The sequence below is a fragment of the Ancylobacter sp. genome (assembly GCF_965279025.1).
Classification (GTDB): domain Bacteria; phylum Pseudomonadota; class Alphaproteobacteria; order Rhizobiales; family Xanthobacteraceae; genus Ancylobacter.
Map to the genome: position 1 here is coordinate 4252847 of NZ_OZ257132.1, position 56709 is coordinate 4309555.

50 protein-coding genes, 1 tRNA gene and 1 pseudogene (1 of these 52 running past the window's edge) are annotated in these 56709 nt (G+C 67.9%); 20 read left to right on the forward strand and 32 right to left on the reverse strand.

Annotation, left to right across the window (positions count from 1 at the left end; all coding sequences use genetic code 11):
- Positions 1-45: 45 nt before the first annotated feature.
- Positions 46-477, reverse strand: coding sequence for a CBS domain-containing protein (locus tag ACQY76_RS19850; RefSeq protein ID WP_428030410.1), 432 nt, complete (start codon positions 475-477; stop codon positions 46-48).
- Positions 478-625: 148 nt separating this feature from the next.
- On the reverse strand, positions 626-1399 hold the full coding sequence (locus tag ACQY76_RS19855) for a rhomboid family intramembrane serine protease (RefSeq protein ID WP_428030411.1): 774 nt from the start codon (positions 1397-1399) through the stop codon (positions 626-628).
- 251 nt (positions 1400-1650) lie between these two features.
- On the opposite strand from ACQY76_RS19855, the gene ACQY76_RS19860 reads away from it, so the two are divergent.
- On the forward strand, positions 1651-2307 hold the full coding sequence (locus ACQY76_RS19860; RefSeq protein WP_428030412.1) for a transglutaminase-like cysteine peptidase: 657 nt from the start codon (positions 1651-1653) through the stop codon (positions 2305-2307).
- Positions 2308-2404: 97 nt separating this feature from the next.
- Here the strand turns inward: ACQY76_RS19860 and ACQY76_RS19865 are convergent, their stop codons facing one another.
- The 6 genes from ACQY76_RS19865 to ACQY76_RS19890 form a co-directional block, all read right to left on the reverse strand.
- Positions 2405-2935 (reverse strand): gamma carbonic anhydrase family protein, encoded by a 531-nt coding sequence (locus ACQY76_RS19865; RefSeq protein ID WP_428030413.1) that lies wholly within the window; start codon positions 2933-2935, stop codon positions 2405-2407.
- 5 nt (positions 2936-2940) lie between these two features.
- The gene (locus tag ACQY76_RS19870; protein ID WP_018391302.1) at positions 2941-3153 is read right to left on the reverse strand and encodes a DUF3126 family protein; all 213 of its coding nucleotides are present in this window, start codon (positions 3151-3153) and stop codon (positions 2941-2943) included.
- A gap of 99 nt (positions 3154-3252) precedes the next feature.
- Positions 3253-4113 carry a serine O-acetyltransferase gene (gene cysE / locus ACQY76_RS19875; RefSeq protein WP_428030414.1) on the reverse strand — a complete coding sequence of 287 codons (861 nt, stop codon included), beginning with the start codon at positions 4111-4113 and terminating at the stop codon, positions 3253-3255.
- Positions 4114-4391: 278 nt separating this feature from the next.
- Positions 4392-5144, reverse strand: a complete 753-nt coding sequence (locus ACQY76_RS19880; RefSeq protein WP_428030415.1) for an alpha/beta fold hydrolase — start codon at positions 5142-5144, stop codon at positions 4392-4394.
- 68 nt (positions 5145-5212) lie between these two features.
- Complete coding sequence (locus tag ACQY76_RS19885) at positions 5213-5581, reverse strand: DUF4087 domain-containing protein (protein ID WP_428030416.1); 369 nt, start codon at positions 5579-5581, stop codon at positions 5213-5215.
- Positions 5582-5596: 15 nt separating this feature from the next.
- Complete coding sequence (locus ACQY76_RS19890; protein ID WP_428030417.1) at positions 5597-6622, reverse strand: hypothetical protein; 1026 nt, start codon at positions 6620-6622, stop codon at positions 5597-5599.
- A gap of 102 nt (positions 6623-6724) precedes the next feature.
- Here ACQY76_RS19890 and ACQY76_RS19895 point away from each other — a divergent pair, with 102 nt between their 5' ends.
- The 3 genes from ACQY76_RS19895 (at position 6725) to ACQY76_RS19905 (ending at position 9219) form a co-directional block, all read left to right on the forward strand.
- The gene (locus ACQY76_RS19895) at positions 6725-6973 is read left to right on the forward strand and encodes a zinc-finger domain-containing protein (RefSeq protein ID WP_428030418.1); all 249 of its coding nucleotides are present in this window, start codon (positions 6725-6727) and stop codon (positions 6971-6973) included.
- 9 nt (positions 6974-6982) lie between these two features.
- A complete protein-coding gene (locus tag ACQY76_RS19900; RefSeq protein WP_428030419.1) occupies positions 6983-8161 on the forward strand; it encodes an FAD-dependent monooxygenase in 1179 nt (392 codons plus the stop codon).
- Between the two features lie 107 nt (positions 8162-8268).
- Positions 8269-9219, forward strand: a complete 951-nt coding sequence (locus ACQY76_RS19905; RefSeq protein ID WP_428030420.1) for a DMT family transporter — start codon at positions 8269-8271, stop codon at positions 9217-9219.
- Positions 9220-9569: 350 nt separating this feature from the next.
- Here ACQY76_RS19905 and ACQY76_RS19910 read toward each other — a convergent pair whose 3' ends face one another.
- A complete protein-coding gene (locus ACQY76_RS19910) occupies positions 9570-10598 on the reverse strand; it encodes an LLM class flavin-dependent oxidoreductase (protein ID WP_428030421.1) in 1029 nt (342 codons plus the stop codon).
- A 188-nt stretch (positions 10599-10786) separates the two neighbouring features.
- On the opposite strand from ACQY76_RS19910, the gene putA reads away from it, so the two are divergent.
- Positions 10787-14626, forward strand: a complete 3840-nt coding sequence (gene putA, locus ACQY76_RS19915; protein ID WP_428030422.1) for a trifunctional transcriptional regulator/proline dehydrogenase/L-glutamate gamma-semialdehyde dehydrogenase — start codon at positions 10787-10789, stop codon at positions 14624-14626.
- 48 nt (positions 14627-14674) lie between these two features.
- Here the strand turns inward: putA and ACQY76_RS19920 are convergent, their stop codons facing one another.
- The 5 genes from ACQY76_RS19920 to ACQY76_RS19940 all read right to left on the reverse strand — a co-directional run bounded on the left by ACQY76_RS19920 (position 14675) and on the right by ACQY76_RS19940 (position 21089).
- On the reverse strand, positions 14675-16003 hold the full coding sequence (locus ACQY76_RS19920; RefSeq protein ID WP_428033067.1) for a glutamate decarboxylase: 1329 nt from the start codon (positions 16001-16003) through the stop codon (positions 14675-14677).
- Between the two features lie 302 nt (positions 16004-16305).
- Positions 16306-17844 (reverse strand): TolC family protein, encoded by a 1539-nt coding sequence (locus tag ACQY76_RS19925; RefSeq protein ID WP_428030423.1) that lies wholly within the window; start codon positions 17842-17844, stop codon positions 16306-16308.
- A 4-nt stretch (positions 17845-17848) separates the two neighbouring features.
- A complete protein-coding gene (locus ACQY76_RS19930) occupies positions 17849-19726 on the reverse strand; it encodes an FUSC family protein (RefSeq protein ID WP_428030424.1) in 1878 nt (625 codons plus the stop codon).
- Positions 19710-20759, reverse strand: coding sequence for a multidrug transporter subunit MdtN (gene mdtN, locus ACQY76_RS19935; protein WP_428030425.1), 1050 nt, complete (start codon positions 20757-20759; stop codon positions 19710-19712). The genes ACQY76_RS19930 and mdtN overlap by 17 nt, the downstream gene beginning before the upstream one ends.
- Before the next feature lie 3 nt (positions 20760-20762).
- A complete protein-coding gene (locus tag ACQY76_RS19940) occupies positions 20763-21089 on the reverse strand; it encodes a YtcA family lipoprotein (RefSeq protein ID WP_428030426.1) in 327 nt (108 codons plus the stop codon).
- Between the two features lie 252 nt (positions 21090-21341).
- On the opposite strand from ACQY76_RS19940, the gene ACQY76_RS19945 reads away from it, so the two are divergent.
- Positions 21342-22457: a linear amide C-N hydrolase gene (locus tag ACQY76_RS19945; RefSeq protein ID WP_428030427.1), complete on the forward strand. Its 1116-nt coding sequence runs from the start codon at positions 21342-21344 to the stop codon at positions 22455-22457.
- Between the two features lie 7 nt (positions 22458-22464).
- Positions 22465-23325 carry a hypothetical protein gene (locus ACQY76_RS19950; RefSeq protein WP_428030428.1) on the forward strand — a complete coding sequence of 287 codons (861 nt, stop codon included), beginning with the start codon at positions 22465-22467 and terminating at the stop codon, positions 23323-23325.
- A gap of 11 nt (positions 23326-23336) precedes the next feature.
- Here ACQY76_RS19950 and ACQY76_RS19955 read toward each other — a convergent pair whose 3' ends face one another.
- Positions 23337-24197 carry a helix-turn-helix transcriptional regulator gene (locus ACQY76_RS19955; RefSeq protein ID WP_428030429.1) on the reverse strand — a complete coding sequence of 287 codons (861 nt, stop codon included), beginning with the start codon at positions 24195-24197 and terminating at the stop codon, positions 23337-23339.
- A 109-nt stretch (positions 24198-24306) separates the two neighbouring features.
- Here ACQY76_RS19955 and ACQY76_RS19960 point away from each other — a divergent pair, with 109 nt between their 5' ends.
- The 5 genes from ACQY76_RS19960 to ACQY76_RS19980 all read left to right on the forward strand — a co-directional run bounded on the left by ACQY76_RS19960 (position 24307) and on the right by ACQY76_RS19980 (position 29176).
- Positions 24307-25482, forward strand: a complete 1176-nt coding sequence (locus ACQY76_RS19960; protein ID WP_428030430.1) for an ABC transporter ATP-binding protein — start codon at positions 24307-24309, stop codon at positions 25480-25482.
- Complete coding sequence (locus tag ACQY76_RS19965; protein ID WP_428030431.1) at positions 25463-26626, forward strand: ABC transporter substrate-binding protein; 1164 nt, start codon at positions 25463-25465, stop codon at positions 26624-26626. The genes ACQY76_RS19960 and ACQY76_RS19965 overlap by 20 nt, the downstream gene beginning before the upstream one ends.
- A gap of 102 nt (positions 26627-26728) precedes the next feature.
- Positions 26729-27592, forward strand: a complete 864-nt coding sequence (locus ACQY76_RS19970) for an ABC transporter permease (RefSeq protein ID WP_428030432.1) — start codon at positions 26729-26731, stop codon at positions 27590-27592.
- Positions 27592-28407, forward strand: a complete 816-nt coding sequence (locus ACQY76_RS19975; RefSeq protein WP_428033068.1) for an ABC transporter permease — start codon at positions 27592-27594, stop codon at positions 28405-28407. The genes ACQY76_RS19970 and ACQY76_RS19975 overlap by 1 nt, the downstream gene beginning before the upstream one ends.
- Before the next feature lie 7 nt (positions 28408-28414).
- A complete protein-coding gene (locus ACQY76_RS19980) occupies positions 28415-29176 on the forward strand; it encodes an SDR family NAD(P)-dependent oxidoreductase (RefSeq protein ID WP_428030433.1) in 762 nt (253 codons plus the stop codon).
- A gap of 6 nt (positions 29177-29182) precedes the next feature.
- Here the strand turns inward: ACQY76_RS19980 and ACQY76_RS19985 are convergent, their stop codons facing one another.
- From ACQY76_RS19985 to ACQY76_RS20025, 9 genes are all read right to left on the reverse strand, one after another.
- Positions 29183-30265, reverse strand: a complete 1083-nt coding sequence (locus tag ACQY76_RS19985) for an ABC transporter ATP-binding protein (protein ID WP_428030434.1) — start codon at positions 30263-30265, stop codon at positions 29183-29185.
- Positions 30262-31065: an ABC transporter permease gene (locus ACQY76_RS19990; RefSeq protein ID WP_428030435.1), complete on the reverse strand. Its 804-nt coding sequence runs from the start codon at positions 31063-31065 to the stop codon at positions 30262-30264. The genes ACQY76_RS19985 and ACQY76_RS19990 overlap by 4 nt, the downstream gene beginning before the upstream one ends.
- A 4-nt stretch (positions 31066-31069) precedes the next feature.
- A complete protein-coding gene (locus ACQY76_RS19995; protein ID WP_428030436.1) occupies positions 31070-31936 on the reverse strand; it encodes an ABC transporter permease in 867 nt (288 codons plus the stop codon).
- Between the two features lie 135 nt (positions 31937-32071).
- Entirely contained in the window at positions 32072-33112 is a 1041-nt protein-coding gene (locus ACQY76_RS20000; protein ID WP_428030437.1) for an ABC transporter substrate-binding protein, read from the reverse strand.
- A gap of 73 nt (positions 33113-33185) precedes the next feature.
- Positions 33186-33500, reverse strand: a complete 315-nt coding sequence (locus ACQY76_RS20005) for an NIPSNAP family protein (RefSeq protein ID WP_428030438.1) — start codon at positions 33498-33500, stop codon at positions 33186-33188.
- An 11-nt stretch (positions 33501-33511) separates the two neighbouring features.
- A complete protein-coding gene (locus tag ACQY76_RS20010) occupies positions 33512-34999 on the reverse strand; it encodes an aldehyde dehydrogenase (RefSeq protein WP_428030439.1) in 1488 nt (495 codons plus the stop codon).
- Positions 34996-36075 (reverse strand): LLM class flavin-dependent oxidoreductase, encoded by a 1080-nt coding sequence (locus ACQY76_RS20015; RefSeq protein WP_428030440.1) that lies wholly within the window; start codon positions 36073-36075, stop codon positions 34996-34998. Before ACQY76_RS20015 ends, ACQY76_RS20010 begins: the two co-directional genes overlap by 4 nt.
- Before the next feature lie 23 nt (positions 36076-36098).
- Positions 36099-37880: an alpha/beta fold hydrolase gene (locus ACQY76_RS20020; RefSeq protein WP_428030441.1), complete on the reverse strand. Its 1782-nt coding sequence runs from the start codon at positions 37878-37880 to the stop codon at positions 36099-36101.
- Positions 37873-38478, reverse strand: coding sequence for an amino acid synthesis family protein (locus ACQY76_RS20025; protein ID WP_428030442.1), 606 nt, complete (start codon positions 38476-38478; stop codon positions 37873-37875). Before ACQY76_RS20025 ends, ACQY76_RS20020 begins: the two co-directional genes overlap by 8 nt.
- A gap of 128 nt (positions 38479-38606) precedes the next feature.
- On the opposite strand from ACQY76_RS20025, the gene ACQY76_RS20030 reads away from it, so the two are divergent.
- Positions 38607-39317, forward strand: coding sequence for a GntR family transcriptional regulator (locus tag ACQY76_RS20030; RefSeq protein WP_428030443.1), 711 nt, complete (start codon positions 38607-38609; stop codon positions 39315-39317).
- A gap of 49 nt (positions 39318-39366) precedes the next feature.
- Here ACQY76_RS20030 and ACQY76_RS20035 read toward each other — a convergent pair whose 3' ends face one another.
- On the reverse strand, positions 39367-42495 hold the full coding sequence (locus tag ACQY76_RS20035; RefSeq protein ID WP_428030444.1) for a multicopper oxidase family protein: 3129 nt from the start codon (positions 42493-42495) through the stop codon (positions 39367-39369).
- Between the two features lie 323 nt (positions 42496-42818).
- Here ACQY76_RS20035 and ACQY76_RS20040 point away from each other — a divergent pair, with 323 nt between their 5' ends.
- From ACQY76_RS20040 to ACQY76_RS20055, 4 genes are all read left to right on the forward strand, one after another.
- Positions 42819-45566: a xanthine dehydrogenase family protein molybdopterin-binding subunit gene (locus tag ACQY76_RS20040; RefSeq protein WP_428030445.1), complete on the forward strand. Its 2748-nt coding sequence runs from the start codon at positions 42819-42821 to the stop codon at positions 45564-45566.
- Positions 45563-46081 (forward strand): (2Fe-2S)-binding protein, encoded by a 519-nt coding sequence (locus tag ACQY76_RS20045; protein WP_428030446.1) that lies wholly within the window; start codon positions 45563-45565, stop codon positions 46079-46081. The genes ACQY76_RS20040 and ACQY76_RS20045 overlap by 4 nt, the downstream gene beginning before the upstream one ends.
- Positions 46082-46119: 38 nt before the next feature.
- Positions 46120-46758, forward strand: coding sequence for an Isoquinoline 1-oxidoreductase subunit (locus ACQY76_RS20050; RefSeq protein WP_428030447.1), 639 nt, complete (start codon positions 46120-46122; stop codon positions 46756-46758).
- A 254-nt stretch (positions 46759-47012) separates the two neighbouring features.
- Positions 47013-47741: a hypothetical protein gene (locus tag ACQY76_RS20055; RefSeq protein ID WP_428030448.1), complete on the forward strand. Its 729-nt coding sequence runs from the start codon at positions 47013-47015 to the stop codon at positions 47739-47741.
- Here ACQY76_RS20055 and ACQY76_RS20060 read toward each other — a convergent pair.
- Positions 47700-48469: pseudogene (locus tag ACQY76_RS20060) on the reverse strand (IS5 family transposase). The gene ACQY76_RS20055 and the pseudogene ACQY76_RS20060 overlap by 42 nt on opposite strands.
- A gap of 72 nt (positions 48470-48541) precedes the next feature.
- Here ACQY76_RS20060 and ACQY76_RS20065 point away from each other — a divergent pair.
- Entirely contained in the window at positions 48542-49492 is a 951-nt protein-coding gene (locus ACQY76_RS20065; RefSeq protein WP_428030449.1) for a hypothetical protein, read from the forward strand.
- Positions 49493-49759: 267 nt separating this feature from the next.
- The gene (locus tag ACQY76_RS20070) at positions 49760-51871 is read left to right on the forward strand and encodes a catalase (protein ID WP_428030450.1); all 2112 of its coding nucleotides are present in this window, start codon (positions 49760-49762) and stop codon (positions 51869-51871) included.
- 124 nt (positions 51872-51995) lie between these two features.
- Here the strand turns inward: ACQY76_RS20070 and ACQY76_RS20075 are convergent.
- The 6 genes from ACQY76_RS20075 to ACQY76_RS20100 form a co-directional block, all read right to left on the reverse strand.
- A tRNA-Leu gene (locus ACQY76_RS20075) sits at positions 51996-52081 on the reverse strand.
- A 31-nt stretch (positions 52082-52112) separates the two neighbouring features.
- Positions 52113-53807, reverse strand: coding sequence for a formate--tetrahydrofolate ligase (locus ACQY76_RS20080; RefSeq protein WP_428030451.1), 1695 nt, complete (start codon positions 53805-53807; stop codon positions 52113-52115).
- 27 nt (positions 53808-53834) lie between these two features.
- Complete coding sequence (locus ACQY76_RS20085; RefSeq protein WP_428030452.1) at positions 53835-54245, reverse strand: DoxX family protein; 411 nt, start codon at positions 54243-54245, stop codon at positions 53835-53837.
- 89 nt (positions 54246-54334) lie between these two features.
- Positions 54335-54733, reverse strand: coding sequence for a hypothetical protein (locus ACQY76_RS20090; RefSeq protein ID WP_428030453.1), 399 nt, complete (start codon positions 54731-54733; stop codon positions 54335-54337).
- 9 nt (positions 54734-54742) lie between these two features.
- On the reverse strand, positions 54743-55249 hold the full coding sequence (gpt, locus tag ACQY76_RS20095) for a xanthine phosphoribosyltransferase (RefSeq protein ID WP_428030454.1): 507 nt from the start codon (positions 55247-55249) through the stop codon (positions 54743-54745).
- Positions 55250-55387: 138 nt separating this feature from the next.
- Entirely contained in the window at positions 55388-56134 is a 747-nt protein-coding gene (locus ACQY76_RS20100; protein WP_428030455.1) for a competence/damage-inducible protein A, read from the reverse strand.
- Positions 56135-56337: 203 nt separating this feature from the next.
- Here ACQY76_RS20100 and ACQY76_RS20105 point away from each other — a divergent pair, with 203 nt between their 5' ends.
- Positions 56338-56709, forward strand: the 5' portion of a protein-coding gene (locus tag ACQY76_RS20105; protein ID WP_428030456.1) for a circularly permuted type 2 ATP-grasp protein. It continues 1050 nt past the right edge of the window; 372 of the gene's 1422 nt are visible here — the first part of the coding sequence; its start codon is at positions 56338-56340; its stop codon lies beyond the right edge, outside the window.

A 56709-nucleotide genomic window follows, 5' to 3' on the forward strand; every position in this document is an offset into this window, starting at 1 on the left:
ATGACGGACCTTCGCCTTCACGCCGTCATGGCCGGGCGCGCCGGCTCACGCCGTCATGATGTATTCGCGCATGGCGTGGCTCTCGCGCTCCATCTCCGCCAGGCGGTGCTTCACCACGTCGCCGATGGAGATGATGCCGACCAGCCGGCCGCCCTGCACGACGGGCAGATGGCGGAAGCGCCCCGCCGTCATGTGCTCCATGATCTGCTGCACGGTCTCGTGGCCCTCGCAGGTCACCACCCGCGAAGTCATCACCGAGGCGACCGAATCGTCGAACCGGCTCGGGCCGTCTAGCCCGACCACGCGCACGACGTCACGCTCCGAAAGTATGCCGACCACGCGGCGCTCTTCGTCCGTCACCACCACCGCGCCGATGCGCCGGGCGGCCAGAAGCTCCGTCGCCTCGCGCAGCGTCGCCTCGGGGGCGATCGTCTGAACGTCGAAGCCCTTTTCATCGAGAATCGTTCGAACCGTCATGCAAGCCTCCTTCCCGGAACTGAGGGACGGCCGGAACGCGCTGTGTCCGTCGCCCGCTCATTCGGCTTCTTCCCGTCGAAACGGGCGAGCCATCCGGGGGATGATCCGCTTTAACGCAGCGGCAGGCAAGGGGCAGGCGGCGGGCGGCTCAGTGCCGGGTGGGGGTGGAGTAGTAATCGCCGTCCGGGCGGCCGCGCACCGGATCGAACAGCGGGAAGGCCAGAAGGCCGACGAGGAAGCCGCCGACATGCGCCTGCCAGGCCACGCTGCCGTCGACCAGGCCGAGCGGCGCGCCGAGGCCGATGGCCAGGTTGATGACGAACCATACCGCCACGAAGCCGATCACCCGCCGGTCGCGCATCACCACCAGGAGCGGCGGCGCGGGGAAGTGGACGGCGTTCTCCATCATGCCGGGCCGCCAGGCGCCGCGTCCCTCATGGGCGAACATGAAGCGCAGCGCACCCGCCATGCAGCCCGACACCGCCGCCGAGGCGCCGATCATCGGCACAAGTTCGCCCTCATGGGTAATGAGGTGAAGCCCCGCCCCCGCCGCCGCCGTCACGGCAAAGAACAGCAGGAAGCGCATCGTCCCGAAGCGGCGCGCCACAGGCGTGCCAAAAGCCAGCATCCACAGAAGGTTGATGCCGACATGGGTCCAGCCGCCATGCAGGAAGGCATAGGTGACGAAGGTCCACGCATCCGCCGCCAAGCCGCCGGGCAGCACACCCTCGGCCAGCACGGAAGGATCGAAGCGCGCGGGAATGAAGGCGAAGAGCGCGAGGATCTCGATGCCCGTCTCCACATCCACCCAGTCGCGCACCAGCTGGATAAGCAGCATCAACGCCGCGAGCGCGGTAATCACCGGCGGCACGTTGAGGATCGGTTCGCGTCTGTGGGCGGCGAGGCGGGGCGGTTCGAGCACCTCGATCACATAGGCCGCCCGGCGCGCGGCGGCAAGGCATCTCGGCGTGAACGCTTCCGTGGCTGGAGCCGAAACCTGTTGCTGCCGGCTTAAACAGCGTGATGAACAGTTTGCCTATTGGCTTGGTTAACATCAATAAAAAGACATATTAACATTCCCTGTCCAGCGTTGTTACGAATCCTCGACATCGCTTAGACGCGTATAAAAACCTGTCCGCTAAGCTCTCATCAGTGACAGGGATGAGGTGCGCGATGAAAAAGAGGCTCGAATGGGCCCTTCTCGCGGCGGGAAAGGCGGTTCTTGCGGCAGCCGCTGCGGCGGTGCTGACGCATGCCGCGCCCGCCCAGGCGGAAAGGACGATGGCCATGCTGTCGAACTTTGCTGCCAACATGGCCGCCGGCGCGCAGACCAGCGTGCCGATGGGCTATTTCCAGTTCTGCGCGCAAAATCCGGCCGAGTGCGGCACGCGCGGCGGCAATGGCGGCAAGGTTGTGCTCACCGAGGCCAATTTCGCCCAGTTGCGGCAGGTGAATGACGGGATCAACGCCCGCATCGAGCCGATGACCGACCTCGACCATTATGGCGAGATCGAGCGCTGGACCTATCCTGATGACGGCTATGGCGATTGCGAGGACTATGTGCTGCTCAAGCGCCGCACGCTTGTCGGGCTCGGCTGGCCGGCGGACACGCTGCTCGTCACCGTGGTGCGCGACCGCAAGGGCGACGGCCATGCCGTCCTCACCGTCGTCACCGACCGCGGCGACCTCGTCCTCGACAACCAGGAAGCCGCCATCGTGCTCTGGCACGAGACCGGCTATCGCTTCGTCAAGCGCCAGGCGCAGGACGACAATGACGCCTGGGTCTCGCTCGGCGACGTGCTCGCCCCGCTGTCGGTCGGCCGTAACTAGGCGCGGCCGACAGCCGGGCACCTCAGGATGACGTCGATCCGGGAGACCGGATTGCAGATAGACTCAGAGTTCCTGCGGATGAGCCCGTGCGCCCCGCTCAGTCGATCCGGCGGAGCCCCTCGGCGAAGCGCCGCCAGTTGCGCACATAGTGCGCGGCGGTGCCGTGGATGCGCTTTTCCATCGCTTCGTCGAGGGTACGGATCACCTTGCCCGGCGCGCCGACGATCAGGCAGTTGTCGGGATATTCCTTGCCCTCGGTCACCAGCGCGCCGGCGCCGACAAGGCAGTTGCGGCCGATCTTCGCACCGTTGAGGATGGTCGCGCCCATGCCGATCAGGCTGTTGGCGCCGATCGTGCAGCCATGCAGCATCGCCTTGTGGCCGATGGTGCAGTCGTCACCGATCGTCATGGGGAAACCGGGGTCCGTGTGCAGCACGCACAGTTCCTGGATATTCACCCGGGCGCCGAGCGTGATGCGCTCATTGTCGCCGCGAAGGACCGAGCCGAACCACACGCTCGCCTCGTCGCCCACCAGCACATTGCCGATAATCTCGGCGGTGGGGGCGATCCAGCAGCGCCCCAGCGCCGGCAGGTCCGGCGCCACCCCGTCAAGCGCGTAGACGGGCATCGCCCTCAGTCCTCGAGATCGGTGTCGAGGATGGCCATCTGGAAGTTGTAGGAGAGTTCGCCGTCTTCCTTGTCCTCGAACAGGACGCCGATGAATTCGTCGCCGAGATAGACCTCGGCCGAATCCTTCTTCTTCGGACGCGCGACGACGCGCAGCTGCGTGTTGGTGAACAGGCGCCGCATGTAGGTCTGGACGCGCTCGAGGTCCTTCTTTTCCAAGTCCGTGCTCCCAAGAGGGTTGATCGGGCGGCAGGCTTGCCACGGCGCGCCGGCCGGCGCAACCGGCGCCGGCACAATCGGCTGTTCACACAACAGGGCTCAGATCGCCTCGCCGAGGAAGGAGGGCATGTCGGAGAACTGGTCGAACATCTGGTCCATGCTGCGCGAGGGCTCGGCGCAGCCCGCCTCTCCCACCACCTTGGCCGGCACCCCGGCCACCGTCGTGCGGGCCGGCACCGGCTTCAGCACCACCGAGCCGGCGGCGACGCGCGCGCAATGGCCCACTTCGATATTGCCCAGCACCTTGGCGCCGGCGCCCAGCAGCACGCCGTGGCGGATCTTCGGGTGGCGGTCGCCATGCTCCTTGCCGGTGCCGCCCAGCGTCACGCCCTGCAGCACCGAGACATTGTCCTCGATGACCGCCGTCTCGCCCACCACGATGCCGGTGGCATGGTCGAAGAAGATGCCCCGCCCGAACGGCGCGGCCGGGTTGATGTCGACCTGGTTCACCGCCGAGGAGCGGCTCTGCAGGTAGAGCGCGAAATCGGTGCGGCCGTTCTTCCACAGCCAATGCGCCAGACGGTGCGTCTGGATGGCATGGAAGCCCTTGTAATAGAGCAGCGGCTGGATCGCCCGGTCGGTCGCCGGGTCGCGGTCGAGCACAGCGACGATATCGGCGCGGATGGCGACCCCGATGTCGGGATCATCCGTCACCGCCTCCTCGAAGGCCTGCCGGATGATGTCCGCCGGCACGTCGCCATGGTCGAGCCGCTGGGCGATGCGGTGCGCCACCGCCCGCTCCAGCGAGGTGTGGTAGAGCACGGTGGAGAACACGAAGCTGGCGAGCGCCGGCTCGCGCTGGGTGATCGCCTCCGCCTCGGCGCGCACCCGCGCCCAGACCGGATCGACCTTGTCGAGGAGACGCGGCGCCTCGACGCGCTTGAGAGAGTTCACAGCCATTTTTATATCCTCGCCGTTCGCCCTTGGGCGCCGGCCAGATGTCCCGAGTTGCCGGGAGCCTAGCACAGGCACCCGCGCCGGCCTACGCCGTCGCCATTGCACAAATGCACGATCGACGCCCCGGCCGAACCGGGCCCGCCACCGTGAATCAAAACATGAGGCGCGCCTGAATCACTGTGGCAACAACGCCCGCCAAGCGATTCCGACGATTCAGCTTTCCGGCCCTCTTGAATCAAAATGCAAGCTCGCCCACCCCTCACTGCGGCACCGCCCTCCCCTCAGCGCGGTTCAGCGAGGAAGGCCAGCACGGCCTCCTTGAACACCCTGTCGCCCACCGCCCGCATATGGTCGCGGTCGGGGATATCCACCGCCCGCGCGCCGGGGATCAGCGCCGCCAGCGGGCCGGCCGCGCCTGCCACCTCGTCGCGCGTGCCGACGGCAATGAGCGTCGGCACGGCGATGCGCGCCACCTCCTCGCGGCTCAGCGTGCGGCGCGAGCCGATGATGCAGGCCGCCAGCGCCTCGCGGTCGCTGTTGGTCTGGTCGGCAAAGGCGCGGAACATCCGCCCCATCGGGTCGGTCACCTCGTCGAGGCTGGGGGCGCGCAGGGCGTCGGCGATGGTGATCGGCAGGCCGGCGCCGGCGATCAGATGGATGCCGATGCCACCGAGAACAAGCGTGCGCAGCCGCTCCGGCGCGGTCAGCGCCACGCAGGCGCTGATGCGCCCGCCCATGGAATAGCCCATCAGGTCGACACGGCCGAGATCGAGATGGTCGATGAGCCCGATCACGTCGCGGGCCATCAGCCACGGATCGTAGAGTTCGGGCTGGTAGAGCTTTGCGGAGGCGCCATGGCCACGATTATCGAGCGCGATCACCCGCCGCCCGGCGCCGGTCAGCGTCGAGACCCAGCCGGGCCCGACCCAGTTGATCTCCTTGGTCGAGCCGAAGCCGTGAACGAGCACGATCGGCTCTCCCTCCCCCTCGTCGAGATAGGCGAACTCGATTCCGTCATGGCGATATGTCGGCATAAGGCGCTCCGTTCAAGGGACCGGCACGCTAATCACGCGCGCCGCCGCTGCCAAGCCGCGCCCGGGTCTCAGCCCGGCTTCTTCAGCGCCTTGTCATTGCGGCAGCGCGAGAGCGGCAGGATGTTGCCGGAATAGATGCGGGTGATGTTCTTCTCGGCCGTGTCGGTGTCGACGCTGAGACACGCGCAGCCATAGCCATAGCCGTTCGGCTGCAGCTTCACATATTGCTTGGCGTCGAAATCGGGGGCGTTGTCGAAGCCTTCCGCCTCCAGGCCGCCCTGCGAGCGCATCCACCAGTCGCCGTCGCGGTCGGAGAGATACCAGTTGCCCGGCGTCGGGTTCACATACCAGCCGCAGCGATTTTCCGCCGCACCGGCCGGCAGGGCGGTGAGCGTGAGCCCGGCAAGGGAGAGAAGCGTCAGCAGAAAACGGCGCATCCCAGCCCCCATCCCTCACGCCGGCAGAAATCGCGGCCGGCGGCGCTTTTTCTTCCACATCGGACGCAGCATTGCCACCACCATGGCATTGAACGAGGCGATGAGGCCGAACACGTTCAGCACTGCGGCGATGATCCAGTAGGAGAGCTTGGCCAGCGCCTCGGTGAGGAACAGCGCGCCGCGGCCCAGCGTCTTCACCACCGCCAGTGTCTTGCCGCCCTTGGCCTGCGCCAGCACCCGCAGCCGCGCCGCCCCCGCCGCATCATCGACATGGCGCAGCCCGGCGAAGGTGGCGCGGGTGCCCGCCTTGCTACCGGCCGTTCCGAGATCGCCCACCAGCGAGGTGAGCTGCGCCCGCGCGCCGCCACGCAGCGCCGCCGCGATATTGCCGGCAAAGCGCCCGCCCACCACGCCGGCCCGCCGCGCGCCCTTCAGCACCGAAAGGCCCGCCCGCAATGTCAGCGGCGCCCCGAAGGCGGCATAGGTGGCGCCGGTGGCGACGATGCCGATGCCGGCGAGGTTCACCATGAGCTGGTCCACCGGCTCGCCGCGCGCCCAGTTCGCCGCCTCGCGGCCGAGGTCGCGCACATCGCCCCACACGGTGAGATCGCCCGCCGTGGCCCCGGCGAGGCCGGCAAGGTCCTCGCCCTGGCCGGTGAGAAAACCCTGCCCGAAGCTGCCGGCGCCCCGCGCCAAGCTCGCGCCCGGCGCATTGGCCAGCGCGACGCGGGCCCGCTGCTCGGCGGCGACCGCGACGCCGCGCGCATCGGCCAGCTCGACGAAGCTCGCCGCCAGCTCGCCGTCGTTCTCCGCCAGCGCGGCGTCGATCTCCGCCGCCGTGCGCTCGGGCGTCAGCACCCCGTCGAGCTGCAGGTCGGCGAGGCGCGCCGCGTCGTCCTGCGCGCTCACCAGCGCATAGGCCTGCCGTCCCGCCGGCACCACCCAATGGGCGGCACCCGCAAAGGCGAGGAGAAAGCCGAAGGCGGCGAAGAAGCGGTACATGGCATTGATATAGGGAGCGCGCACGCGATTGCCCCTCATGCCCCTTCATTATGGCGAAGCCATGGGTTGCCCCCTTGGACCGGGGCGCGCCAGCGGCTATGTTCGCGCCGAATTCAACACGAGCGCGGACAGGCGGACATCATGGCGGGCCACGTCGTTCCCCATTTCCACAATTCGGCCGGGGCACCGAAAATCCTCATCGCGGCGCGCGAGTTCATGTGCGTGGGCGCCCTGCCGCCTTATGACCACCCGCATGTGTTCCTCGACATGGGCTCGGATGACGAGATCGTCTGCCCCTATTGCTCCACCCTCTACAAGCTCGATTCACACCTGCACGGCACCGAATCGAACCCGCCGGGCGCCCTGCTCGAGATCCCGGCCGCCGCCTGAGCGGCCGGCATGTCCGCGCGCCACATCGCCCTTGCCGGCGCCGGCATAGGCGGGCTCACCGCCGCCCTGGCGCTGGCTAAGGCGGGCTTCGCGGTGACGCTGCTGGAGCGCGCCCCGGTGCTGGAAGAGGCGGGCGCCGGCGTGCAGCTCGCCGCCAATGCCACGCGCGTCCTCAAAACGCTGGGCGTCTATGAGCGCGTCGCTGCGAAGGCGGTGTTTCCCGATGCCTTCGCGGTGCTCGACGGGCGGCGCGGCACCAGGCTGAGCGGCGGCGCCATGGGCGCGGCCGCCGAGGCCCGTTTCGGCGGCCCGTTCCTCGTCATCCACCGCGCCGACCTGCAAGCCGCCCTGCTCGACGCCGTGCGGGAAGTGCCCGCCATCACTTTGAGGCTCGGCCACGCGCTGGAGAGCTTCGCGGCGGTGGATGGCGGCGTCGCCCTGACCGTCCGCCACGACGGCGGCGGCGACACGCTCCACGCCGACGCGCTGGTCGGCGCCGATGGGCTGCGCTCCGTGGTGCGCGGCGCCCTGCACCCGCAGGCGACACCCTCCTTCCGCCACCGCGCCGCCTGGCGCGCCACCGTGCCGGCGCACGCCCTGCCCGCCCGCCTCGCCGACCCGGTGACGCGGCTCTGGCTCGGCCCCGGCGCGCATCTCGTCACCTATCCCGTCAAGGCTGGCCGGGCGATCAACCTCGTCGCCGTCACGCCGGACGCGCGGCAGGCACATGGCTGGAGCGAGGCCGGCACGCGCGAGGAGTTGCTGGCGCATTATCGCGGCTGGTGCGCCGATGCCCGCCTTCTGCTCGAAGCGCCGGAGCGCTGGCTGCGCTGGGCGCTGTTCGATCTCGACCCGCTGCCCCGCTGGGGCGACGGCCCGGTGACGCTGCTGGGCGATGCCGCCCACGCCATGCCGCCCTTCCTCGCCCAGGGCGCGGCGCAGGCGATCGAGGATGCGGCGGTGCTGGCCGGCGAACTGGCCGGCGCCGGCGACATTCCGGCCGCGCTGCGCCGCTACGAGGCCGCGCGCCTGCCCCGCACCACCCGCGTGCAGCGCGCCGCGCGCGGCATGGACAGAATCTACCATCTCGGCGGCCCGACCCGCCTCGCCCGCGACCTCGTCATGCGCGCCCAGCCCGAAAGCGCGGTGCTGGAGCGCTATCGCTGGATCTATGACTGGCGGGCGTGACAGCGCTGCCGGCCATCGGGTTTCCTCATGGAGGCCATGAAAACATCTCGTTTTTCGATCGAACCCGCCTCCCCTAGGGTGCGCGCAACCGAGAACGGAGACGAGCGATGCCCCCCGCATCGAAAACGCATCTGGCGACGTCGGCGCCCGCCGCCGCCCCGCGCACCTTCCTGCCGCTGCCGCTGCTGGTGGGGCTGTTCTGCGTGCTGTGGTCCTCGGCCTTTGCCGCCTCGAAGATGGCGCTGGCCGATTGCCCGCCGCTGATCCTGCTATCGGTCCGCCTGCTGCTGGCAGGCTCGATCATGCTGGCCCTCGCCCCGCTTTGGGACAGCGGCGCCCGCCGGCGCGATCTGCCGCCCATCCGCCGCCGCGACATCCTCGTGCTGATCGGCATCGGCATCCTCAACAACGCGGTCTATCTCGGGCTCAACTGGACCGCGCTCACCTTCACCTCTTCCGCCTATACGGCGGTGCTCACCAGTTGCCTGCCGCTGCTGGTGGCATTGGGCGCCGGGCCGCTGCTCGGCGAGCGGATGAGCCTGCGGAAATGGGCGGGCATCGCGCTCGGCCTGCTGGGGGTCGTCATCGTGCTGCGCTCGCGCCTTGCCGGCGCGCATGAGACGCTGGCCGGCACGCTGCTCATCGGCGGCGGCGTCACCGCGCTGGCTGCCGGCACGCTGGCGTTCAAATATTTCGCGCCGCGCGGCGGGGTGTGGAGCGGCAATGCCGTGCAGTGCCTGGCGGGAGGGCTCGCGCTCATCCCCATCGCCCTCGCCACCGAGAGCACCGGCGATATCCGCCTCACCGCCCAGCTTTTCGGCGGCCTCGCCTTCCTCGTCGTCGGCGTGTCCATAGGCGGCTATGGGCTGTGGTTCTATCTGCTCACCCGCGCCTCGGCGACGGCCGCCTCCAGCCTGCACTTCCTCATGCCGCCGCTCGGCCTGTTCTTCGGCTGGCTGCTGCTTGGGGAGGTCGTGCCGCCGCTCGACATCCTCGGCATCGTGCCGATCGCCCTCGGCATCTGGCTGGTCACCCGCCCGGCAAAGCCGGCGCGATAGCCTCAACAGACGTCATCCCGGCCGAAGCGCAGCGGAGAGCCGGGATCGTCACCCAATATCGGCACACGATCCCGGATCGGCCTGCGGCCGTCCGGGATGACGCTTTTTCAGGGACGCAACATCAAGCCGCCAAGGACACCGCCTGCGGCGAGTCGATCGCGGGGTCCCGGCACGGCGCTCTGCCTTCGGCTCCGCCGGTTCGGGACACGCGCCCAAGCCCGTCAGTGCCGCCCCCCTGGCCAACGTCATGCCCGGCCTTGGGCCGGGCATCCACGCCTTCCCTCGGCGCCAACAAGACGTGACGGCCGGGCCCTGCCCGGCCGTCACGTCTTGCGGTAAGTGCGGGGAACCTACGCCGCCACGGACACCGCCTGCAGCGCCTTGATCAGCGTGTAGGAGCGCTTCTTCGCGGCAAGGTCGGGAATGGCAGTGGTGATCATCAGCTCGTCGGCCAGCGTGGCGTCGAGATGGCGCTCCAGCCCCTGCGCCACCGTGTCCGGCCCGCCCACCAGCACCTTGTCGCGGTTGCGGCGGATGAAGACGCGGTCGGCCTCGGTGTAGGGATAGGCGGCCGCCTCGTCCGGCGTCGGGATCGGGCCGTAATGGCCACGGGCGCGCCTGAGATGCGCGAGGTCGACGCTGCCGGCCAGATATTCCGCTTCCTCATCGGTCGGCGCGCACACCACGGCCAAAGCGAGGACGGCGTGCGGCGCCGCCAGCCGGTCCGAGGGCTGGAAGCCGGAACGGTAGCTCAGCATGGCGTCAAGCACGTCGTGCTGGGCGAAATGATGGGCATAGGCATAGCCCACCCCCATCTGTGCCGACAGCCGGGCGCTGTAGCCGGACGAGCCGAGCAGCCAGATCGGCGGCAGCTTCACGTCGACCGGCATCACCTGGATGTTGCGATAGGGGTGGTCCGCCGGCCACGCGCCCGTGTCCCACAGCATCAATTCCTTCAAACGGTCGAGGAAGTCGTCGCCGGGATCGACATCCTGCCGCCGCCGCAGCGCATGCGAGGTGAGTTGGTCAGTGCCGGGGGCCCGGCCGAGGCCGAGATCGACCCGGTCGGGATAGAGCGCCTCCAGCACCTTGAAACGCTCGGCCACCATCAGCGGCGCGTGGTTGGGCAGCATGACCCCGCCGGAGCCGACGCGGATGCGCTCGGTCACCGCCAGAATCTGCCCCGCCATGATGTCCGGCGCGCCGGAGGCGACGGACGCCAGATTATGATGCTCGGCCACCCAGAAGCGCGTGAAGCCGAGCCCGTCGACATGGCGTGCCAGTTCGAGGGTGCCGCGCAGGGCCTCCGGGCCGCTGCTGCCGGAGCCGACGAAGGAGAGATCGAGGACGGAGAGAGGGGTGTTTGCAAGACGGGTCATAGAGGTCAGGTAGGTATCCCCCCGGCGACTGCCAAGGAGTATCCTGAATGATACCGAACTGCCGCCGTGGGGAGGCTCCGGTCGATACGGTTGCGACCCTCGCTAGGTTGACCGACGAAGAGGTTGCACCTTTTTAGCCGTCGGGTTACACCTCATCTGGATCAGGTCGCAATATAGGGGTTCTCTTCATGTCTCAGACGACCATTGGCGTGAAGATCGACGAAGAGCTGCGTGCCCGGCTGAAGGCCGCCGCCGAGCGCGAGGGTTGCACCCCGCACGCCCTCGTCAAAAGCGCCCTGACGGCTGCCATCGAGCGCACCGAGCGCGGTCTCGGCGCCATTCTGCAGCTTGACATGGCAGCAGTTCCTGCAGCCGGCGCTGGCACCCTTCCGTCGGATAGCCCGTTCCTGCCCTTCGCCCGCGGCATCCAGCCCCAGAGCGTGCTGCGCGCCCGCATCACCTCAAGCTACCGCTTGCCGGAAACCGATGCCGTCCCCGTCCTCATCGGCCCGGCCACATTGCCGGCGGCAAAGGCGGAAGCCGCCAGAGCCCGCGCCCGTTCCCTGGTGGAGGCGCTGCGCGAGAAGGGGCAGAAGGGGCCGGTGGAAGGCCTCATCCACGAATATTCGCTCTCCAGCCAGGAGGGCGTCGCGCTGATGTGCCTCGCCGAGGCCCTCCTGCGCATTCCCGACCGCGCCACCCGCGACGCGCTGATCCGCGACAAGATCGGCCATGGCGACTGGCACGCCCATGTCGGCCACAGCCCCTCGCTGTTCGTCAATGCCGCCACCTGGGGCCTCGTGCTCACCGGCAAATTGACCTCCACGTCCAGTGAGGCTGGTCTCACTGGCGCTCTCACCAGACTCATCGGTCGCGGCGGCGAACCGCTGATCCGGCGCGGCGTCGATGTCGCCATGCGGATGATGGGCGAACAGTTCGTCACCGGCCAGACCATCTCCGAGGCGCTGGCCAATTCCCGCCGCATGGAGGCGAAGGGCTTTCGCTATTCCTTTGATATGCTTGGCGAAGCCGCCACTACCGAGGCCGACGCGCAGCGCTATTTCGCCGATTACGAGCAGGCCATCCACGCCATCGGCAAGGCGTCGGCCGGGCGCGGCATCTATGAAGGGCCGGGCATCTCGATCAAGCTCTCGGCGCTGCACCCGCGCTACAGCCGCGCGCAATATACCCGTGTCATCAACGAGTTGCTGCCGCGCGTGACAGCCCTGGCGAAACTGGCGCGGCACTATGACATCGGCCTCAACATTGATGCGGAGGAGGCCGACCGCCTCGAAATTTCGCTCGACCTGCTTGAATCACTTTGTTTCGATGAGGCGCTAAACGGCTGGAACGGCATCGGTTTCGTCATTCAGGCCTACCAGAAGCGCTGCCCCTATGTGGTCGATTTTCTGATCGACCTCGCCCGCCGCTCCGGCCACCGGCTGATGGTGCGTCTGGTGAAGGGGGCCTATTGGGACAGCGAGATCAAGCGCGCGCAGGTCGACGGGCTGGAAGGCTTCCCGGTCTATACACGCAAGGTCCACACCGACGTCGCCTTCCTCGCCTGCGCCCGCAAGCTGCTGGCCTCACCAGATGCGGTGTTTCCGCAATTCGCCACCCACAACGCCCAGACCCTTGCCACCGTCATGGAAATGGGGGGCGCCAATTTTTATGCCGGGCAGTACGAGTTCCAGTGCCTGCACGGCATGGGCGAGCCGCTTTATGAGGAGGTCGTCGGGCGCGAGAAATTCGGCCGGCCGTGCCGTATTTATGCGCCGGTGGGCACGCATGAGACGCTGCTCGCCTATCTCGTGCGGCGCCTTTTGGAGAATGGCGCCAACACCTCCTTCGTCAACCGCATCGCCGATCCTGCCGTGCCGGTGGACGAGCTGACCGAAAGTCCCGTCGAGGCGGCGCAGCGGATCGAGCCGCTCGGCGCGCCGCATCCCGGCATCGCCGCCCCGGCCGATCTGTTCGGTGACGAGCGACGCAATTCAGCCGGTCTCGATCTCTCCAACGAGCAGCGCCTGGCGTCACTGGCCGCCGCCCTGCTCGCCGGCAGCGCCGCCCCGCTGGCGGCGAAGTCTTTGCTCGCAGAACCCTTGGTGGACAAGGGCGCCGCGCGTGCGGTGCTCAACCCGGCCGACCGCCGCGACCATGTCGGCATGGTCGAGGAGGCGACGCCGGAGATCGTCGCTCGCGCCATGGAATTCGCCCACGCCGCCGCGCCGATCTGGCAATCCACCCCGCCCACGGAGCGCGCCGCCTGCCTGTTCCGCGCCGCCGAGCTGATGGAAGCGCGGATGCCGGCGCTGATCGGCACCATCGTGCGCGAGGCCGGCAAATCCTACGCGAACGCCATCGGCGAGGTGCGCGAGGCGGTGGACTTCCTGCGCTATTATGGCGCCCAAGTGCGGAACGGTTTCTCCGGCGACACGCACCGTCCTCTCGGCCCCGTGGTCTGCATCAGCCCGTGGAATTTTCCGCTCGCCATCTTCGCCGGGCAGGTCGCTGCCGCATTGGCGGCGGGAAATGTCGTGCTTGCCAAGCCCGCCGAGGAAACGCCGCTCATCGCCTTCACCGCTGTGGAGATCCTGCGCGAAGCCGGCGTCCCGGCGGGCGCGGTCCAGCTCCTGCCGGGTGCCGGCGAGGTCGGGGCGGCGCTGGTGGGCGACAGCCGCACGCGCGGCGTCATGTTCACCGGCTCCACCGAGGTGGCGCGGCTGATCCAGCGCCAGCTCGCCACCCGGCTCAATCCAGATGGCAGCGTCATCCCGCTGATCGCCGAAACCGGCGGCCAGAACGCGATGATCGTCGATTCGTCGGCTCTGGCCGAACAGGTGGTGGCCGACGTGCTGGCCTCTGCCTTCGATTCTGCCGGCCAGCGCTGCTCGGCGCTGCGCATCCTCTGCCTGCAGGAGGACGTGGCGGACCGCATCCTCGACATGCTGAACGGCGCACTCAACGAACTCGTGGTTGGCAATCCGGTACGTCTGTCGACCGATATCGGGCCGGTCATCTCGGCCGAGGCGAAGGCCGGCATCGAGGTGCATGTGGAGCGGCTGCGCCAGGCCGGCTGCCGCGTCTCGCAATTGGCGCTGAACGAGGACGCGCGCCACGGCACCTTCGTGCCGCCGACCCTGGTCGAGATCGGCGATGTCGCCGATCTCGCGCGCGAGGTGTTCGGCCCGGTCCTCCACGTGGTGCGCTACCGCCGCGACGAACTCGATCGCCTCATCGAGGCGATCAACGCCACCGGCTACGGCCTCACCTTCGGGCTGCACACCCGCATCGACGAGACCATCGCCCGCGTCGGCGCGCGCATCGAGGTCGGCAATGTCTATGTGAACCGCAACATCATTGGCGCCGTGGTCGGGGTGCAGCCCTTTGGCGGGCATGGCCTTTCCGGCACTGGCCCGAAAGCCGGCGGTCCGCTTTATCTCGGCCGCCTGCTGGCACGCCGCCCTCCCGCTCTTCTTGCTCCGCGGGAGGCGCCTGCCCCGGCTCGGCTCTGGGTCGATTTCCAATCCGACACCGGCACCCGCACGCTGTGCGCTGCGGCGCTCGACGCCTCGCCCTTCGGCCACAAGGTGGAGCTGCCCGGCCCCGTTGGCGAGCGCAATCTCTATGCGCTCTCGCCGCGCGGCACAGTTCTCTGCCTCGCCGCGACGCCGAAGGGCCTTGCCGTGCAGATTGCCTCGGTGCTCGCCACGGGCAACCGCGTGCTGCTGGAAGGATCGCTCCTGCCCCCGCTTCCCGACGCCTTGAAGGAGTGGGTCGGCCTGACCGACAGCCACGCCGGCGCGAGCTTCGATGCCGTGTTGTTCGAGGGCGACAGCGATGCGCTGCGCCTGCTCAACGAGGCCATCGCCGGTCGCGAAGGGCCCATCGTGCTGGTGCACGGGCTCGCGCCCGACGACATTGCGCGCGGCGAGGCCTACCCGCTGGATTTGCTGATGCTGGAGCGTTCCACCAGCACCAACACCGCCGCCGCCGGCGGAAATGCCAGCCTGATGACGCTCGGCTGAGGCCACTGGAAGCGGCCGGACGCACCGCAGCGTCCCGCCGCTTCGCGCTCAATTATGGTTGAACCCTGCCGCCTCATCGTCGGTGAGCGGGTGGGTAACGGGGTGCTTGGCGAAAAAGTCGAGCGCCCGCCGGAGATCGTCGAGCAGCAGGCTCGCGAGGTCGCGGCTCACGCCGTGCCGGACAAGAATGCGCTGGATGACGAGATCCTGCCGGTTCGCCGGCATGGAATAGGCCGGCACCTGCCAGCCGCGCGAGCGCAGGCGGTCGGCGAGATCGTAGAGCGTGTAGCCGCCGAAACCCTTCTCGTCCTTCAGCTTCCAGCACAGTGCCGGAATGCCCTGGCCCCGGTTTCCATCATAGAGCATCTCGAACGGACCGAGGGCGGCGATCTCGCGCGCGAGATATTCCGCCGTGTCGTAGCAGGCGTTCTGGATCTTGGTGTACCCCTCCCGCCCGAGCCGGACGAAATTATAGTATTGCGCAACGACTTGCCCGCCGGGGCGGGAGAAGTTGAGCGCAAAGGTCGGCATGTCGCCGCCGAGATAGTTCACGTCGAAGACCAGTTCCGGCGGCAGGTCGCTCGCCTCGCGCCAGATCACCCAGCCCACGCCCAGCGGCGCGAGGCCGAATTTGTGGCCGGAAGCGTTGATCGACTTCACGCGCGGCAGGCGGAAATCCCATTCGATGTCCGGCGCGCAGAACGGCGCGAGAAACCCGCCCGAGGCCCCGTCGACATGGATGGGGATGTCCAGCCCGGTCTCGGCCTGCAGACTGTCGAGCGCGTCGCTCACCGCCTTCACCGGCTCGTACTGGCAGGTGAAGGTAACGCCGAGGGTGGGTACGACGCCGATCGTATTTTCGTCGACACGCGCCAGCACCTCTTCCGGTGTCATGATCAGCCGGTCGCCCTCGAGCGGAATTTCGCGCAGCTCGACGTCGAAATAGCGGGCGAATTTGTGCCAGCAGATCTGCACCGGGCCGCAGATCATGTTCGGCCGGTCGGCCGGCTTGCCCTCCTTGGCGCGCCTCTTGCGCCACTGCCATTTGAGCGCGAGACCTCCCAGCATGGCCGCCTCCGACGAGCCGACCGTCGAGCAGCCGATCGTCGTGGTCGGGTCCGGCGCGTTCCACAGGTCGGCCATCATGCGCACGCAGCGCGCCTCGATCTCGGCGGTTTGCGGATATTCGTCCTTGTCGATCATGTTCTTGTCGATCGACAGGTCCATCAGGTCGCGTATCTCGTCGTCCACCCAGGTCTGGCAGAAGGTGGCGAGGTTCTGGCGCGAATTGCCGTCCAGCATCAGCTCGTCACGCACCGCCGCGAATACGTGGCGCGGCTCTCTCTGCACCGCCGGGAATTGCGAGGTGGGCAGCATTCCGAGCAGATCGGCCGACGAATAGATGTCGTCGAGGAGGTCATTGCGCAGGTCGGTGCTGGAAGTTTCCGACGTCAAGACAAGCGTCCTTTCAGGATGAGGCGGCACGAACCAGGGAGCGAGCGGCTCGGACCCTCTGGGTCTGTCAGCGAGGGCCGGGCCTTGAGGTGTGGCCTGGCGTCGAGCCTGCCCAAGGTGCGGGAGGATGGTGGCGATAGCTACCCATTACCGGGAATTAAGCGGCATCAATGCCCCGAAATCAACCAACCTGCCGTTCGGGCATGTGGGGTGCGGGCATCCCCTCACCTGCCGGTCAGCCCGGCCGGAACGTCGCTTGACGTCATGGCGCCGAGCACGAAGGCGAGGTTGGCGGCCGCCACCAGCGAGGCCGCATGGGCATCCGATTGCGCCTGCCGGGCGGTGAGCAGGCCGCTGTCGGCAGCGGTCGCGGCGGTGATGTCGCCGACGCCGCTCGTATAGGCGTCCAGCGCCGCGTCATAGGTTACCGAGGCGGCACTGACGAGAGCGGTCGCCGCGCGATAGGACGCCAGCGCCGAGCGCAGCGTGTCCGCGCTGATGACGATCTCCCGCGCCGCCGCATCGCGCGTCTGCTCGAAGGTGGCCTCGCTCGCGGCCGCCAGCGATTCCGCGTTCTTGAGCTGCGCCGCGCGCAGGCCGCCATCATAAATCGGCATGGTCACGCCGAGCAGCACGCCGGTGGTGGACGCCTGCTGGCCGATGGTCGGCAGCCCTGTCGCGCTGAAGCTGGCATCGCCGCCGGCCGCCACCGCGCCGAGGAACACTTTCGGCATGAATTCGGCCTGCGCCGCGCCGATGGCCGAGCGGCTCGCCTTCATCGCGGAGAATGAGGCGAGCACGTCCGGGCGGCGGGCGAGCGCGGCCTTGATCATCTCCTCCGTCGGCGCACCGACGCTCGCCGGCAGGGCGCGCCGACCCGCCTCGCGGATGTTCACCCGCGTCATCGGCGACACGCCCATGGCGGCGAGCAGCATCTGGTAGGCGTCGCGCTCGGCACCTTGCGCCTGCACGAGGCCGAACTGCGCCTGCGCCACCAACTGCCGCCCCTGCGCCACCTCGACCGTCGTGCCGCGTCCCCCGTCATTTCGCGCCTGCGCCGCCGCAGAAATCTTGCGGGCGTTGACGGCGTTCTGCTCGGCGATGTGCACCCGACCGCGCGCGGCGCTGTAGAGGAAGTAGCTGCGCGTCACGTCGTGGATGATCTTCTGGTGCGCGCCGTTGAACAGGATGTTGGCGGCGGTGGCGTTGTGGCGCGCCGTCTTGTGCAGCGCGTCGCGCTGGCCGAAATCGAACAGCAGCCACTGCAGCGCCACCTGCGGCGACACGCCCTCGACCCGGCTCGACACCTGGTTCGTGCTGCCGATTGCCACCGGCAGCGAGGCCGAGACATCCTGCCAGCCACCGATCACATTGGCGGAGATGAAGGGCAGATAGGTCGCCTCCACCATCCCGGTCGCCAGCGCCGCCTGCCGCGCCTGCTGCCACGCGACGCGGGTCAGCGGGTTTTGCGTCTGGGCGATGTCGATGAGTTCCGGCAGGCCGTAAGGTCGGCGCGGGTCGATGCCGGGCGTCGGCTGCATCTGCGCCACTTCCGGCTCGGCCGGCACGCTGAAGCTCTTGGCGGAAGAAGCCGGGTCGCTCCCGTCAGCCGCCGTCGGCGGAGTGTCCGGCGTCCATGGCTGGTCGTGGCTGGGCGGCGCTGTCTTCAACGCGCCGGTCGCGCAGCCTGGCAGCAGGAGAGCCACGAGCACCAGCCAGAGCGGGCTGTTGCCGGAGCGGAAAAGCGGGCGATGCGCGGCCATGCCCCTACCCCGCCGCCAAGGCCGCGATGCGTTCGGCCCGCAAAGCGAGAGCGTCAGGTGCTGTGTCGGGCGGCAGCTCGGCTGCGCCGGCGTCCCCTTCCCCCTCAAGTGCCATCTGCTCCGCTGCCTGCGCGAAACGGCGCGACGTGTCGGCCGGGACATCGCCGGCGAACATCAGCACCGGCAGCACCGAACGGGCCTCCTCCGCAAGCCGACGCAGGCGGCGAATCATCGCTTCCGGCGGGCGCTGATGCGCGGGCTCGAAGGGCAGCAGGGCGAGCGCCGCCCGCGCCTTGGCGAGTTCCGTCTCGACGATACCGGCGTCGGTCAGTGCCTGGGTACGGACTTCCGGCGTCAGCGCCGCGAGGCGCGAGAGTGCCTCCAGCGCCCGCGCCAGCCTTTCGCGCACATCGGCCACGGCGCTTTTCGGCCAGATCAGCGTGAAGACGAGATAGACGACGAGGTTGCCGAGCAGGATACCGACAATGCGGTCGCGGGCGGCGTCCATGTCGGTGCTCGGCGCGAAGCCGTCGAGAATGGTCAGCAGGAAGGCCAGGCCGATCTGCACGCCGCCATACGAGATTCGCTCATTGCCCGACGAGACCCACGCCGCAACCAGCACGCCGGCAAAGACTAGCGCCATCAGTCCGCCGACGGATTGCAGATGCGGAATGACGAACAGGATCGCGCCGAGCCCGAGCACCGCCCCAATCAGGCAGCCGGTGATGCGCAGCGCAAGCTTGTGCACCGTCTCGCCGGTGGTGCCGAGCGCCGCGACATAGCAGGTGACCATGGCGGTGTGGATGCCCTGCCAGTCGATCAGCGAATAGATGAGGTAGCAGGCGATGGCCGCTGCCGTTGTCTTCAGCGCATAGCGCTGGTGGTCGGGGTTGGTGAAGGCGTCCCGCGCCAGAAAGGACGGCTTGACGGCCATGGCGGCGCTGCCGCCATTCGGTTGCGCCAGCCCGGCCAGGGCGTCCCGGGCGACACCGGGCGCGCCCGTTGCCGTCTCCGCCGCACCGGGCAGAGGCTCCGGGCGACGGCCATCGGCGATGAGGGAGGCGGCCGAGCGGCACTGGTCGGCGAGGGCGTTGCGGGCGTCGGAACCGAAATTGGCCGGTGGCGCCGCCGACGCCAGAAGCAGACGATAGGCCGTCGCCGTCGCACCGGAAAGCCAGTTCAGTTCTGCGGTCGGCGCGGTGTGGAACAGGCGCGCCAGCATGGCCTGCTTGTCGCTTGCCTCGAAGCCCGCTTCCAGCTCTTCGCGCAGCGGTGTGCGAGAGGCGCCAGCCAATGCCGACGCGGCGGCCTCAAGCCGGCGGACCACGGTCCCGCGCAGCAGCCGATGTGGCGAAGTGCCCAGTATCATTGAGAAAATCGCCAGAAGCACCATCGGCACCACGGCCATCTGCCAGGCGTAAAGCAGGCCCCGCGTGACGATTTCGCCGGCCGGCACCTGGTCCACCAGCGTCAGCACGAACGCGATGACGAGGGCGATGATGGCGCCGATCTCGCCGAGTTGTGACGCCGAGCTGAGGAACAGGAACGCGAAGGACGTCGCCGCAATCACCGCTATGCGCAGGAGCGGCTGGTCGGCCGTGAGCTGGATGATCGGTGCGATGAGGAGGACGATGAGGCTGACGAGGACGATGAGACCGAGCGCCTGCCCGACATTCTCCGCCCCGTTGGGCCGCATCAGGAAGATGATGAGGTAGCAGCTGATCGCCGATTCCGGCACCTTGTAGAGCATCGCCGTGCCGCAGACGATGGCGCACAGGAGCGCGATCCGCCAGGTCATGGCGAAGCGCCCCGGGAAAGGCTGGAGATCGGCCCAGCCCTGCCGGAGGATATCCGCCCAGGGCGATTCAGCAGTCCGTGTCATGGTGCACGGTCGCGGTGGCGGAGGCGCCGATGCGCATCAGGTCGGCGGGGGGATCGACGAGGCGGATGCGGACGGGGAAGCGCTGCGCCACCCGCACCCAGTCGAGGCTCTTGGGCACGAGTGGCATCTTGCGCGGCAGGCTGATCTGCTCGGTCGACTGCACGCCCCAGCCGATGCCCTCCACCCGGCCACGCATCTTCACCGCGCGATTGGCGAGGGTGTAGACGGTGGCACAATTGCCCACGCGAATGCCGGCGAGCTCGGTCTCGATGAAAGCGGCGGAGGCGTACCAGGCGCTGGTGTCGATGAGGACGAAGACCGACTGGCCCGGCAGCACATATTCGCCGACCGCCGTCTCCAGCCCCACCACCTTGCCGTCGAAGGGCGCCGCCACCTGCGTGTCGCTCAGCGCCCGCTCGGCAATCGCCAAGGCGGCGCGGCGCGCCTCGACCATCGCCACCGACGCCGCCGTGTCGCCGACCAGAGCGACAGCCGCGCCTTCCTGCTGCAGCGCCTGCTTGAGACTGATGTCGGCGTCGCGCTTGGCAGTGGCGGCGTCGTCCACCTGCTGGGCGCTGACATAGCCCTTGGGCCGCAGAGCTTCGAGCCGGCGAAGGGTCTGCGTCGCGAGCTCGAGATTCTGCCGCGCCCGCGTTACCTGGTCCTGCGCCACCACGGCATTGGCCCGCTCGGCGGTCACGGTGCGCTGCTTGTCGGCCAGCGCTGCCTCGGCGAGCGCGAGGTCCGCCCGGGTCTGCTCGACCTGCAACCGGTACGTCGTCGGATCGAGCGCGAACAGCAACGCGCCCTTGCGCACGGTATCGTTTTCCCTGACGCCGATGGCGACGATACGGCCGGGAACGGAGGCGGATATCGCCGTCACGTCGGCGGTGAGTTCGGCATCCTGGGACAGCGGATTGAGCTCGGCGTTGCGCAGATATGTCCAGCCCAGGAAACCGGCCGCCAGCACCGCGACAAGGCTGACGACGACGCCGAGGTCGCGGCGCGGGGCGGGGCGATGCTCCGTGTCCAAGCCCTACCTCCCGAAGCCGAGGAGGGAGACCGCAAAGCCGATGGCGGCGGCGATGCAGACATAAACCGGAAGCCGGATCGGCAATGCGTCGTCTATGCCCGCCCGGATGAACACGAGCCGCACGAGGATCGCTCCGAAGATGCCGATCAGCGCCGCCAGCAGCCAGGAGGGGAAATAGGCGCCGAACAACGGGATGGCCGGCGCGTCGGCGGAAACACAGCCGGCGAGCGGCAACGCCGCCCCAACCACCCAAGCGGCGCGCAGCCGCCGCGCGGCGGGATGCTCCGATGCGCGGATCAGGCAGGCCGCGTCAGGAAAGCCGTCGGTCAATGGCTGTCTCCGCAGGGCCGTGCGCGAGTCGCGATTCCCCTCGGTAAACGGGTAGCAAGGCCGTGGCACGAGAGCAAATTCCCGGTGGTATCGCGGCGGGCCCGCTCCGGGAGGTGATCCTCCGGGGTGACCCTTTTCCCTCCTCCTGAATCATGTCACCAACCTCTGGCCACAGAGGCTGAGCACGCGCGAGCGGGCACCGAGGCAGGAAGGTGACGCTGCCGCCTAGCCGAACCGAAGGAGCAGGACGAGATGTGCACATCGCTGAGTTATCGCGACGCGCAGGGGAAGGTGTATTTCGGCCGCACGCTCGAACTCACCCTCGATCTGCCTTACCAGATCGTCTACTTCCCCGTCGGCTTCCCCAGCCATTCGGTGGTCGAGGGACATCCGGCCGCCGACTATGTCGCGCGCCATGCGATGCTGACCGTGACCATGCCCTATCGGATTCCGACGCCAGACGCCCCCATCGGCATCGACGACCTGAAGGTGCTGGAAGGACTGAACGACAGGGGCTTGACCTTCAGCCTGCTCTCCTACCCCACGGCCGCCGGAAAGCATCGCTCGGTGGCGATGACGCAGGCGGTGCTTTCCGCCTCCGATCTCGGCACCTGGTGCCTGGGCCAGTTCGCCACGGTTGCGGAAGTGAAGGCCGCGCTGGGCGACCAGCCCATCGTGCTGGTGCCGCTCGCCATGCTCGGCGGCGTGGAATCGCCGTTCCATTATGTGGTCCACGATGCCACCGGGGCCGCATTGGTGATCGAGTTCGACCAAGGCGAGATGAAGGTCTATGACAACCCGGTCGGCGTGATGACCAATGGCCCGGATTTCGGCTGGCACCTGACCAACCTCAACAACTACACCTTCCTCAGCAATGTCGACCAGTCGGCGGCGCGGTTCGGCGGCTACAGCGCGGTGCAGCCGGATTCCGGCATCGCGACAGCCGGGCTGCCGGCCTCCAACACGTCGGTCGGTCGCTTCGTGCGGGCCGCCTATTACACGCAGTTCACCGAGAAGGCGGCGACGCCGGACCTCGCGGTGCGGACGCTGGCGCACATCCTCAACAATTTCGACCGTCCGCGCGGGGCGAGCATCGATTATCCCGGCCAGGGCGGCGCCCATATGGAAGTTGCGGGGCTCGACCAGCCGGCATCCGAGCCCTACGCGACGGAATATACCTGCTGGACCAGCCTGTCGGATCTCGACCGCAAGCAGTTCTTCGTCCGTGACTACAGGAGCCTGAACTTCACCCGCTTCGACCTCGCCGCCCTGGCGGATGTGCGCGAGCCTAGGGTTCTGCCGGTCCACCTGCTCGACGGCGAGGCGCTGGATGCCACCGCTGCGCTGAAGGGCGCAAAGGCGGCGTGAGCCGCCCATGAGAGCGCCTGTCCTGCAATTGCCCGGCCTGCGCATGCACATTGCCGGGCCGGGGCCCTTCATTACCCGGCGCAGCTATGCCCTTGAGGGGCGGCGCATCGTCTGGCGGGCGCGCCAGCACCGCAAGGGACTGGAACGCGCCGCCCGGGCGCTGGAGAACGCGCCGGTCCCGTTCTGGCAGACGCACGCCTATAATTGGTGGACGGGCGGGCTGTTCGCGCTCGGCTCGCTGCTGTTCATGCTGGGGAGCCTGCTCAGCCTGCTGCCGGCTTCCGCCGGACTCGCGGCGACACCGATCAACCTCATATTCTTCATGGGCTCGATCCCGTTCACCGGGGCCGGCTATCTCCAGCATTTTCAGGCCGCCAATGCCGGCGCGTTCACGCTCAACCCGGCCGATGCCGCCGCCCCGCGCCATATTTCCCTGATCGGCTGGCATCCCCACAGCGCCGGATGGCTGAGCACCTTCACCCAGTTCATCGGCACGGTGGCGTTCAATTTCAACACGTTCGACCCGCTGACGGCCGGCGGCGGCTGGTATGCGCAGGATGTCGCCGTCTGGCTGCCGGGAATGATCGGCTCGGTGCTGTTCCTCGTGTCCGGCTATCTCGCCTTTGCCGAGACCGGGCATGGCTACTGGAGCTGGCGGCCACGGCAGCTCGACTGGCGGATCGCCTTCGTGAATCTTCTGGGCTGCGGCGCCTTCATGGCGGCCTCGACCCTTGCCTATGTGCCGCGCGACGGCGAGGCGTGGTGGATACCGGACCTCGCCAATATTCTGCTGTGCCTCGGCGGCCTGGGCTTCTTCATCGGCGCGGTGCTGATGATGCGGGAGAGCGCCTCCGCCGCGCCGGGCTGAACGCCCTGCGGTCACGGCTTGCGTTTCATGATCGCCACGAAATGCGCGAACAGGCCGGCCTGCGAATTGATGTTGAGCTTGCGGTAGATATTGCGGCGGTGAACCTTCGCGGTGCCGGCCGAGATGGACAGCAGGCGGGCGATCGAATCGGCCGAATGGCCCTGCAGAATGAGGTCGACCACCTCGCCTTCGCGAGCGGTCAACGACAGATCCTGCCAGATCTTGCCGCGGTCGACATCTCGCCCCGCCTGCCCTTCCGCGCCGCGCGCCCGCCGTCCACGCCCCTCTTCGCCGATCACCTGCTCACCCCAGCGCAGACGGCACAGCGCGACGACGATGGGCGCCAGCTCGCGCAGCAGGCGCACCTGCGCCGCGCCGAACGCCCCCGAGGCTGCCCGCCGCATCAGCGAGACCACCACGCTCGCGCCATTGGCCAGCGGCACGAAGAAGCCGACCTCCTCGGCCAGCACGGTCTGGCTGTAATAGGAGCGGTAATATTCGCTCGCATAGAAGCGGTCCGGCGCCAGCTCGCGCATGCGCCGGAAACCGTCGATCCGCTCGATGGCGGCGTGGTAGAAGGGATCGAGCAGATACGGACCCACCTGGTACAGGGTCACATAAACATGGCTTTCCTCGGCGTTGAAGGTCTCGAACAGCAGCGGTGGCCGGGCGGTGCCGCGATAACCGAAGGCGACGCAATGGTCGAACGGCACATGCGCCCGCAGCCAGGCGATGAGGGCGTGGCCGAAGGGATCGTCCCCCGGCTCGACGATGACGTTGGCGCTGCGCTCATGCGCGGAAGCGATGGCCTCGGCCAGCCGCTCCGCCGCTGGCGAGGCCTTTTGAATGCCGTTCCGGCCAATGCCCAGCATCTATACCCCTCTTGACGCATAAATAGGCTCTTTCTACCACTTGGAAGGTATATACCCTGTGACGCGCCGCTATTAGCCTTTTCGTCCATCGACGACCCTGGCTGTTCGCATGGAACGGCCGGAAAGCTGCGGAGATCGCCCGGTGGCAGGCCAGCAGACCCTCGACATCGAGTTCCGCGGCGTGAGCAAGCGGTATGGCGAGGTCACGGCGGTCCATCCCACCGATTTCACCGTGCCCAAGGGCGCCTTCGTCGCGCTGCTCGGCCCCTCCGGCTGCGGCAAGACCACCTGCCTGCGCATGATCGGCGGCTTCGAGCAGCCGACCACCGGTCAGGTGCTGATCGCCGGCGCCGACATGTCGGACGTCCCGCCCTACCGGCGCCCGGTCAACATGGTGTTCCAGCATTACGCGCTGTTCCCGCATTTCGACGTCAGCGCCAATGTCGCCTATGGCCTGCGCCAGATCCGCCCGCGGCTGACCTCCTCGGAGATCGCCCGCCGCACCGCCGACGCGCTGGCCATGGTGCAGCTCGCCGGCTTCGGCAGCCGCAAGGTGCACGAGCTTTCCGGCGGCCAGCAGCAGCGCGTGGCGCTGGCGCGGGCGCTGGTGAACCGGCCGTCGGTGCTGCTGCTCGACGAGCCGCTCGCCGCGCTCGACAAGAAGCTGCGCACCGACATGCAGATCGAGCTGCAGAACCTGCAGCGCGAGCTCGGCATCACCTTCGTGCTGGTCACCCACGACCAGGAGGAGGCGCTGTCGATGAGCGACGTGGTGTGCGTGATGAATGGCGGGCGCATCGTGCAGCTCGGCGCGCCCCACGAGATTTATGACCGCCCGGCCGACCGCTTCGTCGCCGCCTTTGTCGGCAAGACCAATTTCCTCGACGGCACCGTGCTGGCCGGCGATGCAGGCGCGGGCCGGGTCCGCCTCGCCAATGGCATGGAGGTCGGCGCGCGGCTGGTGGGCGACGCCGCGCCGGGGAGCGCGGTCTCGGTCAGCCTGCGCCCGGAGGCGCTGCGCCTCGGCGCGGCTGAGGGCGGAACGGGGCTCAGCGGCGTCATCCGCAACCGCATCTTTCTCGGCTCCACCGCCGAATACGCCATCGAGGTGCCGCTTCTCGGCACCCTGCTCGCCACCGCCGAGCATGACGCGGCGCACAGCGACCTCCTGAAACCGGGCGACCGCGTCGCCATCAGCTTCAATCCGGGCGCGCCGCTGGCGTTTCCGGCATCGGACAACAAGACCAGACAGAGGGAATCCAGCAATGTCGAAGTCGTATCGTGACGGCCTGCCGATATCGGCACGGGAATTCATCGATCAGCTGCTGCGCTTCCGCCGCGGCTCCATCAGCCGCCGGCACTTTCTCGGCGTGACCGGCCTCGGCGCCGCCACCGCCGTGCTTGCCGGCGAGTTCGGGCTGCGGCCGATGCCGGCCTATGCGGCGGGCGAGCTCGGCGACCGCATGTCGATCGCTACCTGGCCGAACTACCACGACCCGCAGACCTTCATCGATTTCACCACCAAGACCGGCGTCGCCGTCGAGGTGAACGTGTTCGGCTCGAATGAGGAAATGCTGGCCAAGCTGCAGGCCGGCGCCTCCGGCTGGTCGCTGTTCGTGCCGACCAATTACACCATCTCGACCTATCGGGAGCTCGACCTGATCGATGCGCTCGACCTGTCGAAGCTACCCAATTACGACGCCGCCGCGCAGAACAAGCGCTTCACCGCCGAGGGCGAAGTGAACGGCGTGCTGTGCGCCGTGCCGAAGAACTGGGGCACCACCGGTTTCGCGGTGAACACCAAGAAGCTGACGCAGCCGATGACCAGCTGGAAGGACTTCTTCGATACGTCCATGACCACCGGCAGCGGGCGCTCGATGGTGCATGACTATCAGCTGACCACCATCGGCAACGCACTGAAATATTTCGGCTATTCCTTCAACTCGCTGAAGCCGGACGAACTCGCCAAGGCCGAGGAACTGCTGCTGAAGGTCAAGCCGCATCTCTTCGCCATCTCGAGCGACTACCAGCCCGCCATGCGTAATGGCGACGCCTGGCTGACCATGTGCTGGACCAATGACGGGGCGCAGCTGCACCGCGACATTCCCGAGATCGACTATGTGCTCGGCAAGGAAGGCGGCGAGATCTGGACGGATTTCTACGCCGTTCCGAAGGACGCGCCGAACAAGGCCGCCGGCTATGCGCTGGTCAACTATCTCATGGACCCGAAGGTGGCGGTGAAGGAGCACATCGCCAATGGCGCGCCCTCGACCGATTCCCGCGTCAACGCGCTGCTGCCCAAGGACCTGCTGGACAACCCGATCCTCTACCCGGCCGCCGACCTGCTCGCCCCGCTGGAATTCGGCGCGGCGGCGACGCTGACTGACCCGGCCCGCGCCGAACTGATGGCCCGCTTCAAGTCGGCCTGACCCAACGCAGCTTTTCGGGAGCGCGGCTGACGCGCTCCGGTTGCCCCTCTTTCGGGAGCGCGGCTGACGCGCTCCCGAGCCACCTCGTGAAATGGACGTCGAATGTCGAGCGCCGCCGCACGCAAGCGACTGGTCACGGCCCTGCTGCTCGCCCCGGCAGCGGTATGGCTGTTCCTGTTCCTCGTGCTGCCCTTCGTGGCTATCGTGGTGTTCAGCCTCGGCGAGCGGGCGCCGGCGGGCGGTTACCAGCCCGCCTTCACCCTCGCCCAATATGCCAATCTGCCGGCGCGGGCGACGGCGTTCTGGAACACGCTGGTGCTGGCCCCGGCGGGGGCGCTGGCCTGCCTGCTCATCGCCTATCCAGTGGCTTATTATCTGGCGATCAGGGTGCTGCCGCAGCGCCGGCTGCTGCTGGTGGCGCTGATCGTCATTCCGTTCTGGACCAGCCTGCTGATCCGCACCTATGCCTGGATGTACATTCTCGGCGCGCGGGGCATTCCGGCCTTTCTGGAGCTCATCGGCCTGCCGGATATGCGGTTCATCAACACGCCGGGCGCGGTGCTGCTGGGCATCATCTATGGCTACCTGCCGCTGATGATCCTGCCGATCTATATCAGCCTGGAGCGGCTCGACCGCCGGCTGCTGGAAGCCTCGGCGGACCTCGGCGCCACGCCGTTCTCCACCTTCTTCAGCGTCACGCTGCGGCTCTCGCTGCCCGGCATGATGACAGGCTTCTCGCTGGTGATGATCCTGCTTCTGGGCGAATACCTCATCCCCACCTTGCTGGGCGGCGGCAAGGTGTTCTTCATCGGCAATGCGCTGGTCGACCTGTTCCTGCAATCGCGGAATTGGCCCTTCGGCTCGGCCATCGCGGTGGCGCTGGTGGCGATCGCCGTTTTGCTGCTGCTGGCCGCCAACCGCCTCACCGCCCGCCTTTCCGGCGCCCGACAGGTCGACCTGCTATGATGCGCGCCTTCGTCGTCGCCGTTTACGGCTTCCTCTATTTGCCGATCGCGCTGGTGGTGCTGTTCTCCTTCAATGCGGGACGGCACGCGAGCGACTTCACCGGCTTCTCCGTCCAATGGTACGGGCGGGCGCTCTCCAACACGTTTTTGATGGAAGCGCTGACCAACAGCTTCATCGTGGCGACGGTGAGCGCGGCGCTGGCGGCACTGTGCGGCACGGCGGCCGCCATCGGGCTCGGCCGTGTCGGGCCGCGCACACGCGCCGTGTTCGACGCTTTGTTCGGCGCCGCCATCGTCGTTCCCGGCGTGGTGATCGGCATTGCGACGCTGGTGGCACTGGTGCAGCTCTTCGGCATCGTCAACCCGATGATCGCGGCGCTGTGGCCGAGCGATGCCCCCCCGCGCCTCTCGCTCGGCTATGGCTCGATCATCGCCGCGCATGGGCTGTTCTCCACCGCGCTGGTCACCATGATCGTGCGCGCCCGGCTCGGGGCGCTGGGGCGCGACATGGTCGAAGCGTCGAGCGATCTCTATGCGAGCCCGTTCACCACCTTCCGCTCCATCGTGCTGCCGCAGATCACGCCCGCCATCCTTGCCGGGTTCCTGCTGGCCTTCACCTTCTCCTTCGACGATTTCATCGTCGCCTTCTTCGTCGCGGGATCGCAGACCACCCTGCCGATCTATGTCTTCGCGTCGATCCGGCGCGGCGTCACGCCGGAGATCAACGCCATCGGGGCGCTGGTGCTCGCCGGCTCCATCCTCCTCGTCATCCTGGCCCAGCTCCTGCTCCGCCGGCGCCGCCCAGCCTCCGCATAGGTTCATCATGATTTTGAAGGACAAGGTCGCCATCGTCACCGGCGCCGGGTCGGGCATCGGCCGTGCCGGCGCGCTCGCCATGGCCGGCGAAGGGGCGTTCGTCGTCGTGGCCGACCGCGACGGCGGCGCCGGCGAGGCGACGGTCGCGGCGATCCACGCGACGGGGGGGCGGGGGGAGGCGGTGACGACCGATGTCGATGTCGACGCGCAGGTCGAGGCGCTGGTGGCCGGCGCGCTGGCCCGCCATGGCCGCCTCGACATCCTGCACAGCCATGCCGGCATCCAGGTGGGCGGCCCGCTGACCGAGGTGACGCCCGAGGGCATGGACCAGTCGTGGCGGATCAATGTGCGGGCGCCTTTTCTCGCGGCGCGCCTCGCCATGCCGGCGATGATCGCACAGGGCGGCGGCGTCATCCTGATCACCGCCTCCAATTCCGGCATGTTCTATGACCGCGAGATGATCGCCTACACCACCTCCAAGCACGCCGTCGTCGCGATGACCCGGCAGATGGCGATCGACTATGCGCGGCACAATGTGCGGGTGAACGCGCTCTGCCCGGGTTGGGTCGACACGCCCTTCAACGCGCCCTTCATCGCCCAGATGGGCGGGCGCGACGCCATCGAGGCCTATGTGCGCGACAAGATTCCGATGGGGCGCTGGGCGAGCGCGGAGGAGATTGCGCAGGCGATCCTGTTCCTCGTCTCCGACCGCTCGTCCTTCATGACCGGACAGGCGCTGGTGGTCGACGGCGGCGAAAGCATCGCCTGACGGCGCTCACGCCGCGAACAGCCGCGCATCCCCCGGCGCCCAGCTGAGCCGCACGGGCTGCCCCGGCTGGTGGCCGGCGGGCGGCAGCATGTGCGAGGGCATGCGCACATTGAGCGCGCCGCCCCATGCCGTGGTGACCGCGAAATGGAAGGTCTCGCCGATGAAGGTGGCATCGGAGAGCACCGCGTCGATGCCGGGCGGCGCGTCCGCAGAAGGCTGGGAGAGGCGCAGGCGGTCGGGGCGGATCATCAGCCGCGCCGCGGCGCCGGGCCGCGCTCCCCGGTCGATCGGCAGGGCTGTCAGCCGGCTGCCGTCGGGCAGCACGATGTCGGCCCGGTCGTCGCTCTGCGCGGCGACGGTGCAGTCCAGGAAGTTGGAATGGCCGATGAAGCCGGCCACAAACTGCGTGCAGGGCGCCTCGTAGAGCTCCCGCCCCTTGCCGACCTGCTCGATGCGGCCGTGATTGAACAGCGCCACCCGGTCGGAGAGGCTGAGCGCCTCCTCCTGGTCGTGCGTCACATAGAGAATGGTGACGCCGGTCTCGCGGTGGATGCGGCGGATCTCGACCTGGATCTCCTCGCGCAGCTTCTTGTCGAGGGCGGAGAGCGGCTCGTCCATCAGCAGCAGCGGCGGGTCATAGGCCAGCGCCCGCGCCAGCGCGACGCGCTGCTGCTGGCCGCCGGAAAGCTGCGCCGGCAGGCGGGCGGCGAAGCTGTCGAGCCGCACCAGCGCCAGCATCTCCTCCACCTTGCGCGCTATCTCCGCCGCCGGCCGTCGCCGCACGCGCAGGGGAAAGGCGACGTTCTCCGCCACGGTGAGGTGGGGGAACAGCGTATAGCGCTGGAACACCATGCCGATGTTCCGCTTGTTGGCGGCATCGCGGAGAATGCTCCGCCCCTCCAGCCGGATGTCGCCGGCGCTCGGGTCGAAGAAGCCGGCGATCATGTAGAGCGTGGTGCTCTTGCCGGAGCCGGAGGGCCCCAGAAACGTCATGAACTCGCCGCGCGCAATGTCGAGCGACACGTCGTCGACGGCGGCGACCTTGCCGAAATGCTTGGAAAGACTGTTGATTTCGAGGAAGGCGGTCATGTCCGGGCGTCGTCCTTCTTCAACAGTGCGATAAGGCCCATGAGACCGGCCGTGAGGGCGATGAGGAGGGTGGAAACCGCCGCGATCACCGGTGAGAGGTCCTGCCGCAGCGTGCTGAAAATGCGCACCGGCAGAGTCTGCAAATCCGGGCTGGCCATGAAGATGGCGATGACCACCTCGTCCCAGGAGGCCAGGAACGAAAACAGCGCCGCGCTAACCAGGCCGAGGCGGATGCCCGGCAGGGTGACGCGCAGCTTCGCCTCCAGCGGGCTGGCGCCGCAGACGATGGCCGCCGTCTCGATGTCGCGGTCGAAGCGCTCCAGCGCATTGGAGAGCGCGATGATCGAGAAGGGCAGCGCGACCACCAGATGCGCCAGCACGAAGCCGATGAAGGTGCCGTTGAGGTGCAGGCGCAGGAAGAACGCATAGAGCGCCACCGCCAGCACCACCACCGGCAGGATCATCGGCGTGAGGAACAGCGCGCGCAGCACCTCGCGCCCGCGAAACTCGCCGCGCGTCAGGCCGAAGGAGGCCATCAGCCCGATAACCACCGACAGCACCGTGACCACGGCGGCGATCTGGAAGCTGGTGAGGAAGGAGGCGATCCATTCCGGATCGGCGAACAGTTCGCCGTACCAGCGCAGCGTCCAGCCCGGCGGCGGGAATTGCAGCCAGCGCGAGGAGCCGAAGGACAGGCCGATGATCAGCAGGATCGGCAGCAGCAGATAGGCGCCGACCAGCACGCTGATCAGGGTCAGCACCAGCCGCCAGGGCCCGAGGCGCGAGAAGTCGAGCAGCATCGCTTCAACTCCTCGCCTGGCCGAAGCCGAAGAAGCGCAGCTGCACCGCATAGATCGCCAGCGTGACGGTGAGCAGCACCAGCGCCGCCGCGCCGGCGAGCCCCCAGTCGAGCAGCGACTGCACCAACTGGGCGATGAGTTCGGCGAGCATCATGTTGGAGGTGCCGCCAAGCAGCGCCGGGGTGATGAAATAGCCGAGCGACATCACGAACACCATCAGCGCCCCGGCGGCGATGCCGGTGGCCGTCAGCGGCAGCATCACGCGGGTGAAGGCCTGCCAGCGCGTGGCGCCGCACAGCGACGCCGCCTGGAACACCGCCGGGTCGAGCGAGCGGATGGTGGCGTGCAGCGGCAGGATCATGAAGGGCAGCATGATGTAGGTCATGCCGATGGTGACGCCGGCGAGATTGTTGATCAGCGGCAGCGGCTCGGAAATGACGCCGAGATTCATCAGCGTGCGGTTGATGAGGCCGGTGCGCTGCAGCAGCACCATCCACGCATAGGTGCGCGCCAGCAAATTGGTCCACATGGACAGGATCACCACTGCGAACAGCAGCTTCGACCAGAAACCCGGCGCGATGGCGAGGAACCAGGCGACCGGGAAGCCGAGCGGCACCGTGAACAATGTCACCGTGCCGGCGACCAGGAAGGTGTTGCCCAGCACCTTCAGATAGGTGGTGGAGGCGAAGAAGGCGGCGTAGTTCTGCAATCCCGGCTGCGGGTCCAGCACGCTGCGCAGCAGCAGGGCGAGCACCGGCAGCACGAAGACCAGCCCCACCAGCGCCAAGGCGGGCGCAATGGCGGCGAGGCCGGCCGGAAGCCGGCGGGGGCGCGCCAGTGGCGGAGCATGCGCGGCATGCGAAAGGGTCATCGAAGGGCTCGCCTTGGCCGGCCGCGCGGGCCGATCCGCTGGACGATGAAAACGCGCAGGCCGATGGCGTCACCGGCCTGCGATGCTGTCTTCCTCGCGGCGCCTCGTCCGGGCGGAGGCGCGGAGAGCAACGCCCTATTGCGCCTGCCAGGCGTACCAGCGCTTGCCGATCTCGTCGCGATGCGCGGCCCAATAGGCCATGTCGAGATTGATCTGCGAGCCGGTGTGCTGGTCGGGCAGGTTGGCCGCCACGTCCTTGGGCATCAGCGCCGCCGATTTGACGTTGACCGGCGCATAGCCGCTATCGGTGGCGAAGCTCGCCTGGCCTTCCGGGCTGGTCGCCTGCGCGAGGAACTTCATCGCCGCCGCCTTGTTCTTCGCGCCCTTTGGCACGACGAGCATGTCGGCGGCGGTCAGGTTCTGCTCCCACGAGATGCCGACCTTCTCACCGCTCTGTTCCAGCGCGAACAGCCGGCCGTTCCAGAACTGGCCGACCGGCGCCTCGCCCGAGGCGAGAAGCTGCTGCGACTGCGCGCCGGTGCCCCACCAGACGATGTCCGCCTTGATGGTGTCGAGCTTCTTGAAGGCGCGGTCGAGGTCGAGCGGGTAGAGCTTGTCGGCCGGCACGCCGTCGGCCAGCAGGGCGATTTCCAGCACGCCCGGCGCCGACCATTTGTAGAAGGTGCGCTTGCCGGGAAAAGCCTTGGTGTCGAACACATCCGCCCAGCTCTTCGGCGCCTTCTCCCCGAAGCTGGCCGGGTTGAAGCCGAGCACGAAGGAATAATAGAAGCTGCCGACCGCATGGTCGCTCACGAAGCGCGGGTCGAGGTCGGCGCGGTTGACGACACCGAAATCGATCGGCTCCAGCAGGCCTTCCTTGGCGGCGGCGGCGGCGAAATCCGCCTCGACGTCGACGACGTCCCAGGCGACGTTGCCGCTCTCCACCATGGCTTTCAGCTTGCCATAATCGGTCGGGCCATCCTGCTTGACGGCGATGCCGCTCTTCTTGGTGAAGGGCTCGGCCCAATCCTTCTTCTGAGCGTCCTGGGTGGTGCCGCCCCAGCTGGTGAACACCAGCGTGTTCGACTGGGCGATGGCGACGCCGAGCCCGGTGCCGGCGAGGAGGGCACCGAAGGTCAGCGCTGTTGCGAGGCGCATCCTGTTGCTGCGAGACATGTCGAATTCCCCTGTGGATCTCTGTCGCGCCGGCGTTTCGCCGGCAGATGGCGGCGCTTGTCGCGCTCGGGTCTCAGTCCAGCGGCGAGAACGAGGTCGGCAGGAGAATCTTGTTCTCCATGACCTCGATCAGCGCCTGGATCTTGGGAAGGAAGCTCAGCCAGGCCGGGTCGGCGTTCAGCCGGGCGCGGCGGGCGGCGCGGTCGTCCAGGCTGGCATAGGCCCAGATGTGGACGATCTCGTTGAGCGGGCCGATATCGCTGGTGAAATAGCCCACCAGCTGGCCGAGATGCGCCTTCTGCAACGCAATGCCCTCCTCCGCCACGAGCTTCACATAGGCGGGAACGGTGCCGGTCTTCAGCCGGTAGGTGCGCATCTCGTAGAGCATGGCGGGCCTCTTCAGCGCATCACGAAGGGATCGGCGATCGGCTCGTCGCTGGTGCGGATCCAGACCGATTTTGTGCGGGTGTAGTCGCGTATGGATTCGGCGCCGCCTTCGCGGCCGAGGCCGGACTGGCCGTAGCCGCCGAACGGCACGACGGGCGAGACCGCGCGGTAGGTGTTCACCCAGACGATGCCGGCGCGCAGCTTGCGGATAAGCCGGTGGGCGCGGGTGAGGCTGGAGGTGAAGACGCCGGCCGCCAGGCCGAACGGGCTGTCATTGGCCTTGGCGATGGCATCGGCCTCGCCCTCGAAGGCGATGACCGACAGCACCGGGCCGAACAATTCCTGCGCCGCGCACGGCACCTCGTTGCCGGCACAGGAAAGGATGGTCGGCGCGTAATAGAGCCCGGCCTCGAACCCTGCCGGCCACCCGCCGCCGGTGACCAGCACGGCCCCGGCCTCCAGGCTTGCCGCCACCGTCGCCTCGATATGGGCGAGCTGGCGCGGGGTGGCGAGCGGGCCCATCTCGGTCGCCGGGTCGTTCGGGTCGCCGATGCGGATGCGCTCGGCCTTCGCCACCAGAATGGCCAGCAGCTTTTCGCGCACGCTCTCCTCGACAAAGAGCCGCGAGCCGGCGACGCAGCTCTGGCCGGAGGCGGCGAAGATGCCCGCCACCACCGCATTGGCGGCGCTCTCCAGATCGGCATCGGCGAAAACGATGACCGGCGACTTGCCGCCGAGTTCCAGCGTGGTGAAGGCGAGGTTTTCCGCCGTGTTGCGCACCACATGGCGCGCCGTGGCCGGCCCGCCGGTGAAGGCAACGCGCGCCACCAGCGGATGGGCGGTGAGGGTGCGGCCGCATTCCTCGCCGAAGCCGGTGAGGATGTTGACGACGCCGGGGGGAAAGCCGGCCTCGTGGACCAGCCGGGCAAAGGCCAGCAGCGGCGCCGGGCCGTCCTCGGAGGCTTTCAGCACCACGGTGCAGCCGGCCGCCAATGCCGGGCCGAGCTTCACCGCCGAGAGAAAGAGCTGCGAGTTCCACGGCACCACCGCCGCCACGACGCCGATGGGCTCGCGGCGGACATAGGCTTCCATGTCCAGCTTGTCGACGGGCAGGTGCGCGCCCTCGAACTTGTCGGCGAGGCCGCCGAAATAACGATAATATTCCGCGACATAGCCGATCTGTGCCCGCGTCTCGCGGATGATCTTGCCGGTGTCGCGCGTCTCCAGCTCCGCCAGTTCCGGCGCATGGGCGGCGACGAGATCGCCGAGCCGGGTCAGCAGCCGGCCGCGCTGGGTGGCGGTGAGGTCGGCCCATGCCGGATCGTCGAAGGCGCGGTGGGCGGCGCGCACGGCGCGGTCGACATCGGCGGCGCCGGCGGCGGGCATCGAGGCCCATGCGGCGCCGGTCGCGGGGTCGAGGCTGTCGAAGCGCGAACGGCCCTCGACGAAGGCGCCGTCAATATAGAGCCGGAAATCGTCGCGAAGCGCGGGCGCGGTCATGAGCGGGCTCCTCGCGCCATCGCCGCGACGGGCGGTGCGGGCGCGAAGGCCGGCATCACTTCGCGGATGAACAGATCGAGCGACCGGGTCTTGCGGGCATGGCTGATGCCGCTGTCGATCCAGATGGAGAACTGGTCGTAGCCCATCGCCTCATAGCCCTTCAGGCGGGCAATCACCTCGTCCGGCCGGCCGATGACGAGATTGCGGCGCACCACCTCCGGGGCATAGTGCGGCTGGCCCGCCCGCTCTTCCTCCGTCAGCGGCGCCATGATGCCCTGCCGGATCGGCCGCTTATTGGCGAACCACGCGCCGAACAGCCCGTAAAAGGCGGAGAGGTCGTCGGCCAGCCGGTCCACCTCGGCATCGGAATCCGCCACGAAGCAGTGCTGCAGCAGCATGATCTGCGGGCGCGGCAGCTGCGGGTGTGCCGCCACGGCGCCGTTGAAACGCTCCATCAGGCTGGCGACCTCGCCATCGCCAGCAGCGAGCGGGGTCACCTGCACATTGCAGCCATTGGCCACCGCGAAGGCGTGGCTATTGGGGTCGCGCGCCGCGATCCACACCGGCGGGCCGCCGGCCTGCACGGGCTTGGGCGAGGCGGTGGTGGCGGGGAAGGAGAAGAACTCGCCCTCATGGGCGTAGTCGCCCTGCCACAGCTTCTGCACCGCCGGCACCAGCTCGCGCATGCGCAGCCCGGCGCCCATGGCGTCGAGGCCCGGCAGCAGGCGCTCATATTCGAACATGTAGGCGCCGCGCGCGATGCCGAGGTCGAGCCGGCCCTTGCACGCGACATCCATCATCGCCGCCTCCCCCGCGAGGCGGATCGGGTGCCAGAACGGCGCGATGACATTGCCCGTGCCGAGCCGGATGGTGGAGGTGCGCGCGGCAAGATGCGCAAGCTGGATGAACGGGTTGGGCGCGATGGTGAACTCCATCGCATGGTGCTCGCCGATCCACACCGTCTCGAAGCCGGCGGCCTCGGCGGTCAGCGCCAGTTCCTCCACCTCGTCGAACAGCCGGCGATGGGGAATGGCGGGATCGGCGCGTTCCATGTGGACGAAGAGGGAGAACTTCATGATCCGTGATCCCCGCTGGTTCTTCAGGCGCCGGCCGTGGCGGCGGGCGTGGCGAGCGGATGGACCGTGCCGCGCGTGGCGTCGCCGACATAGATGCCGAACGTATCTTCGCTGCGTTCCCGGACATAGCGGGCCAGCATGGCGCGGACCGCCGCGTCCGGCACCGGCGCGTCGGCGATCTCCGCCAGCGGCACGAGGCGCGCACCGCTGCCCGGGCGCGGCTCGCCCGCAAAGCCGCCGCGATAATAGATGGAAACGCTGGCCTCGCCCGCGCCCGGCGTCTCGAACACCGCGAACAGGAAGCCGAGCTCGCCCTCGATACCGAGCCGGGCCAGCGCACCGCGCAGGCTGCGGGGGTTGGCCGGCGGCTCCAGGCAGGTGCCGGCGGGAAGCTCCAGCCCACCCCGACCGTCTTCGACCAGCAGCACCGCCCCGTCCCGCTCCAGTATCGCCCCGACGCGCGCCGGCTCGTCCCGCCGCGCCAGCGCTTCCTGGCCGAGGCCGACATCGACATAGGCGCCGCGGCAATAGCCGAGCGGGGCCGCCGGCGAGGTGCCGAAACCAGCCACGCGGCCGATGAGGATGACATGGTCGCCCGCCTCCACCACGTCCTGGCGGGTGCAGTCGAACCAGGCGCTGGCGCCGTCGATGACCGGGCTGCCGGCGGGGCCGGGATGCCATTGGCTGGCGGCGAACTTATCCGCCGCTTTCGAGGCGAACAGCGCCGAGACGTCCTTCTGGTGCGCCGCGAGGATCGAGACCGCGAAATGGCCGGCGGCGCTGAACACCGGGTAGCTCGACGCCGTCTTGGCGATGCAGACGAGAATGAGCGGCGGATCGAGCGAGACGGAGGAAAAGGAATTGGCGGTGAAGCCGCGCAGTTCGCCGTCCGGGGTGCGGGTGGCGACCACCGTCACGCCGGTGAGGAAGGCGCCCAGCGCCTGCCGGAACGCTTTCGGATCGACAGCCGGGGTGGCGAGGCCGTCGAGGAAGCCGAGCAGGCGGCCATTCACCGCGTCCGGCGCGGTGAGGTTCATCATGTGCCGCTCGCCGGGTAGGATCTCGACGCTGCCGCGCGGGGCCAGCCGTGCCATCGCCTGCGACATGGCGGGGGTGGAATTGGGATCGCCATCGGCGGTCATGAACAGCGCCGGGACAGCGAGCGTCGTCAGCCTCTCACGATGCACCTCGTCTGAGCTGGCGAACAGCGCATAGGTGCGCGCATAGCCGACCGGATCGCAGGCCGCGAGCAGGCCAGAAACCCGCTCCGCCGCCGTCTGCAGCGACGGCGGAATGTCGGCGCCGAACCAGCGACGCACCGCCGCCACCCACGATTCCTCCCGCGAGGCCGCGCTCCCCTCCCCGGCCAGCGCGGTGGCGCGCGCGAGCACGGCCGCCCGCTGCTCGGGCGTGCGGCAGAACACGGCATTGAGCGCGGCCACGCCGCGCACGCGCGAGGGATGGGCCAGCGCGGTGTCGAGCGCCACGAGCGCGCCCATGGAATGGCCGACCACCACGGCGGCCTTGATGTCCAGGTGATCGAGCACGGCAATCACCGCGTCGCTGTAGTCCGACAGGCGGGCATCGGCCGGCGGCAGGCTGGAGCCGCCATGGCCGGGCATGTCGAGCGCGATGACGTCATGGTGCCGGGAGAGCACGGCGATCTGCGGCTCCCACGCCTCCAGCGCCATGCCGACACCATGCACCAGCACCACCGGCATCGCCCCGGCCAAGCCGGCCCTGACATAGCGGGTGCGCACGGGGCGGCCGTCACGGCCGGCATGGATCGCCACGCCCTCAGCCATGGCTGGAGCCCGTCTGCTGGGTGTCGCCGAGTTCCTTGAGGTCCTGGTAGCGATCGCCGATGCGGTGATGGGGACGCCCGCCAATGGAGGCGCCGAGCGCCACCACGATCTCATCCGGTGCCGGCGCGTCGAGAATGGAGAACTGGATGGTGAGGTAGTGCGAGCGCATGCCCTCGTCGAGCTTGTGCATCAGCGGAATGACCACCGGCGTGTTCGGCCCGCCGCGCGTATTGGTGAACGACAGATAGCTCTTGGCGCCCACCGCGCTGCGGAAATGATTGCCGAAGCGCAGGGTGTGGATCAGCGCCGAGGCATGCTCGACCTCCCCGGACGTGCCGACGACCGCCGCCTTGCCATAGCCTTCCACCGCCTCGCCCGAGCCGGCCATGCGCAGGATCTCGGCGGTGAGCCTCTCGCCCAGCACCGGCGCGACAGCGTGGATTTCGGGTCGCAGATCCTCGACGAAACCGCGCCCGGCCCACGGATTGCGCAGCACGGCAGCGGCCGCGAAAAACTGCAGCGGCGTGGGAGCGGCGCGCCCCCCTTCGATGAGCGTGGTCTCGGTGTAGGTGACGATCTTCCTGAGCTCGAGCGCCATGTCCCTCATCCGCCGGTATTTGAAGCAACTCGTAAGATGGTATACCATAAGACGATCGAGTCAATTGCGTTCGCCACCCGGCCGGGCGACAAGGGACAGGAGCGGCGCCGACGGGCGCGAAGGCGGGGATGACGATGCGGATGGATGCGCTGGAAGGCGCCGAAATGCCCGGTGCGGACGGCATGAAGGTGGAGCGCCAAGCGGTGACGCTGCGCGGCCTGACGCTGGAGAAGATGCGCGACGCCATTCTCGATTTCCGCTTCAAGCCCGGCGAGCGGCTGGTGGAGCGCACCTTATGCGAGCGCCTTGGGGTCAGCCGTTCCGTGGTGCGCGAGGTGCTGCGGCATCTCGAGGCCGAGGGGCTGGTGGAGACGATTCCCAATCAGGGCCCGGCGGTCGCGCGGCCCGACCCGACGCAGGCGGCCCAGATCTATGAGATTCGCGGATTGCTGGAGAGCGAGGCGGCGCGGGCCTGCGCGCTCACGGCGGACGCCACCGCCATTGCCGAACTCGCCACCGCCATCGACACGATCGACGCGGCGTTCACCGCTGGAAGCCCGCGCGGCGTGCTGAAAGCGACGACCGAATTCTACGAGATCCTGTTCCGCGCTGCCGGCAAGCAGGTGGCGTGGGAGGTGGTGCGCACCCTCAACGCCCGCATCAACCATCTGCGCGGCATGACCATTGCCGCGCCCGGGCGACACGAGCAGGCGATCGGCGAGATGCGCCTGCTGCACGACGCCATCCGCCGCCGCGACGCGGAGGCGGCCTATGCGGCGAGCCGCGCCCATGTGGCCACCGTGGCCCGCCTCGCCCACACCATCCTCGGCGATCTCTAAGCGCCCTCGCGCCGGCGGCGCCGCCGGCAGCGAGGATACGCGCGGCGCGTCAGTCGCCGCCGAGAACCACCGTGCCGGCGCTCTCCACCGCGAGGTCGCCGAGCGTGGACGGGGTCAGCGTCTTGTCGGCCTTGTCGGCCCGCTCCATGGAGAAACGGCGGACTGTGGTGCGGCCCTGCCCCGCCGCCGCACCGACCAGAAGATCGGCGCCCGAGGTGGTGCTGGTGGTGGCGACGCTGACGCCATGGGCGTCCGGCCCGAAGGGCGTGAAGCGCGCCATCTCGGCAAACTCCGCCTTCTGGTGAGCGGCGGCGCTGTGCAGATACATGGGCGGCCAGCCATCGAGCGCCGAGCCGGCGGAATACACCGTCACCTCCGCCCCGTCATTCTGGCCGACCACGATGCGCTCCGCCCCGCCCAACACGCCGGCGAGCCAGCCGGTGGCGAGCGACACGCCGCCCCGGTGGTCCGGCCCGAAGGGCGTGAAGGAGGCCGACAGCACCGGGCGCAGCGGCCCCGTGCTGCGGTGCTCATGGCTGCCGATCTCGCCGTCCATCGCCTTGAGCAGCGGGAAGACGAACACCTTCACCATCGAGAGCGAGCCGGGCCCGGGGGCGGTGACGATGCTTTGCCGGCCGGTGGTGAAATCGACGAAGCCGGTGGCAAGCACGACGCCGTTGCGCTCGCCATAGAACGGGTTGAACGAGGCGAACAGCGCCGGCGCCTTGCCGGGCGCCGGCAGCGCCGCGCTGAACACCCGGATCTCGCTGGAAACGCCGGGGCCGGAGCCGACGATGATGTTGTCGCCGCTCGACACGCCTTCGATCAGCGCCGCCGCGACGCTCACCCCGTTGGTCAGCGCGCTGTCAAACGCGTCGAAGCGCGCCAGCTCGGTGGTGAACGGCGCGACACCGCCCTTGCCGGAACCCGAGAACACCGCCACTTCCGGCCCATGGCCCGGGCCGGCGCCGACGACGAGATCGTAGACGCCGTCATCGTTGACGTCGCCGATGGCGACGCTGGGCGTGCCCTCGAAGCCGGGGAACGGGGTCACGGTCGCCAGCAGCTTGTCGCCGTCCATCACCCGCACCGTGGCGGCACGGCCGGGCGCGCCGGGCACCGCCACCGCATAGGAGGAGATCGCCGGGATGACGTTGACCAGCGCCATCAGGCCATTGTCCTCATGGTTCAGCCGGTGGCAGTGCATGACGAACAGGCCGGCATAATCCTCGAAGCGGGTGCGGATCGACAGCTTGCCGGGCTCGATCACCGATTCCTCGGGGCCGAGATTGGGAGCCGGCACATTGGCGTTGTCCACGCCCTGCTGGGTGGCGCCCAGCGACAGGCCGATGGTGGGATCGGTGACCGCGACGATCTGGAAGTCGTTGACGTGCACATGGATGGGGTGCTCGTCATTATTCTCGTTGCGGAAGACCCACTCCTCCACGGAATCGAGGCGGGGCTGCATGAGCGGGACATTGGGGAACGCCCCGCTGTCGAAGGCGTAGATGAAGGTCTTGGGGTCGCTCTTGCTGGCGGTGTCGTTGAGAAAGCCGCCATTGATGAGGATGTTGCGAGTGAGGTCCGGCGTCACCTTCGACAGGTCCTCGAACGAGGTGAACGCGCCGAGCGGCTGGCCCTCGACAAAGGGCGTGCTCTCGCCCTTCGCGCCATCCACCACCGCGCGCACCAGCATCTGCGTCGGGAACATGAAGAACCCGTCATAATAGCTGATGGCCGAGGGCACGATGCTGAGCGTGCCGAGCACGGCGGGCGGGTTCTCGGTGCCGTTGCTGGTGTAGAGGATGCCGGGCGCGTTCTCGGTGCGGGCGCCGCCGCCGCGCTCGGGCATGTCGAGCACCAGTTCGCCGCTCTCCGGCATGGTCACCGCAATGGCGAAGCGCGAAGCCGGGGGAATCTCGAGGCGGGTGCCGTTCTCGCCGACGGGCGTGCGCACCAGCGTGCTCGGATTGCCGTCCTGGCCGACAATGGCGATCTTGGGATGGCGGCCAGTCGCGGTCTCGGTGAGACGCACGCTCATATAGGCCATGTCGCTGATATTCGCGAGCACCCAGATCTCGGTCTGGCCCGGCTTGCTGCGGATCACCGGCTGGAACTGGCCATTCACCGTGAACTGCACGTCGCGCAGATGGTCGGGAAGCGCGGGGTTCGCCGGCATGTTGCCTTCGGGCCCGCTGGCGGCGGTGAAGGTCTGCAGGTTGTTGGGGATGAACTGGAAGCGCCCGCGCATGTTGTGGATCGACAGCGGGCCGGAATACCAGACGGTGGCGAAGCGCGACCCCTTGGCCGACTGGGCGAAATCCACCGGCGCCAGAATGGGGCGGTAGGTGCCGGCCGCCAGTTCGCCGGGCGCCGGCGGCTTGAGCGTGCTGACGAATTGCGGCCAGTTGGCGTTGCTGAAGCCCGGGTTCGGCCCCGTGCGGTCGCTGACGAAATTATACTGCAGCGCCATGTTGCGGATGGGGATCGACTTCTGCGTCACCACCGGCAGGTTGCCATCGGTCCGCCCGATCGCCAGCATGCCGGCAAGGCCGAGATAGACATGGGCCGAGGTCAGCGTGTGCAGATGCGGGTGGTACCAGTAAATGCCCTGCGGCATGTTGGTGGGGACGTCATAGATATAGGTGTTCGTCGTGCCCGGCGGCATATGGACCAGCACGTTGTCGGAATTGCCCTTCGGGCTGACATGCAGGCCGTGCGTGTGCAGGTTCAGCGGCGAGACCGAAAGCTGCGGCGGATAGATCGGCACCTCGTCGCCCACCGCAGTGTAGCGCGGGTCGTAGAAGTCGCGGATGGTGAGCCCGGCCATGCCGTTTTCGTAATGGACGATGAGCTTTTCGCCGGGAAACACCTGCAGAGTCGGCGCCGGGTAATTGTTGAGCGAGGCGCTCACGCCATTCGAGGCCTTGCCGCGCGTCAGCTCATAGCCATAGAGCAGCGTGTTCTTGACCGGCAGCGCCGAGGTGTCCAGCGAGGCCTCGCCCTGATGCGCGGTGAGCGTGACTTCCAGCACGCCGTCGACCGCTGAAAGCACCACCGGCTCGCGGTATTCCGGCGGCTGGTAGGGCCCGGATTGCGCATTCGCGGTCCCCAGCGTCGGGAGCCACAGGACGGCGGAAACCATCGCCACACCGGCGAGACGAACGATCAGGCCCACTTTAAGCCACCCCACGCGAAACTATTCCGCAGCGGGACGCTAGCATGCCGCCCGGACGCCAAGCAGCCAGATTCGTTACAATTTTAGAAGAAACGCAAGGCGCTCCCGGCCCCTCCACGGCGCGGAGGGCACCGCCGCACGGGCAGCGTCCCGTAGGCCGTTGATTTTGCTCGCTGCCGGCGCGGATGCCGCCACGTCGGCCACGGGATGATGTCGCCGCGCCGTTGTGGCTCTTTGTCCGGAAGTGTTCTAGCGTGGCGCGCGAAACAGTGCATGTGGCGGGGGCCATGCGGCGATCACTTCAGCCGACACGTCGGGAATTCATGAGTTGGGTCGGCGCCAGCGGCATCACCCTGGGTCTGGCCCGTCTTTCCCCCGCACAGGCTCTGTCCTTCGAGGCGACGCAGACCCTGCCGGGCCGCGCCGACGCGCCGCTGATCGGTCGCAGCCGGATTGACGGCGTCGCCAAGGTCACCGGCGCCAAGCTCTACGCGTCCGATTTCCGTGCCGCCGACATGGAAGGCTGGCCCCACCAAACCGCCCACGCCCTGCTCGTCCGCTCGCCGGACGCCACGCACCTGTTCGAGGGGCTCGACCTCGACAGGCTCGCACCGGAGGCGCGGCCGACCAAGGTGGTGACCGAGGCCGATGTTGCGACAGCGGCGTTGCGCGTTCCTCCCTTCTATACCGGAGACCTGTTCTGCCCGGTGGGCGAGACGCCGCTCTATCTCGGCCAACCCGTTGCGCTGCTGCTGTTCGAGAGCTTCGACGCCTTCGACCGGGCGCGCATCGCCTTCCGCACCGACGCTCGGCTCCTGCGTTTCGGCGCCGAGACCGGGCCCCTGACCCGGCCGAACTATGCCGCGATGCGCTTCACGCGCGTGGCCGGCCCGACGCCTTCCGCGCCCGATGTCTATTCCCCGCTCCAGCAAGGCTGGATCAGCCCCGGCTTCACCGAGGGCGGTGGCCGGCCAATCTGGAAGCCGCTGCCGACGGCGGAGGGCGGCCACTATGCCGAGGGCGCGACCCATGGCGAGGCGATCCGCGCGCTGCTGGCGGCGGGCTCGCCCGACCTTCTCGTTCTCGATCGCGATTTCCGCACCCAGTCGGTCGATCCGCTGTTCCTCGAGCCGGAAGGCGGCCTCGGCTGGTACGAGGATGGCAGCCGCGTGCTCTCTCTCGTGCTTGGCGTGCAGTCGCCCTTCGAGGCGGCGGAAGCGCTTGAGCACCTGCTGGCGGAGGCATCCGCCGCCGTTCGGCCGCAGCGGCTGCAGCTGGACTTCGCCTCTCTCGGCGGCGGCTTCGGCGGGCGCGACCACACGCCCTTCCCGCTCTATGTCGCTCTCGCCGCGCTGTTCCTTCCCGGCAAGCCGATCCGGCTGGCGCATGACCGCTTCCAGCAGTTCCAGGGCGGCATCAAGCGGCACGCCTTCCAGATGCGCTCGCAGATCGGTTTCGAGCGCGCCACCGGCCGCATCGTGGCCTTTGCCGCCGACCACGTCCTCGACGGCGGCGGCCTCGCCAATTACTCGCCGAGCGTCGCCGTGGTCGGCGCCACCGCCGCGACCGGCATCTACCGCGTGCCGAAAGTCGACGTGACCACGGTTGCCGAGCACACGCGCGGCGTCACGGCGGGCTCGATGCGCGGCTATGGCACGCTGCAGACCATGACGGCCATCGAGACGCTGGTCGACGAGGCGGCCACCGCGCTGAAGATCGACCCTATCGACCTGCGCCGGCGCAACCTTCTCACCGCCGGCGGGCGCACCATGACCGGAAATCCCTGGACGGTCTCGGTGCGCACGCCGGAGATTCTCGACAAGCTGGAGGCCCATCCGATCTGGCACGACCGGGCGGCTCACAAGGCGGCGGCGCCCGCCGGCGTGCGGGTCGGCACCGGCATGGCCTGCTGCACCAAGGATTACGGTACGGGCGCGGACTGTTCGCTCGGGCGGGTCGAGGTCGGCGCCGACGGAAGCGTCGCCCTGCACATCGATGCCGTGGAGATGGGGAACGGCATCGGCACGTCGGCGGCCCGGCGCGTTGCCGCCATTCTCGGCAAGACCGCCGATGCCGTGACCGTCGCCCGGATCGACATGTTCGACGAACTGGGCCTCGTCACATCCGGTGACCCCTATTCGATGACGCAGGCGGAGCAGGATGCGGCGGCCAAGAACCCGCGCTGGGTTCCGGCCATCAGCTCGGCGACCAGCGCCTCGATCGGCGCCCATGTCGGCACGCAGGCGCCGGCACAGGCGGCGCGAATCCTCTTCCGCTTCGGCCTCTGGCCCGCCGCACTCGACCTGTGGGGCATCGCCGCCGGCGACCCGCGCGAGTTCCTGTGGGAAGAGGCGTTCTGGCAGGACGGGTTCCTGTTCATGTCCGGCCTGCCGCCGCTGGCGCAGCCGACCATCGCCGCACAGGCGCATGCGCGCAAATACGTCACCGGGGCAATGGCGCACGCCTTCTCCCGCTGGGCGTGGTCGCAGGCGGCGTTCCCGCTCGGCGGACTGAACTGGACGGGCGATATCGACGCGCTGGCGGTCCGCCGCGGCGACGGCGCCTTCGAGCGCATCGACCGGACCTTCGTGTTCTTTCCGCCGACCGACTACAACCGGATCGGCACCGCCTTCGCCTCTGCCTGCGGCACGGCGGTGCGGGTCGAGGTCACGGTGCCCGGCGGCGCGATACGGATCGCGCAGGCCTATAGCGTGTTCGAATGCGGCGAGGTTTTGGTGCCGGAGCTCGTGGAGGGGCAGGCGCAGGGCGGCTTCGCCATGGGTGTCGGCTACGCGCTGCTGGAAGACCTGCCGCCCTTCGAGGACGGCCCGGGCAACGGCAAGTGGAATCTCGGGGAATACATGGTCGCCCGCGCCTCCGACCTGCCGCTGCACACGCTCGAGATCGAGGTGCTGCCGCCGGTCTCGCCGCGCGAGCCGCCCAAGGGGATGGCTGAGGTGGTCATGATCCCTGTCGTGCCCGCGCTGCTCAACGCCCTTTACGACGCCACCGGCCACCGCTTCCAGTCGCTGCCGGTGACATCCGACATGCTGCGCAAGGTGATCCGATGACCGCCATCTCGCTCGTCATCAACGACGTGCCGCACGGGCCGATCGAGGTGCGCGACGATCTGTCGATGAACGATTTCCTGCGCGAGGTGCTGGGCATGACCGGCACCAAGTTCGGCTGCGGCGTCTCGCAGTGCCTGAGCTGCGTCGTCATCGTCGACGAGCCCGATGGCGGCGGCAGTTCCACCAGCCCCACCTGCATCACCACGGCGGTGAGCTTCAACGGCAAGCAGATCCGCACCGTGGAGGGGCACGCCAAGGCGGGACAGCTCAGCGCGCTGCAGAAGGCGTTCATCGCGCATTACGCCTTCCAGTGCGGCTATTGCACCGCCGGCTTCCTCAACGAGGCGCAGGTGTTCCTCGAACGGCTCGAAGCCGCGCCCGTGCCGCGCGCCGGGCTCGAACAGGCGATCATCGAGGCGCTCGACGGCCATCTGTGCCGGTGCTCGGGCTATGTGCGCTACCATCAGGCGGTGCGGGACGTCGTGCTCGCGGAACCCGCCCGCTACCTGCTTTGAAGCGCTGCACGCACGTAATTCCCTGGGGGCTGGTGACGATGATTTCCCTTCTGCGCGTTCCGGCCTTGCTGGCGTCCGTCGGTGCGGCGAGCCTCGCCGCCGGTGTCTTCATCGCGCTCCTCGCGCCAGCGCCGGTCATCGGCGCGACGCCGGAGGGGTTGGCGGCGCCTTCCAGCTTCGCCGGCATCGCCGACCAGGCCACCCGCTCGGCGGCGCTGTTCACCGAGCTCGGCCGGGTTCTCACCAGCCCGCGCTGCGTCAATTGCCATCCCGCCGGCGATCGGCCGCATCAGGGCGATGCCGCGCGCCTGCACCAGCCGCCGGTGTTTCGCGGCGAGGATGGCATGGGGCTCGCCGCCCTGCGCTGCACCGTGTGCCATCAGGCGACCAATAACGACCTCGCCCGCATACCCGGCCATGATCCGTGGTTCCTCGCCCCGCGCGAAATGGCGTTCGAGGGCCGGACGGTCGCCCAGCTCTGCGCGCAGCTGAAGGACCCGAAGACCAATGGCGGCCGCACGCTGGCCGATCTCGTCCATCACATCGGCGATGACGGCCTCGTCGGCTGGGGATGGGCGCCGGGTGTGGGACGCACGCCGGTTCCCGGCACGCAGCAGGAAGCCAAGGCGCTGGCCCAGGCCTGGGTCGACACCGGCGCCGCCTGCCCGAAGGATTGAACGGCGGCAGTAGGCGGACACCGGGCTGGCGCGCCGATGGCGGAGCCTCGCCCATTGTGGGCTCGCATGAGCCGAGCCGTTCATCACGGCCGTCACTTGCGCCGCGCAAGTCGATGGAAAATCTGAACTGGGCGATGAAGCCTTCCGGCGCCTTCGCCAGAATTATGATTGCCATTCCCCAGTAGACAATCCACACTTCCCCAAATGCTATTTTTCGCTTGTTCAATGCGTTTGTATCCGGGGGGAGGCAATCGATGTTCCGGCATGTCGTCTCAGCTTTTTTCCTTTTATTTGCGAGCATAAACCTTTGTGATGCAGCAAGTATCAGTGATGCTAAAATGGAGCTTCGTGAGGCCAAACCATCAAGTCTCACGGACGTCCAGCTTTATGCCGTCACTATACAGTGCACTCCCATCGGAACGTTGGATATTCTACAGAATAGATTTCTATTGTGGCAGACAGATAAGTCGTTAAGTCATCTCATTATCTTGACGGCAACGCCGCCAAACGCGGCACCGAATGCAGCGAGCCTTCCCACAGACGCCCTCGCCATCGTCAATGTTTTCTCGGCAAGCAGGACGGACAAGTTTTTCAACCGGTCGTGCAGGAGAGACTTCTTCGTCGCGGGTGGCAAGCCACTCTATGCCAACGCCGCCATCAGTTTTTCGACCAGCTACAAACCCTCTCAGATGATGACCGTCTTTGAAGGAGCCCTGGGTCTCACCCAGCCGCTGCTGACACTGTTCGGTGCGGGCGCTCTCTCCACAACAGTCGCACCCTTTGTCACCAATGCGACGGCCGTTACGAAGCCCTTCGAGACGTTCCTGTCGAAATTCAACAATGGCGAAAATATTGCCGAGCCCCTGTCGCTGTCCGTCGGCATACAGGAGGTGAGGACGCCCTATAGCCGCGTCACCATCACCATTCGCCCTCTTCCCTCACTAGGCGACCGACTCATTAAACCGCATCCATATTCTGAGTGATGCGAGTTTTACGCCGGCGAGGAAATTGTCAGGTCGCTTGTCGTATCGGGTCGCAACGGCGCGGTAGTGCTTGATCTTGTTGAAGAAGCGCTCGACGAGGTTGCGATAGCGATACAAGAAGGGGCTGAAGGCTGGCACGTTCTTGCGGTTCGGCATGGGCTTGATGTTGGCCCATGCGCCTCGCTCGCGCAGGCTTTGCCGGAGTTCGTCGCTGTCATAGGCGCGGTCGGCCAGGAGGGTCTGGCCATCGACAAGCGCGCCGAGCATGTCGCGGGCGCTGCGTCCGTCATGAGCCTGGCCCTCGGTCAATTTCAGGGCGATCGGCAGGCCTTCGGCATCCACCAGAGCATGGATCTTCGTTGTCAGGCCGCCCCGCGAGCGACCCATGCAACCGGATCGGTCGTCTTTTTTTGGGCGTTGGCGGCGTGCTGGTGCACGCGGATGCTGGAGGAATCGATCATCTGGATGTCGCCATCGTAAGCCTTTGACACCGCTTCCAGAAGCCGATCCCAGACCCCCGCCTTGCGCCAGCGGTTGAAGCGGTTCACGCAGGTCGTGTGCGGGCCGTAGCGCTCGGGAATGTCGGCCCACGGCGCCCCGGTCCGAAGTCGCCAGAAAATCCCGTTCAGCACGCGCCGGTCGTCCACCCGAGGCACGCCCCTCGGCTTGTTCGGCAAAAGCGGCTGGATCACCGACCACTCGAAATCCGTTAGATCAAAGCGGGCCATCTCATCCTCCATCAGGAGAAATGAATCAGCCTCCGACCCAAAAGGGAATCCCGTTTATGGGTCTGTGACCTAGTGCTGGACCCGCAGACCTCCTTCACGCGTGCCTTCAGGGAGCAGATCGCGCAGCCCTCCCGGACCTTGAGCAAGGCAAATCTCGAAACGGAATGCCTGGCTGCGGTGAAGGCCTTTGCCGATCTCGGCTTCGTATCCAACACCGATCTCGGCTATGCGATGCTCCAGCTCGGCCTCAGGGCGGGCCTCACGCGGGAAGAACTGCTGCAATGTATTCCCAAGGCCCCCGCGCTGGCGGCGGGCCGGTTGAAGGATTCCTTCTGGGCGGGCGTTCCCGATATTCAGCGCTTCAGCGAGCAGGATGTTTACGACGCCAACCCCGATGCGGACCCGGACGCGCCGGGAATTCAGCCCAGTTACGCCAAGATGCTCCCGCGCCTCGACAACCTCGTGGTCGGCCTTGGCAAGATTGCACGCAACGATCTGCCGCAGCCTCAGGCGGCAGCGCTTCTCGACAGAAGCCTGGGGCCGCAGGTCACCATTGTCGACCGTACCGCGGCCAATATTGTCGGCGATACAGCAGCCCCGGCGACTCCGGAGCAGGTCGCCCGGCTTCTTATAGAAAAGGGGATAACCCGTTTTGGCTGCTATGCCCCGGCCACGGACCAGTTGGACCCGCCTTCCGACGGCATCAAGGCCGTTTTCCTCGGCTTCAAGGTTCCCCGGGACGCCAAAGACGCGACCAGCGAGGACGCACTATTGTTTCGCCCTTTGTTCAAGAACGGCAAGATAAGTGTTCTTCGCGTGGCCAATGACGGCAAGTGGATCGAGGCCGTTCTGACTGGCAAAGGCTGGTGCGGCGATCTCAAAATCCGGAAGGCCAGCCCCGCGCAGCCAGCCGCCGCCGCAGACAACGCAGACCGGACCGTTTCCCCGATGGCGACGTCCGGCAGCGCGGCGGTGAGCGCGGCCGGTCTCGCAGCGCCGCTCTCGGAGAAGAAACGCATGTGAGTTGGTCGCGCGGGCGGGCCGCCCGCGCCGAGCGTAGCACGACGGCGCGCGTGGCAGCGGCCCCGGCGCCGCCTGCCCGGCGCAGCGACGCTTCCACCCTACGGTATCCCGACGCCCTGATTGTGCAGGCCGGAGGTAGGTCGCGCCTCTTTGCGTGCCTGCATCTGCTGATTGCGCCCTGTCTCGCAACGAAAGGCCGTTCCCACGGTTAGTGAGGCGATGCGAGGTGGGCCGGACGCCCCCGCACACTTCAAGGGAGCGCAGGCGATGGCACGGAAGACCAAGGACTCGACGGGCCCCACGGCACGGATCCACGACCAGACCCTCCTTCGCGGCAATGGCGGCGAACTGCACCAGTTCGCGCAGGGCGACACTCCCGTGCTGACCACGGCGCAGGGCGGCCCGGTGGCCGACGACCAGAACACCCTGAAGGTGGGCGCGCGCGGTCCCGCATTGATCGAGGACTTCCACTTCCGCGAGAAGATGTTCCATTTCGACCATGAGCGCATTCCCGAGCGCGTGGTGCATGCGCGCGGCTATGGCGCGCATGGCTATTTCGAAACCTATGAATCGCTGGCGAAGTACACCCGCGCCGACCTGTTCCAGCGCCCCGGCGAGAAGACGCCGGCCTTCGTGCGCTTCTCGACGGTGGCCGGCTCGAAGGGCTCCTTCGACCTCGCCCGCGACGTGCGCGGCTTCGCGGTGAAGATCTACACCAAGGAAGGCAATTGGGACCTGGTCGGCAACAACATCCCGGTGTTCTTCATCCAGGACGCCATCAAGTTTCCCGACATCATCCACGCGGTGAAGCCCGAGCCCGACCGCGCCTTCCCGCAGGCGCAGTCGGCGCATGACAATTTCTGGGACTTCATCTCGCTAACGCCGGAATCCATGCACATGATCATGTGGGTCATGTCCGACCGGGCGATCCCGCGCTCCTTCCGCTTCATGGAAGGCTTCGGCGTCCACACGTTCCGCCTGCTGAACGACAAGGACGAGTCCACCTTCGTCAAGTTCATCTGGAAGCCCAAGCTGGGGCTGCAATCCGTCGTCTGGAACGAGGCGGTGAAGATCAACGGCGCCGACCCCGACTTCCATCGCCGCGACCTGTGGGAGGCTGTCCAGTCCGGCAATTTCCCGGAATGGGAACTGTGCGTGCAGCTGTTCGACCAGGAGTTTGCCGACAGCTTCGATTTCGACGTGCTCGACCCGACCAAGCTGATCCCCGAGGAGATCATCAAGCCGGTGCCCATCGGCCGCCTGGTGCTGGACCGCATGCCGGATAATTTTTTCGCCGAGACCGAGCAGGTGGCGTTCATGACGCAGAACGTGCCGCCCGGCATCGACTTCTCCAACGACCCGCTGCTGCAGGGCCGCAACTTTTCCTATCTCGACACCCAGCTGAAGCGCCTCGGCAGCCCGAACTTCACCCATATCCCGATCAACGCGCCGAAATGCCCCTTCGCGCATTTCCAGCAGGACGGGCACATGGCGATGCGCAACCCGGTGGGGCGCACCAACTACCAGCCCAATTCGCGCGGCGAAGGCCCTCGCCCCGACCCGGTGCGCGGCTTCCGATCCTTTGCCGAAGAGATCGACGCGCCGAAGGTCCGCCTGCGGCCGGAGAGCTTTGCCGACCATTACAGCCAGGCGCGGCAGTTCTTCAACAGCCAGACCGGGCCGGAGCAGAAGCACATCGCCATGGCGCTGACCTTCGAGCTCAGCAAGGTGGAAGACGTGGTGATCCGCGAGCGGATGGTGGCGCACCTGCTCAACATCGACGAAGCGCTGGGCGCCACCGTCGCCGACAAGCTCGGCATCGACAAACTGCCGAAACCCGCGGACGCAGCGATCACGCCGCGCGACGACCTGCCCGCCTCGCCGGCGCTCAGCATCATCCAGAACGGCCCGGCGAGCTTTGCCGGCCGCAAGGTGGGCGTGCTGGTCAGCAATGGCTGCGACGGCAAGATGCTGAAGGCGCTGCAGGCCGCGCTGGTGGCCGAGGGGGCGACGGTGGAGCTGATCGCGCCGAAGGTCGGCGGGTTCGAGACCGCCGACGGCACCAAGATGCCGGCGCATCACATGATCGATGGCGGGCCTTCAGTGCTGTTCGATGCGGTGGCGCTGCTGCTGACGGAAGAAGGCGCGCAGCGGCTGACCGGCGAGGCTGCGGCGCGCGATTTCGTGGCGGACGCCTTCGCGCACTGCAAGTTCATCGCCTTCACCCCCGGCGCGGCGCCGCTGCTGGCCAAGGCCGGCGTGGAAACCGATGCCGACGAGGGGCTGATCGCGCTGGAGGATGCGGCGTCGATCGACACCTTCATCGCCAGCTGTCGCAAGCTGCGCCTCTGGGCCCGCGAGGGCGCGGTCAAGCTCTAAGGCCGACACCCGGCACAGCCGAGCCTCCGGGCTCGGCTGTCCTCGTGCGGCAACAGGAAGGCGGATGCGACGCCGGCTCACTACGCCGGGCCGCGTCCGCGTTCGCCCGGGTCGTGTCATGAACTGGTGCGGGCGGCCGGGCTCGAACCGGCACTCTCAGAGAGAAACGGATTTTAAGTCCGTTGCGTCTACCAGTTTCGCCACGCCCGCGAGGCCGTTCAGCGGTGGCGTTCCGCTGTGGTCAGAACACCCCGCCGATGAAGCCGGTCTCGTCGACGAAGATGTCTTCCGCCGCCGGGCGAGAGGGCAGGCCCGGCATGGTCATCACGTCGCCGCACAACGCGACCACGAAGCCGGCGCCGGCCGAGAGCCGCACGTCGCGCACCGGCAGGGTGAAGCCCTCCGGCGCGCCGCGCCGGGTGGGGTCGGCGGAGAAGCTGTACTGGGTCTTGGCCATGCAGATCGGCAGGTCGCCATAGCCCTGCGCTTCGAATTCGGCCAGCTTGCGCAGGGCGCCGGGCTCGATCGACACCGCGCCGGCACGGTAGATGCGGGTGGCGATGGCCTCGATCTTCGCCACCAGCGGCAGCGCGCTCTCATACAGGGGATGGAAGGCCGAGGGACCGGCGGCCAGCGCGATGACGTCCTCGGCGAGTGCCACCGCGCCGGCCGAACCGTCCGCCCAGTGCGAGCACAGATGCACGCGGGCGCCGACGGCGGCGCAAGCGGCCTTGATGGCCTCGATCTCGGCCGGCGTGTCGCTGGTGAAACGGTTGATCGCCACCACGGCGGGAAGGCCGAACGCCTTCATGTTCTCGATGTGCCGCACGAGGTTGGAGGTGCCGGCGGAAACGGCCGCGACATTCTCCGGCCCAAGGTCCTTCTGCGCCACGCCGCCATGCATCTTCAGCGCCCGCACGGTCGCCACGATGACCACGACGGACGGCGTCAGCCCGGCCTGCCGGCACTTGATATCGAGGAACTTCTCCGCCCCGAGATCAGCCCCGAAGCCGGCTTCGGTCACCACATAGTCGGCGAGGCCGAGCGCGGTGCGCGTCGCGATCACCGAATTGCAGCCATGGGCGATGTTGGCGAAGGGACCGCCATGCACCACGGCGGGCGTCGCCTCCAGGGTCTGCACGAGATTGGGCTGGAAGGCGTCGCGCAGCAGCGCCGTCATCGCCCCCGTGACCTTGATCTGGCCGGCGGTGATCGGCTGGCGGGCGCGGTTCTGCGCCACCACCATGCGGCCGAGCCGCTCTTCGAGGTCCTCCAGCGAGCGCGCGAGGCAGAAGATCGCCATCACCTCGCTCGCCACGGTGATGTCGAAGCCGTCCTCGCGGGAAAACCCGTTGCCCGGGCCGCCAAGCCCGACCACGACGCTGCGCAGCGCGCGGTCGTTGAGATCGACGACACGGCGCCAGTTGATGCGGCGGGTGTCGATGTCGAGCGCGTTGCCCCAGTAGATGTGGTTGTCGATGGCGGCGGCGAGCAAATTATGCGCGGCGCTGATGGCGTGGAAATCGCCGGTGAAATGCAGGTTGATGTCCTGCATGGGCACGATCTGCGCATGGCCGCCGCCGGTCGCTCCGCCCTTGGAGCCGAACACCGGGCCGAGGCTCGGCTCGCGCAGCGCGATGGCGACGCGCGTGCCGGCGCGGGCCAGCGCATCGCCGAGGCCGATGGTGGTCGTGGTCTTGCCCTCGCCCGCCGGGGTCGGGTTGATGGCGGTGACGAGGATCAGCTTGCCGTCCGCCTTCGCCTCGGCCTTGCGGGCGAAATCGAGCGCGATCTTCGCCTTGTCGTGTCCGTAGCGGTAGAGAGCGGCGGCCGGCACGCCCAGCCGGTCGCCGATGTCCTCGATGGGGCGCGGCGTCACCGAGGCGGCGATCGCCGCGTCGCTGTTGGGATCGATGGTGCGCACCGCGGTACTCATGAAGGCTCCCGTTACACGTTTCGCCGGTCAGGCCGTGCGCGCGCGCTCGGCCAGGATGGCGACCAGCAACATGCCGCCGAGCACCGAGAGATGCTCGACCGCGAAATAGAATTCGATCTGCGCCATCTGGCCTTCCATGGTCCAGAAATGGTGCGCGATCGGGATGGTGAGCAGCGTGAAGATGCCGAGCGCACCGGCGCCCAGCCAGGTTCCCCGGTTCAGCAGAATCAGCACCGCGCCGATCAATTGGGTGGCGATGGTCGCCGCCGCGAACAGCCAGGGCGGGTTGAGGCCGAAATGGGCCATCTCGGCCTGCGCGCCGGCGAAATCGGTGATCTTGCTGATGGCGCTGCCGAGAAACATGAAGACGAGAAGCAGGCGGGCGACGAAGGCCGTGATCGGCGAAAGCAGAATGCCGGAAATGATCGCGGGGGTCATCGGAGAGGTTCCCAAAGCGGCGCGATTTGCCGCAGCCCGGCATAGCGCAGGGGAAGCCGAAAGGCGAGTTACCTCCCGGCCTCCCTGGCTCATGACGGCTGATTTTTCGTCGTGTCGCCGTCGCCCTCGTTGCCGTCCTCGTCCTCGTCGCCTTCCGCCTCGTCCTCTTCCTGCGCGGCCTTGGCCTCGGCGATGAATTCGGCGGCGTATTTCTTGGCGTCACGCACGCTGTCGCCGAGTTCGCGGGCGTAGCGGTCGAGGTCGAGCCGCAGGCCGCCGACCGACGGCTTCTCCGTCTCGGCCGCATAGGCCACCATGCGCAGCGACAGGCCGATATCGGAGGCGAGCACCGCCATGAAGCTGTCGCTCAGCTCGTTCTCGTCGGCATATTCCATGAGCATGTCGTAGAGCGCCGCGCGGTGCTGGTCGAAAGCGGCGTCGTAGGCGTCGTCGGATTCGTCTTCCGTCTCATTGTGACTGCCGGCCATGTCTCGTCCTCACGCTGCCCCGTCGCGGATCGGCGGCTGGAAGCTCAGCCCCATGTCCCACGGGAAATAGATCCACGTATCCTGGCTCACCTCGGTGATGAAGGTGTCGATGAGCGGCCGCCCGAGCGGCTTGGCATAGACCGTGGCGAAATGGGCCTTGGGAAGCATGTCGCGCACCTGGCGGGCCGTCTTGCCGGTGTCGACCAGATCGTCGACCACCAGCAGGCCTTGCCCGCCCTCGCCCGCCGCCGCCGTCACCACGTCGGCGATGGGCTTGAGCACCTGCATCTCGCCCTGCCGCGTGTAGTCGTGATAGCTGGCGATGCACACCGTCTCGATCATCCGGACGCCGAGTTCGCGCGCCACGATGGCGGCCGGCACCAGCCCGCCGCGCGTGATGCAGACGATGCCCGCGAAGGGGCCGGCGCTCACCAGCCGCCAGGCGAGGGCGCGCGCATCGCGGTGGAACTGATCCCAGGAGACCGGAAAGGCCTTCTTCTGGCGGTCGTCGGACATCAAGGCAGATCCCGGTCGGCTGGCAGTGGCGTCAGCCGAGATCATTAGCGGCAGCGCCGCGCCTTCTCCAGAGGGAGACGGGCATAATTCCCGCCTTCGCACGGAAAAACGGACCAGCGGGTTCAATCCGCCCGGTGCTCAGGCCGGCTTGCGCAGCCCCTCGACCATCTCGCGCACCTGCGCCACCGCCGCCGCCAGCTTGTCGGGGTCGCGCCCGCGCAGCACGAGATTGGTGTTCGGCCGTCCATCGTCGGCCATGAAGGGATAGCTGCCGATGCTCACCTCGGGATTCGCCTTGGCGATGGCGCCGAGCGGGCCGCCGACATCGCCCTCGCGGGCATCGGCGCGCACCGTCTCGGACAGCATGCGCACGCCGGTGCGCAGCTTCGGCGCCACCTGGTCGAGCATCGCCTGCATGATGGTCGGCACGCCGGCCATGACGATGACGTTGCCGATCCAGAAGCCGGGCGCCTTGGACACCGGGTTTGGCACCAGCTCGGCCCCGGCCGGAATGCGGGCCATGCGCAGGCGCGCTTCGTTGAGGTCTTCCGGCTTGATGTATTCCAGCAGCATGGCGCGGGCGCGGGGATCGATGTCGATGCTCACCCCGAACGCCTTCGCTACGGAATCGGCGGTAATGTCGTCATGGGTCGGCCCGATGCCGCCGGTGGTGAAGAGGTAGGTGTAGCGTTCACGCAGCGCGTTGATCGCGGCGACGATCTCCTCCTCGATGTCGGGAACCACCCGCACTTCGCGGACATCGACGCCGATGGCGGTGAGATATTCGGCGATATAGCCGATGTTGCGGTCCTTGGTGCGCCCGGAAAGTATCTCGTCGCCGATAACCAACACTGCTGCCGTCACCGGCGCTGCCGTACCCGACATTCGATTCTCCTCCCGCACCGGGATGGCCACGCCGCCATCCGCCGCAATTTACCGCACGATCCGCCGCAAGCGAGGTCACGCTGCCTGTCAAATGGGCAAACGGTGCGCAAACTCGCAATTATCGCCATGGGAAGTGTTCCTCCCCTTCCGCTGGCACGAGCTTTGTAGCTAACTTGGAGGAGTTGGGGAGTAGATTTACACCAATGAGCGTCGCCTTCGACGAAATGACCAATGCGGACGGTTCCATCCGTACCGCCTACGCCGCTCTCTCACGCTGGTTGAGCAACGTTCCGCCAGACGTGCTGGACTATCGCCGCAGGGAAGCCGAGTTCATTTTCCGGCGCATCGGCATCACCTTCGCCGTCTATGGCGACAGCGATGCCCAGGAGCGCCTGATCCCCTTCGACATCATTCCGCGCATCCTTACCGGCACGGAATGGCGCCGGCTGTCGCTTGGGCTGGAGCAGCGCACCAAGGCGCTGAACCTCTATCTCAAGGACATCTACTCCCGGCGCGAGATCCTCAAGGCCGGCGTGGTGCCCGAGGACCTCGTGTACCAGAATCCCGCCTTCCGC

What these genes read in the sequence shown, in the direction of transcription:
- ACQY76_RS19850 (WP_428030410.1), bottom strand. Translation starts at nt 477, where the DNA reads ATGACGGTTCGAACGATTCTCGATGAAAAGGGCTTCGACGTTCAGACG.
- ACQY76_RS19860 (WP_428030412.1), top strand. Translation starts at nt 1,651, where the DNA reads ATGAAAAAGAGGCTCGAATGGGCCCTTCTCGCGGCGGGAAAGGCGGTT.
- ACQY76_RS19865 (WP_428030413.1), bottom strand. Translation starts at nt 2,935, where the DNA reads ATGCCCGTCTACGCGCTTGACGGGGTGGCGCCGGACCTGCCGGCGCTG.
- cysE (WP_428030414.1), bottom strand. Translation starts at nt 4,113, where the DNA reads ATGGCTGTGAACTCTCTCAAGCGCGTCGAGGCGCCGCGTCTCCTCGAC.
- ACQY76_RS19880 (WP_428030415.1), bottom strand. Translation starts at nt 5,144, where the DNA reads ATGCCGACATATCGCCATGACGGAATCGAGTTCGCCTATCTCGACGAG.
- ACQY76_RS19885 (WP_428030416.1), bottom strand. Translation starts at nt 5,581, where the DNA reads ATGCGCCGTTTTCTGCTGACGCTTCTCTCCCTTGCCGGGCTCACGCTC.
- ACQY76_RS19890 (WP_428030417.1), bottom strand. Translation starts at nt 6,622, where the DNA reads ATGAGGGGCAATCGCGTGCGCGCTCCCTATATCAATGCCATGTACCGC.
- ACQY76_RS19895 (WP_428030418.1), top strand. Translation starts at nt 6,725, where the DNA reads ATGGCGGGCCACGTCGTTCCCCATTTCCACAATTCGGCCGGGGCACCG.
- ACQY76_RS19900 (WP_428030419.1), top strand. Translation starts at nt 6,983, where the DNA reads ATGTCCGCGCGCCACATCGCCCTTGCCGGCGCCGGCATAGGCGGGCTC.
- ACQY76_RS19905 (WP_428030420.1), top strand. Translation starts at nt 8,269, where the DNA reads ATGCCCCCCGCATCGAAAACGCATCTGGCGACGTCGGCGCCCGCCGCC.
- ACQY76_RS19910 (WP_428030421.1), bottom strand. Translation starts at nt 10,598, where the DNA reads ATGACCCGTCTTGCAAACACCCCTCTCTCCGTCCTCGATCTCTCCTTC.
- putA (WP_428030422.1), top strand. Translation starts at nt 10,787, where the DNA reads ATGTCTCAGACGACCATTGGCGTGAAGATCGACGAAGAGCTGCGTGCC.
- ACQY76_RS19920 (WP_428033067.1), bottom strand. Translation starts at nt 16,003, where the DNA reads ATGCTGCCCACCTCGCAATTCCCGGCGGTGCAGAGAGAGCCGCGCCAC.
- ACQY76_RS19925 (WP_428030423.1), bottom strand. Translation starts at nt 17,844, where the DNA reads ATGGCCGCGCATCGCCCGCTTTTCCGCTCCGGCAACAGCCCGCTCTGG.
- ACQY76_RS19930 (WP_428030424.1), bottom strand. Translation starts at nt 19,726, where the DNA reads ATGACACGGACTGCTGAATCGCCCTGGGCGGATATCCTCCGGCAGGGC.
- ACQY76_RS19945 (WP_428030427.1), top strand. Translation starts at nt 21,342, where the DNA reads ATGTGCACATCGCTGAGTTATCGCGACGCGCAGGGGAAGGTGTATTTC.
- ACQY76_RS19950 (WP_428030428.1), top strand. Translation starts at nt 22,465, where the DNA reads ATGAGAGCGCCTGTCCTGCAATTGCCCGGCCTGCGCATGCACATTGCC.
- ACQY76_RS19955 (WP_428030429.1), bottom strand. Translation starts at nt 24,197, where the DNA reads ATGCTGGGCATTGGCCGGAACGGCATTCAAAAGGCCTCGCCAGCGGCG.
- ACQY76_RS19960 (WP_428030430.1), top strand. Translation starts at nt 24,307, where the DNA reads ATGGAACGGCCGGAAAGCTGCGGAGATCGCCCGGTGGCAGGCCAGCAG.
- ACQY76_RS19965 (WP_428030431.1), top strand. Translation starts at nt 25,463, where the DNA reads ATGTCGAAGTCGTATCGTGACGGCCTGCCGATATCGGCACGGGAATTC.
- ACQY76_RS19970 (WP_428030432.1), top strand. Translation starts at nt 26,729, where the DNA reads ATGTCGAGCGCCGCCGCACGCAAGCGACTGGTCACGGCCCTGCTGCTC.
- ACQY76_RS19975 (WP_428033068.1), top strand. Translation starts at nt 27,592, where the DNA reads ATGCGCGCCTTCGTCGTCGCCGTTTACGGCTTCCTCTATTTGCCGATC.
- ACQY76_RS19980 (WP_428030433.1), top strand. Translation starts at nt 28,415, where the DNA reads ATGATTTTGAAGGACAAGGTCGCCATCGTCACCGGCGCCGGGTCGGGC.
- ACQY76_RS19985 (WP_428030434.1), bottom strand. Translation starts at nt 30,265, where the DNA reads ATGACCGCCTTCCTCGAAATCAACAGTCTTTCCAAGCATTTCGGCAAG.
- ACQY76_RS19990 (WP_428030435.1), bottom strand. Translation starts at nt 31,065, where the DNA reads ATGCTGCTCGACTTCTCGCGCCTCGGGCCCTGGCGGCTGGTGCTGACC.
- ACQY76_RS19995 (WP_428030436.1), bottom strand. Translation starts at nt 31,936, where the DNA reads ATGACCCTTTCGCATGCCGCGCATGCTCCGCCACTGGCGCGCCCCCGC.
- ACQY76_RS20000 (WP_428030437.1), bottom strand. Translation starts at nt 33,112, where the DNA reads ATGTCTCGCAGCAACAGGATGCGCCTCGCAACAGCGCTGACCTTCGGT.
- ACQY76_RS20005 (WP_428030438.1), bottom strand. Translation starts at nt 33,500, where the DNA reads ATGCTCTACGAGATGCGCACCTACCGGCTGAAGACCGGCACCGTTCCC.
- ACQY76_RS20010 (WP_428030439.1), bottom strand. Translation starts at nt 34,999, where the DNA reads ATGACCGCGCCCGCGCTTCGCGACGATTTCCGGCTCTATATTGACGGC.
- ACQY76_RS20015 (WP_428030440.1), bottom strand. Translation starts at nt 36,075, where the DNA reads ATGAAGTTCTCCCTCTTCGTCCACATGGAACGCGCCGATCCCGCCATT.
- ACQY76_RS20020 (WP_428030441.1), bottom strand. Translation starts at nt 37,880, where the DNA reads ATGGCTGAGGGCGTGGCGATCCATGCCGGCCGTGACGGCCGCCCCGTG.
- ACQY76_RS20025 (WP_428030442.1), bottom strand. Translation starts at nt 38,478, where the DNA reads ATGGCGCTCGAGCTCAGGAAGATCGTCACCTACACCGAGACCACGCTC.
- ACQY76_RS20030 (WP_428030443.1), top strand. Translation starts at nt 38,607, where the DNA reads ATGACGATGCGGATGGATGCGCTGGAAGGCGCCGAAATGCCCGGTGCG.
- ACQY76_RS20040 (WP_428030445.1), top strand. Translation starts at nt 42,819, where the DNA reads ATGAGTTGGGTCGGCGCCAGCGGCATCACCCTGGGTCTGGCCCGTCTT.
- ACQY76_RS20045 (WP_428030446.1), top strand. Translation starts at nt 45,563, where the DNA reads ATGACCGCCATCTCGCTCGTCATCAACGACGTGCCGCACGGGCCGATC.
- ACQY76_RS20050 (WP_428030447.1), top strand. Translation starts at nt 46,120, where the DNA reads ATGATTTCCCTTCTGCGCGTTCCGGCCTTGCTGGCGTCCGTCGGTGCG.
- ACQY76_RS20055 (WP_428030448.1), top strand. Translation starts at nt 47,013, where the DNA reads ATGTTCCGGCATGTCGTCTCAGCTTTTTTCCTTTTATTTGCGAGCATA.
- ACQY76_RS20070 (WP_428030450.1), top strand. Translation starts at nt 49,760, where the DNA reads ATGGCACGGAAGACCAAGGACTCGACGGGCCCCACGGCACGGATCCAC.
- ACQY76_RS20080 (WP_428030451.1), bottom strand. Translation starts at nt 53,807, where the DNA reads ATGAGTACCGCGGTGCGCACCATCGATCCCAACAGCGACGCGGCGATC.
- ACQY76_RS20085 (WP_428030452.1), bottom strand. Translation starts at nt 54,245, where the DNA reads ATGACCCCCGCGATCATTTCCGGCATTCTGCTTTCGCCGATCACGGCC.
- ACQY76_RS20090 (WP_428030453.1), bottom strand. Translation starts at nt 54,733, where the DNA reads ATGGCCGGCAGTCACAATGAGACGGAAGACGAATCCGACGACGCCTAC.
- gpt (WP_428030454.1), bottom strand. Translation starts at nt 55,249, where the DNA reads ATGTCCGACGACCGCCAGAAGAAGGCCTTTCCGGTCTCCTGGGATCAG.
- ACQY76_RS20100 (WP_428030455.1), bottom strand. Translation starts at nt 56,134, where the DNA reads ATGTCGGGTACGGCAGCGCCGGTGACGGCAGCAGTGTTGGTTATCGGC.